Raw genomic sequence first — 57671 nt, forward strand, 5'->3', positions numbered from 1 at the left:
GGTTTGATTGCTCAAAATTTTTACTGACTTGGTTGTTGGATTCTACTATCCAACCTTTTTTTTGCACGCTTGACATTTTGTTTAGTTTTCAAAGAACATTTTATTTCGCTTTGTTTTAGCGACATTTATTATAATATCAAACTATTTCGTAGAAGTCAATAGATTTTATTCTTTTATTTTAAAATCTAATAAATACCCCAGTCACAACAGCGACTTTTCAAGTATAACACTCCGACCCAAGAGAGTCAATATGAAATTGTGAACTTTTTTTGAAAACTTTAAGTATGCAACTGATATATTTTGGCAACGCTTTCATATAATTATGAATAAATCGTTACAACACTTACTACACGAAAACAAATATTGGGTAGCTACATAAATTAAGGAGGTATTTGAACTATGATTAAGAACATCATTAGTTTTATTATTCCGCTCTTTGGACTGTTAGTTTTAATTTTTTCATTTCACTTCCTTGATAAATATGCCGCAACACCTAATAATGAAGATGAAGCAAACCATAACGATAAGATTGAGTAACCAAGGCTAAGCCACAATCATTTTCGTGTCTAGCCTTTTTTCTTTGAGACCATTCTTAACGCCCTTCGCTTTACATTTTTAGCTTTTACAATTACAATAGTGATGATAGTTATGATTTTGGGGGCTTAGCTCAGTTGGGAGAGTGCAACACTGGCAGTGTTGAGGTCGCCGGTTCGAGCCCGGTAGTCTCCATCTTTTCTATAACGACAAAAAACTCTGTTAAAGTGATACTTATTGCTTAACAGAGTTTTTTCTTTATTAAATATTAAATATCAACTATTCCCGGTGGCTGATATTGGCTTCGGCTTATCTAATAAAAAGCCTTGGCAAATATCAATACCTAAATATTTAGCAATCGATAAATCCGTTTCCTGTTCAATTCCAACTAACACTACTTTTATATTGTAATTATGAGCATAGTTTATAAGCGATTTAATCATTTGCTGTTTAGGCTGTGAATTCGATAGATTTCGTGAAAAAAAGCGATCAAGTTTAATAAAATTCGGTTCGAGCTCGATAATCATATCAAGGGAAGACCAGCCTTTTCCAATATCATCAATAGCAATCAGATAGCCTAATTCCTTTAAGTGGGTAATCCTTTCTTTTAAAGCAGAAAGATTTTCTACATAATCAGTATTGACGATTTCAAATACAATATTATGTTTCGTGGATGCATATTGGATTGACATCTTGTTTATAAATTCAGGAAAATCAGGATGCAAAATCGTAGTTGGGAAGATATTTATGAATAAGAGATCTTTTAATGTATTTTCTTCGGAGTTGTAAGTTTTTAAAACCTTTTCAATTGACTTTGTTTCAAGCTCAAAAAGTTTATGAACTATTTTAGCTTGTCTAAAAATCATGTCTGCTTCTCCTATATGTGACCGCAGCAATATTTCTGCCCCAATTCTTGACCAGTCATTTGTGCTATATAAGGATTGCGAATAATGGTAAAAATCATCTTTTTCTATTAGTTGATGTATAGCTGACGTAGTAATCATTTTTACTGCCCTTTCTCTTTTAAAAGTTGGGATATCGTAATTATATATAAAGAAATTTTACGTCATATACTTGTATTATTCAAGTTAATCATGAACCTGGAATTCTATTTTTCTAATATCCTGAATGGCATGTTCCAATAAATTTAAAAGATTATGATCATGTAAAGTTTCAAATCTAACTTTAAAGTCTTGATAGATTTTATCAACAGCTGCCTCGAAATCTTGACGATTCGTGACATCATTTTTAACTTCCATCATGATTAATGTTAGTAATTTGTTACGTACATTCGAATAACTATCCAACTGCGCTCCTGCTTCGTCTGTTTCAACTGTTGTCGTTAATTTTTTACCTGTTTCGGAATTTATATATGTTATCTTTTGCTCGTTTATATATTCCCCCACTTTTTTACCCCCGTTTCTACGTTTTCCTTAATTATACAAATTTCATGTTCATTCTGAAAGGAAATCTTATTAGAAAAATATTCATTAGAAAAGCCGACTTAGTAGTCGGCTTTTACAATGTTCAAACTGTAACAATATTATCCTTTTTTTGTTCATCGTTTTTCTTATCTAAAAGTTCTTTTCCAGCAATGCCCGGATGGGTCATTTCAAACGGCTGCAAAATGGTATCAAGCTCCTCGGTTGTTAATACTCCTCTTTCGAGAACAATTTCCCTTACAGGTCGTCTAGAAGCAATCGCTTCCTTGGCAATTGAAGCTGCTGTTTCATAACCAACATGAGGGTTAATGGCCGTTATAATGCCTACACTATTATTTACATAATCTTGCATTTTTTCTTTATTAGCTGTTATCCCGCTTAGACAATGCTCACGGAACACTGTAAATACATTTGTCATCACCTTGATTGATTGTAATAAGTTAAAAATAACAACCGGCTCCATCACGTTCAATTCAAATTGTCCTGCTTCACATGCCATCGTAATCGTCAGATCATTACCTGCTACTTGGAATGCACTTTGATTTAAAACTTCCGCCATAACTGGATTTACCTTTCCCGGCATGATAGAAGATCCCGGTTGACGTGCTGGCAAGTTAATTTCTCCAAATCCACAACGTGGACCAGAAGTCATTATTCGGAAATCATTTGCTATCTTGGACATATTCATCATACAGATTTTCAAAGCAGCAGATACTTCAAGATAGCAATCTGTATTTTGCGTACCGTCTACAAGATTTTGAGCTCCTACTAACGGCTGCCCACTAAATTCGGCGAGGTAGCTCACAACTTTCTCTATATAATTCGGATCAGCATTCAAGCCAGTGCCTACGGCCGTCGCCCCCATATTTACTTCATATAAATTTTCGCGAGTTTTGCTAATGCGATTAATATCTCGTCTTAACACACGTGCATATGCTTCAAATTCTTGTCCTAAGCGAATTGGTACCGCATCCTGTAAATGTGTCCGGCCCATTTTAATGATATCATCAAATTCTTCAGCCTTTCTTAGGAACTCTGCATGTAAATCCTCCATAACAAGTAGAAGTTTATCTACTGTTGCAAGAGTGGAAAGATGTATAGCTGTTGGGAATGAATCATTTGTTGATTGTGCCATATTGACATGTGTATTAGGGCTAATTACTTTATAATTGCCTTTCTCTTCACCAATCATCTCTAATGCGCGGTTAGCGATGACTTCATTTGTATTCATATTAATCGATGTTCCCGCACCACCTTGGATTGGGTCAACAATAAACTCTCCATGTAATTTACCTTCGATAATTTCATCAGCAGCTTTAACGATTGCGTTCGCTATTTTCTCATCTAACTGACCAATGGCATTATTTGCAAGAGCTGAGCTTTTTTTAACAATCGCCATTGCTATAATTAATGCTTCGTCAATTTTGTATCCAGTGATTGGGAAGTTTTCAATTGCCCGCATTGTTTGAACCCCATAATAAGCATTCACTGGTACTGACTTCTCACCAAGAAAATCTTTTTCCACCCTAAATTGTCCATTATTATTCATAGTAGTTCCTCTCCCTTAGTACGATAAAATAAGCCAACAATCAAGCTGTAAATTTCTTGGAAGCTATTTCACCTTCATTATACTCGTTTTTTTTTTTTATTCTAGGTATATTATTAAGTTTTAAATTTTCGATTATTACGGATAATTATCAATATTTAAAGAACAAACGTACGAATCAGTATGCCAATCGAAATTGCAGCAACGACAGTTGGATAATTCGGGATAAAGAAGTATCAGTTTACCGCCGGAAACACCGCTATTAGGAGCGAAGGTAGACAAAAGAAAAAAATTCAAAGATTTTTCAAAAAATATGTGATATTATTAACTCCTTTACCTATTCCTTTTCAATATAATAATAGTTATACAGTAATATGACGAAAGTTCTTCTTAGAGGTGAGTAGGTTGATTCGAAAATTATCTAACCGTGAATTAGTTTGTCAAATTGAAAGTATTTTAAAAGTGCAGAAGAAAAATAGGGATTTTTTTAATAATGAAAAGATTGAAGATATTTATTTTGAGTTAATTCAAGAGGAAAAGACAAGAATTGAACGTGGACTTCGAAGCAGCTTAGAACTTTTATTATTGACCGTTTTAATAAAATCAAAATTATATTTTATTAGTTTTAAAAAGACTTTAAAAGTGCTCGAAAAAAACTAGAAAGCGGGGTAGGAAGCAAGAGAACTGGCGAGACCACTGAAAAAATTGAGCCATTTCAAACTCATTGTCCTAGAATCACTTTTATTGTCCAATAAGAGTCATTTATTGTCGAGTTTAGGCAACTTATTGTCCGTCCTAGGCCATTTATTGTCCGATTACCATATATTTGAAATATATATGGATTATGAAAGCTACTTTTTCAGTGGTCTCGAACCGTCCCCTGCTTTCTAAAATATTCAAAACTTTAAAAGGAAACGTGAGATTCATCACGATATTTATCCTATATAAACAGTAAAATAGGTAGAAAGGCAAGTTGGAATTGGAGGGGGATGTTGATGAAATGGATGTTTGCTCCAGGAATCTACTTAATAAATAAGTTTAAATATTCAGGGAAATTTGCTATTCTGGCTTTTATTGTTCTCGTCCCATTAATATTGCTTTCCTATTTTTTACTTATGGAAATTAATAATGATATTCACGATGCACAGGATGCAGTAGATGGTGCCAACTATAATAATGAACTAAAAACTTTTTTACAATATATGCAGCAACACCGTGGGATGTCTTCAGGCTATTTGAATGGTGACCAAACTTTTAAAGCGCTGATTGAAGAAAAGCAAAAACAGCTTACAAATGAAATAACAAAAATTGATCAAATTGATAAAGTTGTTGGAACGAAGTTCGATACAACAACGCAATGGACAGAACTCAAAAATAAATGGAACACAATTAATAGTGACGTTTTTTCAATGAAAGCACAAGAAAGCTTTAATGCCCATACGGAAATTACGATTGGAACGCTTGAATTGATTAAAGATACTGCAGATGCCTCTAAGCTTACAGTTACTCCACTTATTGAAGCGAGTTATTTAAGGGAATCGACTATTAATCAATTACCACTGTTAACTGAAACAATGGGGAAAGCACGAGCTAATGGGCTAACAGTTGCGAACAAAAAAGCACTAACTAATGACGAAAGAGTTCAACTTATTTCCTATATGAGCTCTATTCGCGAAACGTCCCAAAATTTAGAACGTGCTTATGAAATAATCCATCTAGAAAATCCAACTATTGGGAAAGAGTTAGAAAAAACATTTCAAGCTGCGAAGCAGGAAACAACAGCATTTCTTAATGTTTTTGAAAATAGAATTATTAAAACAATCGATATTGAAGGCCAGCAGTTTTTTGAGTTAGCAACGAAGTCAATTGATGCAAATTTTGCTTTATATAACCATGAAACACAACTACTAAACGGGCTTTTACTAGAGCGAGTTAATCAATTAGAGACGAAAAAACTGCTTCTAGCTACTGTAGTAGTCGCTTTATTTCTTATTGCAGGTTACTTAGTCATTTCGTTTTTTATATCTGTAAAAGAAACAGTTAATAATTTAGTAGCAACCTCTAGCGAGATGGCTAAAGGGAATTTAACAATTAGGACAAGGATAAAGTCACAAGATGAATTACGATTAGTTGGGAATGCTTTTAACCATATGGCTGACTCTTTTTCAGTCATGATTAAAAAGAGTCAGGAAGCAGTAGAGCAATTGGCTAGTTCTTCAGAACAGCTGTCAGCTAGCGCAGATGAGACAGAACAGACAGCTATGCAAATTGCCACTACAATTAATGGTGTTGCCTCTGGTGCAACACAACAATCTGATCAAGTAAGCAATATGTTAGAAATGATAATAGACACTAAATCACAAGTTGATATTGGTAATGAGAAGGTAACAGAAACATTGAAACAAGCACATGCATCAACAATATTTGCCAGCGATGGAAATGCAGCTATTTCAGAGGCTATTAGCCGTTTAGGTGATGTAACAAGAACGGTCCAATTTGCGACAGATTCAATCCAAAAGCTAGGGAAAAGGTCAGATGAAATCGGCGGCATAATTAAAGTAATTACGGACATTTCTGAACAAACGAATTTATTAGCGCTTAATGCAGCTATTGAAGCAGCTAGAGCGGGAGAGCAAGGAAAAGGATTTGCCGTTGTTGCTGCAGAGGTAAGAAAATTAGCGGAACAATCGAATATGGCGGCAAGTCGAATCATACAATTAATTGAGTCAATTCAATCAGAGACATCGGTAACAGTGAGGACGATGGAAAGTAATTTAACAGCTGTTCAAGGACAGGTTAATATTATTCAAAAAGGTGGAGATTCTCTTAAAGAAATCGTCCAAAATGTAGAAGAAACAGAAGTAAGTGTCCAAGAGCTTCAGCAAGTATTATTTACACTAGGGAAAATTGCCGATAAAGTATTAAAATCTGTACAAACTGTAGCGACGATTACTGAAGATACAGCAGCTTCTGCGGAAGAAGTGGCTGCTTCTGCTGAGGAACAATCGGCAACCGTTGAAGAAATGTCATCCAGTTCACTAGCCTTGGCTAAATTAGCGGAGGAACTTCAAAGTGAAATTAGAAGATTCCAAGTATAAGAGGTGAAGATTTATGGGAATCCAAAATTTTAATTTGATGGTTGATTGTCCATCTATGAACACTTACCTTCCGTTTTTGCAAAAACTTAGTAGAGAAGCGTTGCAGCATTTGGAGGAAGATGTTCAAACAAAAATTTGCTTTGCTGTTAATGAAGGGTTAATTAATGCTTTAAGGTACTCCGACGACGAAGCCAATATGACATTTGCAATTAACAAGAATAATGATTATATCGAGTTTATTATAAAAAACTATGGTGAAGAAATTTCAAATCTAGTACTTGAAGATATAACTTCTCGCTCGTTTGATGACATATTGTGGGAGGAAAATGGAAGAGGTTTCTTAATTATTAATGAAATTATAGATGAGTGGTCGTTTTGCAGGGATGAGAAAGGCAGGAATGTTTTGAATATGAAAATGAACATGACTGGAGAAAAAATATATGTTTGACAAGAACAAGGTTGAAATCAAATCGGACATGATTCACGGCTTTCAAAGAATTATATTCTCTGGGTCTCTCCTTTACGGCGAAACGGAAAGAATAAGAGAACAAGTATTTTCGCTGCTTTTAGATTGTGACGGCTATATTATTGATTTACAAAATGTCGATTTCATTGATAGTACAGGGTTTGGAATATTGGTTAGTATTGCCAGGAAATTAAAGAATAGCCAAAATCGCATGGTCGTGATCATTAACAACAAATCCATTTTACAACTATTTAACATTACGAAATTAACATTAATCTTCCCAGTTGTTCAGACGAAGGAAGAAGCCGTTACATTTTTACTAGAAGATATGCACGATTCGCCGAAGCTATCTATTGATGATTATTAAAAGGAAGCAGGGGCCGGTTCAAGACCACTGAAAAAGTAGCTTTCATAATCCATATATATTTCAAATATATGGTAATCGGACAATAAATGGCCTAGGGCGGACAATAAGTTGCCTAAACTCGACAATAAATGACTCTTATTGGACAATAAAAGTGATTCTAGGACAATAAGTTTGAAATGGCTCAATTTTTTCAGTGATCTCGGACGGTTCTCTTGCTTACTCCAGAGAATCGTCCCCCGCTTCCTATAGTTTATTAATTTTAATGTCTAAAGTACCCACCTGTGAAACTAATAATTCTTCGTATTTCTTTTCCGCTAGCATGTTGACCTCTTTTAATTCGGCCTTTGGATTTGCTTTCTTCACGTTGTTAATCACATCTTGCTGCACCTTCGAAACTAACACAATTGCCTGTTGTTGCTTTTCTTGAATAGCCCAAAATTTTTCTTCGCCGTACTCTTTAATCATTTTTTGGGCAACAGGGCTATTCCGATATGAATTTCTCGTTTCGTTTAACTTTGCAAATATTTCATCATCAGATGCTTTATGGCCTTTTTCTTCAGATAATAAAGCCATTGCACGTAGCCTAATAATTTGTGTTAACAATGTATTTTTGTTTTTAAGGGATGCTTCTTGTGCATCCCAATACTTCATTGCTTGTTCTAAATCTTTCCCATTATATTTTGCATTATCAGCTTCACGGTACATTTCGATTTGAATTTTATTAATTAACTCATAAAATTCCAAATCCTCAATACTAATCTTTTCACCGTTTACAGTGGCCACAACGTCCGCTGGCAATTCAGTAGCTGCTGTTTTGCCTTCTTCAACAGTAAATGTAACCATCTTTTCTTTTGTATCTTTTCCGTTTGTAATTGTCAATAACGCCTGCCAATCGCCACCCATTGGTAGATGTACATCTCCACCGTAAACACCTTCACCTTGTTCTTTTAGATTTACTTGAAGGGAGCCATGGTCCATCTTTTCCATTTCAAAGCTGGCCTTTACCTCTAGCCCTGTAGCAAGCTTTTCACCTTCTGTGATTTTGAACGATACTTTTGATGCTGAATCTGGCATGAACACTGGTGTGTCTACTAGTTCGACATTATAGCTACTATTGCCGCAACTAGAAAGTACAAATAATCCCATCAAGAATGTTAGTAGTTTTTTCATGCAAGTGCTCCTTCATTTAATATTTTTGTTTCAAAATCACCAACTGTATACTTTTCCATCTTCCCATCCTTTAAATAGGCAACATGGGAGCAAATTTGGTTGATTTCATCAATATGATGTGATGACAGTAAGATTGTTTTATCCTTTAAAGATTTTAAAATTGATAAAATCTCAATTCTGCCAATCGGATCGAGTCCACTTGTCGGCTCATCTAAAATTAACAGTTCTGTATCAAAATAAAGCATGACAGCTAAACCAAGTCGCTGCAACATCCCCTTTGAATAGCCTGAAACTTGCTCTTTGCGATCATCCCAAAGACGAACAAGCTGCAATTTTTCCGCTAATTTTTCCTCATCAACATTGCCGTTTTCTAAAGAAGCAAAAAAGCGGATATTTTCTTCACCTGTAAGATTAGGATATAATTGAAACTTCTCAGGCAAATAAGAGACTGTTTTCTTCCATCCATTTTTTTGAACGGGAATGCCATTCAAATGAATCGTTCCTGTTTTCAACGGTAATAAATCTAACATTAAATGAATAAGCGTCGATTTCCCAGCACCATTTCGTCCTACTAACGCACATAATTCATTTTTTTCAACGACTAGGTTTACCGAATCAAGCACCTTTTTTTTCTGATAGGAATGGGATACATCATGAATCTCAATCATATTCTTTCACCCTTTCGTTTTAATAGAATGCTAAGCACGAAAGATAGAACGACCCAAATAACAACATCAATTACTAAAAACAATACTGGTGACGCCCAGACCATTTTTTCCATTAGTCGTGACATATGGTCTAACGAAAAAACTCCTAAAGATGTTTCTAAATAAAAAGGAATCGTATGAATTGGGTCTAAAAAGAAAAAGACCGAAAATACTTGGACATTATCATAGTTTACTGTTGGCAATAAATATAGGAATAATAAATCTGCTAAATAGACGAATAAAAACCATGTAAAGATATTAGCACCTATTAGTTGCATCCTTGTATTACAAATGCTACCTAAAAATAAGCCAATTTGATTAAAAATAATAAGCAAGAATATGATTGAAAGTAGAAAAGCTATAAAAAAGCTTACATTGAAATAGAAGAAAAACTTCATTACAACTGCAAAGACAATATACCAAGCAACAAAAACACCTAATATAACAGCTTGAACAGCCATGCTTTTCTTAAATAAAAAGCTTTGAAACGACTCCTGCTTCGTTGTTAATATCATTAAAGTTTTTAGTTCTTTTTCTTGAATAATAGAAAAAGAAGCAATAAATATACTTAATAGCGGTAATATAAAAACATTCATTTCGAATAAAGATAAGAGAAAAACAGTAAAACCCTGCTCAGATGGCAATGAACGTGCTTCTAGTAGAATAAAGAATGATAAAAGAATAATCATCGCTAGTGCCAGCCATATGCCTTTACCTCTCGATTGTTCCTTCCATTCCTTCCAAATATAATTCATTGTGCTCTTCTCCTTTGTTTTCTCCAATAAACATTTCCTGCAATCAATAAAAGTAATATTAAAGTAATATACATATAGCTAGTGCCCATTGTTGTTCCGTTATCAATTAATGGATATTGGTCGGTAACCATCACTTCTTGTTTATTTAATACTTCATTCATTTTTTCGTATATTTTGATGGCAGGGCTGTTTAAAAACAAATAGGCTAATTCATTATCTTCTACTAATTTATATAGTGAAGATTTATACTCAATAGGATAATCGCCAATTCCATTTTGATCTAAATCAAGTACCGGATTCGTACTACCCCAATAATTTCCGCGTTCACCTTCAAACCATTGGTTGTTATCTTTTCCACCAAGCGCTAACACAGCTGCAATATTATTCGTGAATTTATTGCCGCTAAATACTTGGTCTGCGGATGAAGCCCATACTTCAATACCAATTTGGTTTTGCAAAAATTCATTATCACTTACGATTGCTTTTAGTGATTGATCCATGTAAATGCCACGTTGGTTTTGAAAAAACAGATTATTTGTGATCACTGTGTCATCACTTGATAATAAAAGCAATCCATAGGAACGTGTCCCTTGATTCAATGTAAACTGATTATCTTCTAAAATTGTTCCTCTTGACTCCATGATGGCTGCGCCACCAGTATTAAACGTAAAGATATTTCTGTAAAATTCATTTTGATTCGAATACATATAATGAAGACCATACCGAGTATGGTGAATTTCATTACCCTTGGAAATATTTCCCATTGAATAGTCAAAGAAAATTCCATCACGCGTTCCATCAATATAATTATTGATAAGTTCATTATCATTTGAATAATAAAGCTGGATGCCATTGCCTTGGCCGGCTATTTCGCCATTTTGTCTGCCAATAACAGTGACATTCTTGACGATATTATTGTGGGATTGACTTAAATAAATACCATGGAAACAATCGATTGTTTTAATTCCATCGACAATATTTCCATCTTTCATAAGTTTAACGCCTGCGTATTCCTCACCAGAATTACGGTCTTGACCGCTATTTGTTACAGTAAAATTTTTCAATGTCACATTGGAGGCTTTAACAGTAATGACGTTCCCTTTTCCTTCACCTCTTACAACTGTTTTTTCCGTGCCAATGATAGTAATTGGCGAAGAAATAGTAATATTGCCTTCATATGTTTTTCCTTCAAGCTGAAGTGTCCCATTCGCAGGCGTTTGGTCAATTAAGCTCTGCAATGACTCGTCTGCAATTGCAATACTACTAATTCCTAGCATAGCAAACACAGCAATAACAAAGGCTTGGATTTTCACCATAAATGGTGAAATCCATAGTCTTTTGCAATTGTTTTGCACCTTACGAATCCTCATTTTACTCTATCCTTCCAAAGTGGAATAATCATTAGAATAAATGCAATGCCAATCATAAAAAATCCAGTTGAGAAGTAACTATGAGTAACAAAATTCGCAATCGTATTTTCCCCAATGATAGGTGGAACAAATGGTGGTACTTTGATTGGAGCCATAGGGTCTAAATTTGTTCCATAGCTTTTCAACCAACGATGAATATCGTATATACCTAATCCCCCGCCTACGATGAATAAACTAATTAACCCTATCAATAGCTTTTTGTTACGCATAACTCCAACAACGAATGTTAATAAAGCCAGTCCGCCAATAAGATAAGAAAGATATCCTAGTTCTGGAAAGTTCTCTTCACTAAATTCTGGCATACCAATATAATGATTTAAACCATTAATAATTGCAACATCGTTTGCATCTTCCAATTTATACGGATAAACAATGATATCTAGTCCTTCAGGATATTGTGGTGCAAAAAACCTCATCCCCCACCATGGAAAGAAAATGGAGGTAACAAACAACCCTGCTGCAATAATTAATAAAATCATCGAAGGTACTGATAGTTTCTTGGTCATACCTATCACCCCATATTAAGTATTAAAAAGAGGGGAGTACTTAATCGTACTCCCGTCTTTTGCTATTTTTTTGGTTTAACTAATAAGTAGCCAGTCATTTCTTGGTGTAAAGCAGAACAGAAGTTAGAACAATATATCGGATATGTGCCTGCTTTATTAGCCTTAAATTTGATTGTTTCCGTTTGCCCTGGCTGTACTTCAAAGTTCGTGTCGTATTTGTTAATTGCAAAGCCATGTGTGATATCTTGGTCAAAGTCGATATTTGTTAAATGAATTGTTACTTCATCACCTTCATTGACTTCAATTACGTCTGGACGTTGTGCTTTTGCATCAAAGATAAACCTTGAGCGCATCGCAATACCGTACACATCCACCTTATTGCCATTACGTTCAATTCTTGTTTGATCTTGGCTATATACAGCATCTGGATTTGACGGGTCTTTATCATAGACCGTAATTGTTTTAATCTTATCAGCTTTAATCATTTGTGCATAGTGTGGTTCTGGGTTTACTGGTGCTGATTGAATAATTTCCATCTTAGGTCCAGTTAAGTCGATTAATTGCATTGATTCTGGATGTGAAGGACCAACTGATAAGTAAGAATCCTTCGCAATTTTGTTTAAGGCGATAATATACTTACCATGCGGTGACGCTGAGTCACCTTCCGCTGCAACTGAGTGACCTGGTGAATATTGTACAGGAACACGGTCTAAAGTTTCACCAGTATTTGGATCCCATTTCACGATTTCTGAAGAAATGAACATTGTTGTATATGCCATTCCTTTGTCATCAAATTGAGTATGAAGTGGTCCAAGAGCATTTTCCGGGTTTACTTCTCTTTCCATTACTGATTCATAGTTTAAGACAGGCATACCATACTTTTCGTCAGAAAAATCTTTGTTTTCAATCGCTTTAAACGCTTTTTCAAATGAAAATACTGTCATTGCTGGTGCTAGTTTACCCGATGCGATAAATCTTGTACCATCTGGTGTTACGTCAACACCGTGCGGAGATTTAGCAACTGGTACTAAGTAAATGCCGCCTTTATGCTTGTCAGGGAAGATTACTTTTTGACCATTTACATCTTCATATTGACCGTCAGCCACCATTTTCTCCAGCTCTTTCCAGTTAAATAACACGATAAAATCACGGTCTGCTTGAGACGCATTAATTTCCAAAGTAGTTGTTGCTTCCTCAGTGTTATAAGTTGTAATTACACCCCAGCCATGCGAAGGACCTTTACCAGCATCTGATAAGTCATAGCTCCATGGTGGAAGTGCCACTTGCCAAGATACTCCAAGTTTCACATTCTGCTCATCAAATTGAACAGCACTCATAACGCCATAATATTTTTCGCTGTACTCATCTAATGATGCATACTCACTGCCTAATGGCACTGAGAAACGAGTTGGCAAGAACATGTATTCTGTATTTTCGGTAACGAACGCAGCACAGTGCGGTCCACTCGTATTTGGTACATTAATAATATCTTTTACTGTAAATGTTTTTAAATCCATGACAGCTGCACGACTATTTGCTACGTCTGTTGCAAACATCCATTTGCCGTCGTATATACCTTTTGTTTCAGAAAATGCTGGGTGATGAAGGTCACCCCATGTATATTCACCCATCAGTTTTTTTGATTCTTCAGACCAGCCGTAACCTGTTGCTGAGTCTTGCGAGAACACTGGTACTGTACGAATATGTCTCATCGATGGAACGCCGTAAATGAACATTTGACCTGAGTGTCCACCAGATGCAAATAAATAGTACTCATCATGTTCCCCAAACGGTACATAAACCTTTTCAGCGTTAGATTTTGTTGTTGAAGATGTATTCGCAACTGACCTTGGTCCAACATCAGTCTGTGCGAAGAAAACAGTTGATGCTAATACACCTGCAACTAACCCTGTTATCGCGGGAATAATGCCTTTCTTCATAAAACGCACCTCCTATTATTTTTCATTAGCTATTTTTAATGCTTCGACAATCTTATTTATTTCATCATCAGACAATGGGTTGCCGCCAATAACAGATGCCATAACCGCAGAAGTCGGCTCTTTTAAGAACTCAGCAATTGGCTTACCGTGCTTACCTTCAACATTTTCATATGCATGTGATAAGTCTGGACCTGTTGCACCTCCAGTGACACCTAGCTTTTCTATTGAATGGCAGGCAATACAACCTTTTTGATTAAATATTTCACCCTCTGGAGATGCTGTTGCTTCTGGTGTAGGTGCTGGCTCTGTCTGATCTGCGCCTTGAGTTCCTTGTGACTGTTCAGTAACCCCAGGTGATGCACTATCCTTAGGAGCCTTTGATTGACTAAATAAATAACCACCGCCGAAGCCTACTAATGCGAAAACTAAAAATATGATAATTGCATTTTTCATACCGTCCCCCCCCTTCAAGTTTTTTCTTGATTACGACTCTATCTTAATTGTACTTACACTAAAAAAACGTGATTAATATCACATATTCACCAAAATTTCACAATCCTCCTTTATTTTTTCACAATTTCTTCACATTTTTGATAAAAACTTCATAGTTTTTACACAAAAAAACTAGTCCCCATTTGGAAACTAGTAAGCAATTTATCCATTATTTTGTCAGAGCTTTTAAATCAGCAATAATTTCATCGTACTGAACTTGTAATCCGTTGTAACCTTTGACAATGATGCCATCTTCGTTTATTAAAAATATTTTTGTATCATGAGTAAATTGATCTGTGCCTGGTTCTGCTTCCGCTAATGTTTTAAAGGATTTAGCAATTCTTTTTATATCTTCTCCCGTATATCCCGTGAGAAATTGCCAGTTCGAAAGATCAGCCTCAAATTTACTTGCAAATTCTTTTAACGCTTCTGGTGTATCTCTTTCAGGGTCAACGCTGAATGAGACAATGTCAACATCTTTAATCTTTGCCTCAGCCATTTGTCGCTGCAATCTCGCCATATTAGCTGTCATTGGTGGGCAAACGCTATTACAGTTTGTAAAGACAAAATTCGCAAGCCAGATTTTGCCTTTCATATCCGAGGGGCCAAATTTTTCATTATCTTGATTTATCGCAGAGAAGTCAGCCATCGGCCAATCATATTTCGCTTGAAATTTAGGCTGGTTACATGCCGTTACTACTAGTAAAGAAAATACTAATAACAAAATTCCAATCTGAGTGCGCCGCTTATTCAAATTCATCGTATTCCCCCAACTTTTATTTTATTTTACTTACGCAATAATACTATCAAAATTTCGGAAAATTTAATAGTCACTCGGACATGTTGGCCTAAAGTTCATTCTACCCCGTTACTAAAATACTAATTTTAATTAGAAGCATAGAAAGACTTGCCAGTATATAGTAGAATAACCATATAATCATTTAAAGGGGGGAGATGTCGCAAGCTATGACAAAAAAAATTATACTATTATTTATCTTAACTCTATTTCTAGTTCCATTACCTACGAATGCTGAGCATGTTTATAACGACGAAGATGGTTATCATTATTTCTTTGACAAGTCAAGCGGCTTTTATATCCGCTTGGAAAATCCAAGAGAGAATAACATTAGTACAAATGTCATCGACGAATTAACTTTTACCGTTCTATGGTATGACAAAAAAAACAGCCAGCCAAACTTTAGAAATAGACGAGTTGCATTTGATTATTTCACACTAAATACAAAAGCAAAGCATTTAAAAATTACGAAAGACCGATACGACCATGTTTACACTATTCATTCCTTGGACCTAAATCTTAAAGATACAAAAACAGGCGTCAAAATTCCAATCGAAATTAAAAATGATGACCCAAAGGACACTTCCTACAGTAATTATCGAGGGGAAAACGGTAAAATTGATATTGAGTTAAACTATTATAATGTCGACCATTCCCAAGCAAAATATTACACTGATTTTAAAGCTGGCACAGACATGAAAATGTTCGAAAATAAATTAATGCTGCGCTTCCCTAAAGGGGCCTATATTTCCGATAGTGTTACAGCTGCTAGAAGTTCATTTAAATCGGTTTTGCTTGACCAAAGAATTGTCGTCGATGTCAAAGAAAAGCCATATCCCTCAGATGACTATGTATTTTTAAGCCAACAATTTATTATTGATGATGCTTCTAGAAGCGCCAATGCTAAGCCTAGTACATGGGGTGATATTACGCTTTCCTATGAGGGGTCCGTACCAAAAGCTATGGAGGGCTATAACCTTGCAGTGCTAAAAAATTATTACGGCAAGTGGGTTCCAATTGGCGGAGTCGTAAACAGTGCAAATAAAACCGTGACCGCTGTTTTCGATGATTTTGGTACATATGCAATCGGCTTAGTCTATAAAGATTATGGAGTTAAGCAGAATTGGGCAAAAAAGGAGATTTTAGGTCTAGCATATAAAGGTGTTATTCAACCTGAAATTAACTTCAGGGATTCCATCTTATTATCTAATCTAAATAATCCTATTGATAGATTTACTTATACTGTTATTTTGTCTAAAGCTCTTGGATTTCAGCCAATGGACTATACCGGTGTCTTTTCAGATGTAAGTGAACTAGATTACGGGCAAAATGAGTTAGGTTATTTAATGGCAGGTGTCATGAATGGGCTTGTATTTGGAAAGGAAGCAAACGTTCCTGGGTATACAGTTATGGAGCCTACGAAAACACTAACGCGTGAAGAGGCAGTGACATTTCTTGCAAGGGCGATAAACCTAAGTTCAAATCAAGGAAAGGGAAAGACTAAAACAAAAACTACGAAAAATAAAAAAGGTGCTGCCGATTCTAATACTCCTAAAGCTCAGCTCAAAGGCGTATATAAAGATGCCAACAAAATATCTGATTGGGCCGCAGATGCTGTATTGCAAGCAACTAATGAAAAGTTAGTGGATGTACAAGGAGGATATTTCAATCCACAAGCGAAACTAACGAATGCGGAAGCAATGTCGATGGTTTACAAATTAATGGAGGCAAAAAGACTAAAATAGTAGCTGGAAGGTGAAACTATTTTATGTTGTAAATCGTCTATTTAAAAGAAAACTAATCATAACAATAAAGGAGATTGTATTATAATGAAAAACTGGAAAAAACCACTTAGCATTTTATCAACAACCGCCCTTTTATCTGGAGTACTATTCACTGCAAGTACTGATGCAGCATCAACTATTAAAAAAGTTGATGCACACTATAAAAATATTAAAATCGTTAATAACAGCGAAGAGATTAAAGTTGATCCGCTGACAGAACCGTTTATTTTAAATGGTGTAACGTACATTCCACTTAGAATGATGGGAGAATTGTATAACAAAAATGTTCAATGGAATGGCACTACAAATACGGTTACGGTTACAGATAAAGCACCGGCTGTTAACCAAAACCAAGCAACAATCGATGTTCTCAATGCCCAAATTAGTGTTAAAGATGCACAAATTAAATCTAAAGATACACAAATCGCCCAGCTCCAAGCAGAAATAAATAAATTAAAAGAGGAGCAAAAAAATCAAAAAGATGAAAAGAATCAGAAAGATAGAAGCTTTAGTGATTTAGAAAGGCAGCTAAACAAAGACTATGATGATTATTATCGTGACCTCAGGAATGTTGACATTACATTAAGCGGCGATTCGAAAAAAACAACCGTCCGGATTGATGTAAACTCAAGCGACTGGAACAATCTCACTAGCACTAAGAAAAAGGACTTCCTTCAAGACATCATTGATGATATTGTAGCTGAATACAAAAATACTACTATTACAGGCACTATAAGAGATACTAGAAATGGGAATCAATTATCTACTTTTGATACTGATTCAAGAAATAATTTGAGACTTACTGAAGGAAAAAGCCTTTATGATTTAGAAAATCAATTAAATAGAGAGTATCGTAATAATAGGGATGTTTCAAATATTGATATTATACTAGATGGCAATAAAGATAGAGTTAAATTAACAATTGAAGTGAACGCTACCGATTGGAGTAAACTAAGTTCTAGGGATAAGTCAAAATTCCTGCAAGACATAGCAGACGATATTTTTTATGAATATAGAAATGCGCTTATCGATGGTGTGATAGAGGATTACAGCAACGGAAAACGATTAAACACATTTTATGCTGATGGCGATGGATCAGGGAAAGCGGTCATCAATTAATTTCATAGTAAGCAATAAAGGGACTAGTCAAATCATAATGACTGTCCCTTTTTAATAATTACTTCGTTTTAAATGTTTTGATGTTTTCTTGCAAATCTTTCGCAAGCTTGCTCAACGTTCCTGTAGCGCTGGAAACTTCTTGAATGGATGCGAGCTGTTCATGAATATCCGATTTCATCGCCTCTGTTTCATCTGAAGATGCTTTTGCTTGCTTTGACATTTCATCAACCGCAGCGAAAATTTCTTCCGAGCTTGCTGAGAGTTGTTCAGACGCAGCAGATACCTCCTGTATCTGTGCAGACACGCTTTGAATGGAGGATACTATTCTTTGGAAGGATGCTACAGCTTGATTCAACACATCTTCACCAGTTGAAACTTCTTTGGAAACTTTCCCCATTCCCTCGATACCTTCTTCTGTCTCCTCTTGAATTTCATTTAAGACTCCAACGATTTTAATAGCTGATTGTTTAGACTCTTCGGCAAGTTTTTTTACTTCTGATGCTACAACAGCAAATCCCTTGCCATGCTCTCCTGCACGAGCCGCTTCAATCGCGGCGTTAAGTGCCAATAAATTTGTTTGTTCAGAAAGCTCAGTAATCGCACCAATGATCGTGCCTATTTCTTTAGTCCTTGTTCCTAAGTTTTGAACGATACCTGTTAAATTGTTTACAGATTCGGTAATCGACCTCATTTGGGTAATTGCTTTTTGAATAGCCTGATTTCCTTGGTCAGCCTCTTTTGAAGTATCGGCAGAATTCTCTGAAACGATTGATGCTGACTGTGCAATGCGCTGAATACCAACCGCTGCCTCTTCAACAGCTGTCGCTGTTTCTCCAGTTACTTGAGCCGTGCTTGTAGACGATGAGGCAATATTGTCAACGGATGTCACTAATTCCTCAATGTTCCCTCTTGCTTCCTCCATATTATGAAACAGTTGTGTCGATGAAACCGCCACTTTTTCTGAATTTATCCGCACTTGTTCTACTAAATTTTTCAAATTATGCTTCATTGTATTAAAAGAATTTGCTAAATCTCCCACTTCATCTTTTACAGTAATGCGGATATCTTCTACCGTTAAATCGCCACTAGCAATTTCACTTACTTTACTAGAAACTAATTTGACAGGTTTGATCACTCTTGATTGTTGGAATATATAAATAACGATTGCCAATATAATAATAACAGCAATAATAATATAGGAAGCCATTATGTTTTTTTTGCTATGCCCAATTTGTTGTTCAGTTATTTCATTAAGTTTTTTAGCTACATTTTCTTCTAAACTAAAATATTGCTCCTTGATTGCTCTCCATTGAGGGGTTTCCTGTTCCTTTAACAAAATAATCGCTTCATCTATTTTTCCTGATGCAACAAGTTCAATAACTTGTTTTTGGAGTTCAATATCTTTCCTAGTTTCTACACCGATTGCTTGAATTTCGTCGGCCAATCCATAAGAGAATGCCAAACCTTCTAACACCTTCATATTATCATTACTATCTTGAATGGCCTTTTCAAAGTTCGTCTTAGCAGTTTCATCATTTGGATTCAAAATTACGTTACGAACAGCTTGTCCACGCTGCAAACCTAATGCATAAATGATTGTTGTTCGGTTTGAAAAATCAGTATGCTGCTTAGCAAATTTTTCAAGTTCAGTTGATGTATTCAGCAATGCTTGAAGTAAAAAAAACGTTGATGCCAATGATACTAGAACAAACAAAACTAAAAACAAACTCAACTTTGTCCCTAATTTAAGATTCATAAAACTACCTCCAACGTATTTCCAATATTCATTATATTTTTCAACTATTAAGCAAATGAAACCGCTTGGCACGGTTATCTAATTATACCATTACAGGTAGTACTTTCCATACATATAATATTTAAAAATTGAAAAATAAAAAATCGCCTGTATCTTTTTAGATAACAGACGATTTTAAAATACGGGTAAAATTAAGTTTACGCTCCGCACATTGACATCACTTTTCATTTTTTCACTCCTTACCGCAATTGTTAGTGAACCTCACTTAGCATCTTTTCAATTTGTTCATTTGTTAACCACTCGATAAATTGTTTAAAATCAATAATTCTTTCAATTCCATGCTTTTCGCAATTTTTAATATAGTTTGTATATGCCATTTGATACTTATCCATCATATATCTCCCTTTTCTGTTTATGTTGTATTATAACAGCGCTTGTTTGTTGTAACTTATTATATAACACAATAAATAAATGGTCAACGATATTTTCCAAATAATTTTGCCATTTTTATAATTGATTTTTTATTGTTCATAATAATAGGAATAAGACGAAATATGAAGAGGTGTTTAGTTTGCGGAGTCTTTTAGATCAATTTAGGAAAATGCATATTGTCATCCGCCTCTTAATGATTATTATCGGCGTTTTCATTGCTTTTGGTAGCGGCATCCACTTTATCGAACCGGAAAGCTTTCCTACTATTTTCGATGGAGTTTGGTGGGTGATTGTTACTACAGCAACGATTGGTTATGGTGATTTTGTTCCAAAAACCGTTTTGGGCCGAACGTTTGCCATTCTTATAATCTTAATCGGTGTAGCCTTTGTTACTTATTACATGGCTACTGTTGCTACGACTATTTTCAAAACATTAAATGCCTTACAAGAAGGCAGTGCTACTTATAAAGGAAAGGAGCATATGATTGTCATCGGTTGGAATGAAAAAGCAAAAAATACAATCCAACATCTTCTGTTAATAAATCCTAATATACATACCGTTTTAATTGATAATTCATTAAGTGAGAATCCGTTAGCAAATCGAAATGTCTATTTTGTAAAAGGAAATTCCACAAAAGACGAAACACTAAAACGGGCCAATATTGAAAAGGCTGGAACTGTATTAATTACGGCTGACCAGAATTTGAATGAACATGAAGCAGATATGCATTCAATCCTTACATTGCTTGCTGTAAAAGGGCTTAATCCGCTCATCTATTGTTTAGTTGAAATATTAACACATGAACAGGTTAATAATGCACAACGGGCAGGGGCTGATGAATTAGTGGAAACATATTTATTATCAAGTAGTATTATGGTGAACAGCATCCATTCCCATGGATTATCTACACCGATTCAGTCATTATTAAATCTAACAAAAGAAAGACGCATCGCCATGATCACAGCAACAGATGAACTTGTGAATCAAACATTCGCCATGGCTGTTGCCTTTTTAATAAAGCAAGGAGTGCTATTAATTGGCATAAAAAAAGGAGAAGAGTTTTTTATATACCCTTCTCCATCAATCAGAATTGAACAAAAAGATGATTTACTAGTTATCGTTCAATAAACGTTTTTCTAATTCGGCTTTTTCCTTTTCAAAGCCTGGTTTTCCTAATAAGGCAAACATATTTTTCTTATACGCTTCTACCCCAGGCTGGTCAAATGGATTGACACCTAACAGATAGCCACTCATCGCACAAGCTTTTTCAAAGAAATAAACGAGATAGCCAAATGTAAATGGATTGACTTCCGGAACCGTAATAATTACATTAGGTACATTTCCGTCAGTATGAGCTAATAGTGTTCCTTGGAACGCTTTTTTATTAACAAAGTCCATCGTTTTTCCAGCTAAATAATTAAGCCCATCTAAATCCTTTTCTTCCTTCTCGATTTCGATTTGATGTTCAGACTTTTCTATATATAGTACCGTTTCAAATAAATCACGCCGGCCCTCTTGGACATATTGTCCTAATGAATGTAAGTCCGTTGAAAAATTAGCTGAAGCAGGGAAAATTCCTTTTTGATTTTTTCCTTCACTTTCGCCAAACAATTGCTTCCACCATTCCGCGAAATATTGGAGGCGTGGTTCATAATTAATTAACATTTCAATTGTCTTTCCTTTACGATATAAAATATTACGAATGGCTGCATATTGATAAGCAGGGTTTTCCGCTAATTCTGATTGACTTAAATCTTCCCTAGCAACGGCCGCCCCAGCCATCATTTCTTCAATGTTGACCCCACTAACAGCAATTGGCAAAAGTCCTACAGCAGTTAACACGGAATAGCGTCCGCCAATATCGTCTGGTACTACAAAAGTTTCATAGCCTTCTTCATCAGCTAATGTTTTTAATGCACCCTTTTGTTTATCAGTTGTTGCATAAATCCGTTTCCGTGCTTCTTCTACCCCATATTTGTCTTCTATATATTTTTTGAAAATTCTAAAGGCAATTGCTGGTTCCGTTGTAGTTCCTGATTTGGAAATGACATTAATGGAAATCTCTTTACCATCTAATAGTTCGATTAAGTCATGAACATAGGTTGAGCTAATATGATTTCCAACAAAAAAGATTTGTGGTGTTTGTCGCTTTTCTTGTGGGAGTTCATTGTAAAATGAATGACTTAGCATTTCAATCGCGGCTCTTGCCCCTAGGTAAGAGCCGCCAATTCCAATCACTAGTAAAATATCTGTGTCAGCTTTAATTTTTTCTGCCGCCTTTTTGATGCGTGCAAATTCATCCTGATTGAAGTCCACTGGCAAATCAACCCATCCTAAAAACTCATTGCCTTGTCCCGTTTTTTCATGAATGGAATGGTGTGCACATTTTACAAAATCTTTTAAATGATCAAGCTCATGTTCACTTAAAAATGCTAAAGCGTTAGAGTAATCAAAATTCATCTTATTCATCTCTATAACCCCCATCATAACGACATTTTTAAAATTTCAAGTGCATCTTCTCTAGTTAATTTTTTAAAATTGCCAAATTCTCCTCTTGCCATCGCCTTATCTGCCATCAATTCAAGTTTTGAGTCATCAATATGATAATAGGCGAGTCTATCAGGCGCACCGATTGAAGTCCAAAAAACACGAAGTCTCTCGATACCTTCAACAGCTATTTCACGGTCATCTTTTCCAGTTGGATTAACGTTAAACACGCGGATGGCTAGCTGTTTAAATTTTTTCACATTTTCATCTAATACATGAAGCATCCAGTTCGGATGGATAATCGCTAAGCCGCCGCCATGCGGTATATCATAAACAGCCGAAACAGCATGTTCAATATTATGTGTTGCCCAATCACCTTGCATCCCCATTGCTAAAATTCCATTCAAGGCAATCGTACCTGAGTACAGAATCGTCTCCCGTAATTCATAGTTTTCAAGGTCATTAACGAGCTTAGGTGCAGCTTCCATTACTGTTTTTAAAACAGCTTCACACATTCGGTCTTGCAGCGCTGTGTTTGGTGTTCGCGAAAAATATTGTTCAAATACATGTGACATCATATCAACGATTCCATAAATCGTCTGATTTTTCGGCACTGATATCGTGTATTGCGGATCGAGAATAGAGAATTTAGGAAAAACGAACAGGCTTGACCATCCATATTTTTCATTCGTTTCCCAATTTGTAATAACAGAGCTTGGGTTCATTTCCGAGCCTGTTGCAGCTAATGTTAAGACAACCCCAAGCGGGAGAGCATCCACAGCAGTTGTTTTACGGGTAATAATATCCCAAACATCGCCATCATACTTCGCCCCAACGGCGATTGCTTTTGCACAATCAATTACACTGCCGCCGCCAACTGCCAAAATAAATTCAATTTTTTCTTTTTTGCATATGTCAATGCCTATATGTACGGTAGATAATCTTGGGTTAGGCTCCACATCAGGAAGTTCATATGTTATTGCGTTAGTTTCTTTTAATAATTGCGTAATTTTGTCATAAAGGCCACTTCTCTTAATACTTCCCCCACCATATACAAATAATATCTTTGTTCCATACTTAGATATTTCATTTTGAAGGTGTTCTATTTGTTCTTTGCCGAAAATTAATTTGGTTGGATTATGAAACATAAAACTTTGCATATGAGCGTTCTGCAACTCCTTTCAAGAAAGTTCAATATGGTAATATTATACGATATTTTCCAGCGTATGTTAAACCTACACTTTAGCATACTTTTACAAATTGGGGAGGATGTGATGACTAATCCCACTTCTTTTTATATTTAAATCGGTATTTATACCTATCAAAAAACAATTTATTATAAATTTATTATAATATATAGTATTTTTTTAGTACTAATGGTATAGTTTGGTTAGGAGGGAGTTTCCAATATTACCAATTTGAAGGGGATGGATTCGAATGAAAAAATGTTTACAATCTTTTAAAAAGGGGAAAAAGGGGAATTTTCTAATAGCTACTCTTTTACTAGCAATGCTACTTGTTTTTAGTGGCTGTTCAGCGGAAAAGTCAAGCACAGTTTCCGAAAACGGGCCAACCGCAAGTCCAGCACCAATCAGTACTGATGCAGATAAAACTGAAAGCGTTTTCAGTGATGGGAAGGTGGAGGCTGCTTCTAATGTAGTAACCTATGAAACTCATGTTAAAGATTTAATTGCCAGCAACTGTTTAACATGTCATGGTAGCGATTCACCCACAATGGATGAGTTTAATAATGATTCAGATAAATATTCTGCCATGATGAAAGGTCCGCGTTTTGATAGTTATGAAAATCTATTAGTTGCCGTAAACGGTTCTGAAGCTGGTGCTTTAATGAGAAGGCTTGATGATGGCGCAAATCGTGAGAATGGAGAGCCAGGAAACATGTATCAAAATCTAGGTAAAACAGATGAAGAAAGACAGCAAAATTTAGAAATGTTAAAACAATGGGTCGGCCATTGGACTTTAAAGCGTGCCGACGAGTTAACTGATGAAGATCGTGAAAAATTTAAAGTACTGGAAAATAATTAAAAATGAAAATACTTTAGGATAGGCGCAAAACTTTACTGATACCATATAAAACTCTTATAAAAAAAGAAGGCAATGATGTAACGATTGCCTTCTTTTTCCAACCATTTATTTTTTCAATAATTTTTCACGATCAGATGATTGTTTAATCCAGCCCTCAAGCTTGTCTTTTAAAGTATTAAATCCTGTAGCATTTGCAGCATCAAGCTGCTCTTGACTTTTACTTATTTGCGGATGAGGCTTTCTTTCCTTTTTCGGGCGAGCCTGTGCTTCAGCTTGTTCAGGCGCTTCCTGTGTAGCTTTAATTGAAAGGCTAATCTTCCCATTTCCCTCATCAACCGATAAAACTTTTACCTTCACCTCATCTCCTACAGCTAAATGTTCGCTTACATCCTTCACGTAGCCGTGGGTAATTTCTGAAATATGAACTAAACCTTGTGTGTTTTCATCAAGAGCAACAAATGCCCCATAAGGTTGAACACCCGTTACTTTTCCGACTAATTCACGACCAACTTCATACTTTTCTGACATGGAAACACTCCTAATTTATACATTTTTTCTGCGCATTAAACAACTATATCACAATTAGCCTACTTTATCAAAAACAACGCCATCACATCACTATTTTATGCAAATAAATGATTTTTTATTTAACAAACAAAAGCCCAAAAAATAAAGCAGCCCAATGCCTTGGGCTACTTTTTATACTGTACTTGTAATTTTTCAACAAAACGTTTCATACGTTTTATAGCTTCTTTAAGTTGTTCCATTGAGGTGGCGTAAGAACAACGAACATGTCCTGCGCCGCTTGCTCCAAAAACATCACCAGGGACAACCGCGACTTTTTCTTCCATTAATAAATTTTGAGCAAACTCTTCAGAAGTTAAGCCTGTTCTTTTAATGGATGGAAAAGCGTAGAACGCTCCTCCTGGCATGTGGCAGTCAAGACCAATTTCATTTAATGATTTTACGAAATAATTGCGACGTTGCAGATAGCTCCTTTGCATTGAAGCAACATCATCCATCCCATTCTTCAGTCCTTCAATCGCCCCATGTTGGGCCATTGTAGGTGCACACATCATTGTATGTTGGTGGATTTTCAGCATCGCTTGGATAAAAACAGTTGGACCTACTACAAAGCCTAAACGCCAGCCAGTCATCGCAAAGCCTTTTGAAAAACCATTAATGACAATTGTTCGCTCACGCATTCCAGAAACGGACGCAAAGCTTGCGTATCCACCTTCATAACATAATTCAGCATAAATTTCATCTGAAAAAACAATCAAATCATGTTTCTCAACGATTTCAGCAATTTTCTCCAGCTCTGACCTCACTAACAACGATCCTGTAGGATTGTTAGGCGAACAAATTAAAATCGCTTTTGTTCTTGGTGTGATCACTTCTTCAATTTGTTCTGGCTGCAGCTTAAACTCATTTTCAGCCGTTGTCCGAACAGGTACAGGGATTCCACCAGCCAATTCAACAATCGACGCATAGGCAACGAAACAAGGTTCCACAATAATGACTTCATCGCCAGGATTAATAGTTGCACGAACCGCCAAGTCCAATGCTTGACTTGCCCCAACGGTAACCACTATCTCTTCTTCCGGTGAGTAGCCGACTCCAAAACGACTATTCATATATTTACTAATTTCACGGCGCAGCTCGATTAAACCAGCATTTGCCGTATAGGCTGTGTAACCTTGTTCTAATGAAAGGATACTTGCTTCCCTAATTGCCCATGATGTAACAAAGTCGGGCTCCCCTACACCTAAAGAAATAACCCCTTCCATTCCAGAAGCCAAATCAAAAAAGCGACGGATTCCAGAAGGCTTAAGGTTAATCACCTTATCTGATAAATAACGCTGTTCTTCAATCATGGTGTCACCACAATCCTGCGGTCTTTTTCATCATTCCCAAAAATTGTGCCGTCATGCTTGTATTTTTTCATGATGAAATGAGTTGTTGTTGAAACAACTGAATCTAATGCAGAGAGCTTTTCTGAAACGAAACGGGAAACCTCATGCAATGTTTTGCCTTCGATGACAACAGATAAATCATAGGCACCAGACATTAAATAGACGGACTGCACTTCCGGGAAACGATAAATTCTTTCGGCAATATCGTCAAAGCCTCGATCCCGCTTCGGTGTTACTTTTACATCAATCATCGCTGTGACACCTTGGTCACGCGCCTCCACCTTTTGCCAATCTATAACTGTCAAATATTTAAGTATAATTTGGCCGTTTTCCATTCTTTCAATAATTTCTTCTGTTTCTTTCACAGATAGGTCGACCATCTTCGCAAGATCTTCCATCGCTAAGCGGCCATTCTTTTCAAGAATCTCTAGAATTTCTACTTCTTTTTGATTCATGGGTGACACTCCCTAGATTTATATAGTTTTAAGTCCAATTATATCAAAAACTTGAGAAATTTCTAGTGAATGCTCCCAATTTGTTAAGCAATAGCTCCTGTTCACCCTTAACTAAATGCTCCTCAACCAATGGAAAAAGTACATTTTCCTCATTACAAATATGTTCAATAAGCGTTGCACTTGCAATCTCTAAACAGGATAAAAGCGATAATGCTTCGATTGGGGTGAACGGGCCTTCGCGTTTTTGAAACGTCTCGATAAACTGGACAATTTTATGCTCAACGGTTTTATGCTCATGATCCATTACCATTAAAATGTTGTCATCTTCCTCAACATAATTCTTTATTAATGGAAAAAGAAAGTGTTCTTCTTTGTATATTTGTATTTTTAATTGAGAAAAAATAATCACAGCACGCTCAAACAACTGAAACCATTTCAAGTCACATTCTTGTTCAAAGGAACTTTGTTGTAATTCATGCACTAATTCGGAAATGGCTTGCATTTGTTCCAATAGCATTTGATGTGAATTCTTTAGTTGGTCAAGTGGTTTACATTTAACATTTCCTTTGACATCATTCATCTAAACAACAGCTCCTTTTAATATAAGATACTATTAGCATACTCTGAATGGCTGTCCAGCAAAATGAACTTTATCACATTTTTCCGCAATAAACTTTTTTCTGTTACCCCTCAAAAACAGGCAACTTTATAAAAACCGTTGTCCCTTCTCCCACTTCACTTTCAATAATAAAATCTCCTTCATGAAGCTGGATAATTTTTTGAACAATTGCGATTCCTAACCCCGTACCACCATATTGACGGGTTCTTGCTTTATCAATTCTAAAAAAGCGCTCGCCAATGCGATACAAATCCTCTTTCGGTATACCGATGCCATTGTCTTTAATGGCGATTGTACACATATTGCCTTTCGATTTTTCTAAAGAAACACGTATAAATGAGTTTTCAGGTGAATAACGGATTGCATTTTCAACAATATTTTGTACAACCTGCTCCATTCGGTCTTGATCCCCCATAATGATAATTTCGGGGTCAAGCTCTTTCTCTAAAACTACCTTTTTCTCATGCAAAAATGGATCGAATTTTTCCAGTGCTTCTTCGATTAATTGTGCTAATGCTAGTGGCTGTTTGTCCATTGGCAAAGATTTGCCCTCCAATTGTGCTAAGTCCAGCAAATCACGGACTAACCGCTGCATTCTACCTGCTTCACGATGAATCAATTGTAAATATTTACCTGCATCTTCCTTTTTTGATACTGTTCCATCTAAAATGGCCTCGCTATAGCCTTTTATATAACTGATTGGCGTCCGTAGCTCATGGGATACATTCCCTAAAAATTCCTTGCGCCGCTCATCTTCTTCTTGGATTGCTTGAGACATTTGATTAAAAGCCACACCAAGTCTGCCAATTTCATCATTGGATTGAACATAGACTTTTTCACTGAAATCGCCTTTTGACATTTTATAAGCAACGCGCTCCATTTCATTTAATGGTGTTGTTAATTTTTTGACGATTTGTTTCCCGACAAGTAGGGCTATTAAGCTTAGGATAAGAGTAATAATCATAATAATAAGGCTCGCTTCTTCAAACACTTCATTTACTGAAGCTAGTGGTACGTATAAATATAAAATTCCTCTCAGCCGCTTTTCTTCTAAAAGAGGGACAATGACACCCATTATATTCCGATCAAATTGTTTTTCGTAACCAATTTTTGTAATACTTTCACCATTTATGAGTTGTTCCCGTTCTTCAGCACCAATTAATGACTGATGATTTACATCAAACGGTAAACATGCACTTAATTCTTTTGGGTCATTTACGATGAACACTTCAGATTGGGAGATTTTATTATACCATTGCACTTTTTCCTGCAATTCGGGTGTTAGCACCCCACCTTTATATTCTTTTGCTAAATTGAAGCCTTCTTTCCTGAGATTTGCTTCGACATCATCGACATAAATTTTTTTATACAAATAATGGGTCATTCCGTAGGAAACAGTAATTCCAATTAACATTACAATACTTACGATAATCCATAGCTTTTGTCCTAATGATAGCGTGTGTTTTTTCATTATAAGACCTCAAATTTATAGCCAATTCCCCAAACCGTTTGAATTAAATTGCCATGTTCTTTAAGCTTTAGGCGCAATGTTTTAATATGCGTGTCGACTGTTCGTACACCACCAATGTAATCAAAGCCCCAAACATTTTCCAATAATTGTTCGCGACTAAGCGCCTGCCCGTTGTGACGGCAGAAAAATAGCAACAGTTCATATTCCTTCAATGTTAAGTTAATCAATTCGCCACCAAGATAAACTTGCCTGCCCTTTAGATTTAAAACAATCGGACCGAATGCTAATTGTTCCTCATCTTCACGCACGATCGGATTTGCACGCCTTAGGACAGCATCCACTCTCGCAATTAATTCATTTGGACTGAACGGTTTTACAACATAATCGTCTGCACCAAGCTTCAAACCATAAACGCGGTCCCATTCATCACCTCTAGCCGTTAAAAAAATAATCGGCACTGATGAATCCTCTCTTACTTTCATACATAATGTAAGCCCATCAACCTTCGGCATCATCACATCGATGATCAGAAGGTCAAAAGAATTAGCTTTTAATAAATCCAAAGCAACTTCTCCATCTTCTGCTTCAACACAATGGAATCCCTCTTTTTCAAGGTACATACGCACAAGTTGCCTCATATCAGCTTCATCATCAACAATTAGTACTTTTCCTTTGTTCATTGCTCATACCTCTTTTTTGTACAAAATTTGAAAAGGCCCTTTTCCTGCCTTCATTGAACCAACAATCTTCATACTAATAGGATCAACAACTATAATTTCATTACTATCATAGCTTGCACAATAAATTAGATTATTAATAATTGAGATTTCAAATGGATTTGCACCAACTTCTATTGTTGCGACGACTTTCTTTGTATTCATATGAATTTTACGTAGTTGATTCGATCCATGACTGACAACGTAAACATAATCCCCATATTTCTCTAAGTCTACTGGCATGATTGGTGCTTTTACCTCTTGTTTTATTTCACCTGTATCAATTGAATAAATTGTTACTGCATTTTCTGCTTCAAGACCTGGACCATGTCCACCTGTCCAAAGCTCCCCTAACATTTCTATAAGAACAGCACCAACTGAAGCAGGCTTAGATTGTATTTCTTTTTTCACTTCTAACGTATTACTATTAATAACCGAAATAAGCGGATTATGAAAATTGATAATATATAATTCCTCCCGCTGGCTATATTCCAATATTGTCAGCGGACCATCACCAACACGTATTTCCTTTACCATCTTTCCTGCCAATGTTCTTACTTGAATTGTATCATTTTGTTGATTAGCCAAATAGAGTCTTGAATGATCGTTCGAAATTTGGACATTTACTATACCTTCGCCAGTCTTCCAGCGACCCACCTCTCTTCCAGTCGTGACATCATACAAGTAGATTCTTTTTAAATGCTTTCCATATAAAAGGATTGTCTTACGATCCGGGAGCAGCGTTGCACCTGTAAAAGTATAAGGCATAATCCATTTGGCTACCTCACTTCTAGTTTCTTCTTCATAAAATGATAAACTGTTCTCTAGCAAGTTTACGACAATTACTTGCGAAGTTTTTGAATCTATTTTTTCATATTGTTTTAACTGACAGCTTGTCAATAATAACGGGATGACAAAAACGATCATCCAACGTATTTTGCTCATTTTATTACCCCCGTATTTTGTTTCTACTCCTAGTATAATAGGTAGGTGTGAAAAAGTAATGAACTCAACTTTTTAAAAAATTTCTTAAAACTTTTCTATTATTATATAGATTCCTCACAAATACTTCAAAAATATCTATTATCCTGTAGATGGTCTAAAAAATATTATAGAATTTTTGGAGGTTGAAGTTATTTATGAAAAAACTATTAATGATTTTAATGGCTGTTGGATTAACCTCAGGCATCCTAGCTGGTTGTGGAACAGGGGCAAAAGAAAGTCAAGGCGGGACTTCTCCTAATAATGAAGCTGAAGTAGAAAATGGACAAGCGGCGCAAACTGAAAATACAGCAACAGATAATGGAGCAGAAAAGAAAGATATTGCACAAGTTACTGCAACACCTACAGAACCAGGTGAAGGCGAAACGTGTTCAATGTGTGATATGGAGGTTTATCACCATGACCATGAAATGGGGAAATTCACAGGCCAAGTTGTAACAGCTGATGGCAAACACTTATTTACAGATGATGTGGGCTGTTTATTGAATCAAGTCCGTATTCTTGAAGAGAAGCCACAAGGCGCTTGGGTTCGTGATTACAATACTTTAGAGTGGGTGCCAGTAGGTGATGCAACACCAGTAAGAGCAAGCATTGAAACTCCAATGAAAATGGGATTTGCATTATTTGGAACAAAAGAGGCTGCAGACAAATATGTTGCCGAAAACCCAATGTTAGCTCCGGTTGTCACTTCAATGGATGATGTTGATAACATTGCTTTAGAACGTCGTAAGGTTAAGTTGGCGAAAATGAAAGAAGCAGAAGAAAAAGCAAAACCAGCGGAGAATATGGATGAGCATATGAACCACTAAAACAATAACACCTTCTCTACATAGCTAGAGAAGGTGTTACCTTTTTAACTGTAAAACTACGCTGTTTCTTCCGCCTTCACTAACGAAAAAAACACTTCCTCCAATGTCGTTTTAGCGTTACCGTCATCTTTTCCCTTCGTCAACGCTTCTACTGTATCGTTGACTAACAACCTACCGCTATTCATAAACGCCACCCTGTCTGCCAGTTCTTCGACATCTGCTAAAATATGTGATGAAAACAAGATTGTTGTCCCTTTCTGTTTTTCTCCTTTTATAATATTTTTAAATTCCCGTACCCAATATGGATCAAGGCCATTGGTTGGCTCGTCTAAAATAAGCAAAGGAGCTTCAGGCAGCAAGCTTTGCGCTAAAGCTAATCTTTGCTGCATTCCTTTTGAATAGTTGCGGACTCTTTTATCTTTGTCTTTTGAAAGTCCAACTCTATCGAGCAGTAACTCAACTCTAGATTGTGGAACGTTCGATAATTGTGCAAAAAAGCTTAAAACCTCGTACCCGCTTAATACTTTTGGGAATACCATCGCATCAGGCATATAGGAAAAAAGCGACTTATACATTGCTGCATTTGAGCTCATTGTGATACCTGATAACTTAACCGCTCCAGATGTCGGTTTTATATTGCCAATCATCATTTGGATAACCGTACTTTTTCCAGCGCCATTGCCGCCGCAAAGTGCAAAGCATTCACCTTGGTAAATTTCAAAATTAATATGCTCAATCCGGTTAGTAGCATTATAAATTTTACTTAAGTCTTTGACTTCAACTATTCGCTTACGCTCCATGACTAATCCCTCGTTTTAGCATTCTATTTGAAATAAAGATTGGTATGAAAACCCACAGAATCGCCGTTATGGCAAAGACAATTTGACCAATATTGCCTTCGCTCCAAACAGTCAAATCATACAAATGTGGTCCAAATATGGAGCCGCTATCCATTGAAATGATTGTCCAAACACGAACTAATTCGACTGGATTTAGGAGAATCGAAGCTGTGAACATTCCTAGGATTGCTTGTTTGCTTATAACCATTGCCAAGCCCATAACTATAAATTCATAAAATAAAACTGACACCGCCCACAAAATTAAACTCATACCTAAGGCTTGAAAACGAGTTGCAGACAGTACACCAATTAGCATTGCTAAACCGAGAAATAACATCATTAGTAACATTGTAAATCCATAAAATAACAAGAAAAATTGCAACGAAATACTTGCCTTGCTTATAAAAAGAATCAATCCTGCTGCACCATAACCGAACGTAACGACAGCAAACAAAGTTAATAATAAGCCAATAAATTTACCTACTAATATTCGGGAAGTCGGTATTGGATACGTAAATAACAATGTTAAACTTCCGTCTTCTTTATCACCAGCTATTGATGTGCTGCCAATTAGCAATGTTAAAAGCGGCACTAGAAAGAGCGACAAATTTAATAAACTTGCTGCCATTCGGTTAAAGCCATTAAAGCCTGCTTCTTCAGCACTCCCGCCAAACAAAACAATCGTAATCGCTAGCACCGTATATAGAATCGTAAAGCTGAATACCCATTTGCTTCTGGAAATTACCTTTAATTCCTGTCTAGCTATTAGAAACATTTTCAATTGTCCTTTCTACCTGATTAGTGTGCTTGCATAACCCAATCTACTTTTTCCAAGCCATTATAGTCTAGCACCTCACCTTTTCCCTCTTGTTCAATATACTCCTCGGCTTGTTCTTTTGTGGAAAATGAAACTACCCCATAGGCCATTGGCGTCCAAAATTCTGGATGATAAGCATGATAGGCTTGTTCAAACGGCACCCATTTCATCGTTTCGTAATCTCTTACATATGTTGCGCCAATATCTTTATTCTTTCCTTCACCTTCTAAATATTTAATCATGCATCCGATATCATCATACATATGAACCGTTCCATCACGTTCAATTAATTGTGTTGCAAAATCAGTATGGGCAATTGACATATTGCATACTTCACAGGCATCAATGTCTGGATTTACCTCCCTCGGCTCAAAAGCGGTTTTGTTGCCACACGCACTCATTATTAAAACAAGTACTACTACTATCATTGAATAGAATCCATTTCGAATTTTCATTATGAAACCCTCCCGCGATAAAAAATATAAACTGCTAAACTAATCATCATTATTCCAATGAAAGCTGCCAGCCAATTGCGCTGTACGATATGAGCTTCTTGTAAATCAGCTTTATATTGTACCGGTTGCACGTAGGGAAAGCGGTCCATCCCTTTATCACCAGAAAGGGATGGAAATATCTTTTCAATTGATGACCAAAGTTTAATCGTTGGACTTTCAAAAAAGAATTGTAGTGTTGGGTGTTCTTCTACTAATTTATCAAACAGCTTTCCTGACTCATAAGGAATATCGCCAATCCCATCTCCATCTAAATCCATCCCGCTATAGTCATCCCAATAGTTACCTTGGCCATTTAAATCCATTGGCTCTACACTAGTAAAAATTTTCGTTTGAACTATATTTCCGATAAAATTATTGTTGACCATTGTGTTCCGTTCATTTTTATCCTTTAAATCTAAGCCGACATAATTACCCGCAAATATATTGCCTTCAATTTTACAATCACGAGCATCTTGTAAGCTTAAACCTGTATTATTAAAAGTCACACGATTATTAATTAATTCAATCTTGTCAGAGTCAAAGATAAGTACGCCATGACCACGGTAATCTAAATTTTCGGTAATAGTATTTCCTGTTATTTGAAAATCCTCAGCATCCATAATCATGAGACCAGTAATATTTTTCGTTGATACATTCTCGGTCAACAAGCCTTTTTTGGCATACATAACATGGTATCCGTATCTCGACCCTTCAACATAGTTTTCTTTTAACGTACTATCCTTTGCAAAATCAAAATAAATACCGTCCTGCACTTGTTGAATGTGATTTCCTTGAAGCAAAGTATCTTCTGCATAAAATAAATGAACACCATTACCTCTAGCAGAAAAATGTCCATCATAACCGGTAATTTCATTATTTACTAGTCGATTTTGCTGTCCTTTGTGCACATAAATTCCGTAATGGACTTCTTTAATAATATTGTTTTCGATAAGATTATTGGAGGACTCTACCCATATTCCGGCTATGGTATCATTTTTGCCGCTTTTTTCAATTATAAAATTGTCAATTGTTACGTTGTCCGCTTTTACTTCAATGACATGACCTTTTCCATCCCCAGCAATAATGGCATCTTCCTCACCTTTTAATTGAATCGATTTATCAATAATAAGCTTGCCATTATACTGTCCTTTTTCAACGAAAATGATTGCACCTTCGTCTGCATCATTGATTGCCTCTTGTATACTTGATCCTGGTTTTACAGTTATTTGTGCTCTTTCCACGTTAGATGTCAGCTTCTCCGCTTTAACATTAGGATTAATTACAATTACAAGTCCAATTATTGAGAAAAATAATAATACAACTCTTAGCATAAATTTTATCACCACCAATCCTCTACTACTTTACATCATATCTAGTAATTGTGAAGAAACAGAAAAGAAAATTTGAACAAAAAAAGAACTCCCCTACATTGGTTTGTTCTTCTTTCATACTGCAAAAGGACCTGCTTCTTTTAACAACAGCATTCTTCTCGCTATTTTCTGGCACTCTGTTATCGGAATTGATTTTTCAAAAGAAAATTCATAAATAAACTGAATCCGTTTTGCTAAATATTTATGATCATTTATTTCATGAACGGCTTGAATAATATCAATCGCTTCTACATCATAAGCATCTGGTCCGAGACCAAATGGGTCCCAGTTATTAATTACTTCTTTTAATTTTTCATTCAAATTCTTTGACCCTTCCATTCAAACCACCTTATTTTTTAAAAATAAATTCCGTATTTTTATTTTACGCCCATATTACTGCTTAGACACATTGGTTTTCTTACAGATTTACGACAATATTTAGGTGAATTTATGAACTTTTTTGGAACAGCTACAATGATATGTATATTTTTGAACAAAAAAAGAGCAATCATAATAATGAAAGCTCTCTTACAATAGAAATCATTATTCCTTCACAATAATCTCGTTAATCATCACTGGTTCAAGCGGTGCATTTGTCGTAGAGTTCACTTTAACACTAGCAATTTCATCCACAACATCCATACCTTCGATTACTTGTCCAAAAACTGTATGTTTACCGTCAAGCCAAGGTGTTCCCCCAACTTCTTTGTATTTTTCAATAATACTTTCAGAGAAACCAGCTTGTTTCATTCGTTCTATTAATTCATCATCAACAGTGTTCGCTTGAACAATAAAAAATTGGCTCCCATTTGTGTTTGGTCCCCCATTAGCCATTGATAGAGCACCACGGAAGTTCGCTAATTGTGGTGAAAACTCATCTTCAAAAGATTCTTCCCAAATGCTTTCTCCACCAGTGCCATCTCCATTTGGATCTCCACCTTGGATCATGAAATCATTGATCACACGGTGAAATATTAAACCGTTGTAATAGCCATTTTTGCTATGGGTAATAAAGTTTTCTACCGCTTTAGGTGCCTGCTCTGGGAATAATTTAATAACAATATCGCCCATCGTTGTTTTTATTGTTACGACCGGCTCACCTTCGTTGACAGGTTCAAATTGCGGCAAATTCGGAATTTCATCTGTTTTTTCATTCGTATTTTCTTCCGTATTCGTTTCATTCATAGCTGCTTTATTGTCAGATGCCGTATTCTTATTTCCTTGGTTGCTGCCACATGCACTAATAATTGCAATCATAACTACTAGCATTGTATAAAATAATACTTTTTTCATTCAATTTCCACCTTTCATTTTTAGTTTCCACTTTCTATATGATAAGATTTTAGCATAGGTCTGTCAAAAGTTCTTAGCAAGGAGTGGCACGAAATGTCGGAAAATTATCAAATTGGACAAATTGTATCGGGGATTTATAAAACTGGAAAATATATCGGAGAAATTACGGCAATTAAGCCGCAGCACATCACAATTCGAGTAAAAGCTGTCCTGAAGCACCCACTGCAAGGGGATTTACATGCTCCAAAACAAGCAGATGTTTTGTTTTTTCATGAACGGCGTGCACTAGCATTGAACGAGCAAACGAATATCCCAAAAACACAAGTGAAACCATACACGGAACTTGTACCGGATTATTTTGAATCATTACGAAAGGTCGTCAACGAAGAAATAGAGGGGTTGGAAAAAACAAATGATTCTTGGGCTAATGAATCTCTGAAAATTTTTAAAAGTCTTGAGAAGGATTACTTTAAATAACTAGAATAACAAGTAGCTTGCATTCCAAAAATCCCGCAACTATGCATGAACTTGAAATGCAAGTGCGGGATTTTGAATTTACTTTATAGTAATTGCAACCATCGTTACATCATCATCAAATCGGCCAGCCGTAGTAGTTGTTTTCCTTAACACGGTTTCTAGCAATTGAGTGCTATCTAAATCTGTTACGCTGACAACTAACTCCTTCAGCTTTTCAATATTACTAGAAGTATTCAAGCCAAATGAATCTGTTAAACCATCAGTGTATAGGAAAAGTTGACTCCTTCCTTGAATCGGAATCGTCCCCGTTTCGATGACAAGCTCTGGCAACAAGCCAATCGGTGGACAGCCAACATCTAAATAATCCACTTTTCCACCTGCATGAATAAGAAACCCAGGTGGGTGGCCTGCAGATGCATACTCCATGAATTTTTCCTTAACATCAATTAAAATGTAAATGGCAGTAAAAAAGTAGGAATGTTCCATTTCACTGTTTCGGTACAAGAGCCGCATATGCTCATTTAATTCCATAAACAAATTTTCCGGTTTCATAAGGGTTGTAATAATCCCCCGAAGCAATGAGCGAATGGACATACCAACCAAGGACGATGCAACACCATGACCCATAATATCTAACACAATCACACCGTACTTATTTTCATCTATCTTATACCAAGCATACATGTCCCCAGCTAATTCAGCACTAGGTAAATATGCTCCATCAATATGAATTGTTTCATTTTTTATCGATTTACTAAGTACACTTTTTTGTAACTGCCGTGCTAATTCCAAGTCCGATGCTAATTTGCGCTCCGCTTCTTTTATTTTTGTAATATCACTTATAATAGCACAGTAGCTAATAGGCATTTCATTTGAATCCTTAATCGTAGCAATCGTAGTTCGCTGGTAGTAGAGGTCACCGTTTTTTCTCCGATTTATAAATTCACCCTGCCACTGTCCACTTTTTTCAAGTGATTCCCATATTCCTTTATAAAATTCTAACGGATGTTTGCCTGATTTTAAAATTCTTGGGTTATTACCAATCGCTTCCTCAGCTTGATAGCCAGTAATTTTTTCGAACGACTCATTAACAAGTTGAATCGTTCCACTTAAATCTGTTACAAAAATACCCTCTAGTGAAAATTTAAATACTTTTGCTGCGAGCTGCTCTTCTACTATCTTCGAGAGACTAGTCATCTTGATCACGCTTCAAGTATCGCAAGCCTTCTTCTTTTGTATCAAAAATTTTAATAAAGGTGCCGAACTTGACAATATTAAATATTTCTCTAACAGATTGCTGTGTTGCCACAACAACTAGTTCCTTTTGATTTTTTCTAGCAGTCATTACTGAATCAGCGATTACACCTAGTGCCCCACTGTTTAAGTATTGAACTCCTTTTAGATGCAATAATAATCTGCCAGAATCTGAATGAATCAAGTCTTTCATCGCATCTCTAAAGCTAGCAACGTTTTTTAATGTTACATCCTCCTCCCAATTTAATAGAATTGCTTGTTTACTGGAAGTAAAGATCATAAAAACCCGCCTCCTCTGGCTGTATAAAATTATTCATATATTTTTGCATAACTAGTTTAACATACCCACCGTTTTCCTCTAAATGGACATGATCCATCAAATTTACGATTAGTTGTAAACCTCTTCCTCTAAGACTGTGATTCACCTCATTGGCAAATAAAGAAATATTATACTTTTTCCCTTTATGTTTTGTGAAAATGGTAAGAATGTTCTGTTGACTTTTATCCCAACATGTAAAGAAACCCGATTGATTCGTATGTTGGCAATATTCGTAGGCGTTCATACATGCCTCTTCTGTTACTAAACGTAAAAATAATCTGTCATAATGCAAAAATCCCATATGAGTAGCAATTTTATCAGTAACATCCATCGCTTGGAAAATATCATCTGCTGTTCTGACTTTCAGGCAATGCTTATCGTCATATAATTTCATGATTTTATTCTCCTTACTGAATATTTATTTGTCAACATTCTTAACTATATATTTCAAGGAAGAGACGGAAAACCCTCCCTTCCTCCTTAAATTTCATAAAAAGGACAAAACTTTTCGAAAATAGTTTTACATTTTGAATTTTCCAGCAAGTTGCGCAAGATTTTCGGCCATTTTCGCCAAATCATTAGCTGTTGCTGCTGTTTGTTGAACTCCAGCTGCTGTTTCCTGGGATACAGCAGCAATGCTTTCAACAGCTTGCAACACCTCACGTGATTGCGCATTTTGCTCCTCACTTGCTGCGGCGATTTCAGCTATCTTGCCAGCAGCTATTTTTACTAGATTGATAATTTCCTTGAACGCTTCGCCCGCATTCTTAGCTTTTTCATTTCCTACTTGTACAGCATCAACTGAGGCATCCGTATTTGCTTGAATGGATTCAATCAATTCAGAAATTTCCTTCGTTGCCTTACTACTTCGCTCTGCTAATTTTCGAACCTCATCAGCAACGACAGCAAACCCTTTACCAGCCTCACCTGCACGTGCTGCTTCTATGGCTGCATTTAATGCCAACAAGTTGGTTTGTTCCGCAATATCATCAATAACCTCTACAATTTCACCGATTTGAACTGACTTACCTGATAAATCCGAAATTTTATTGCTAATGTCATTCATCCCGCGCAATGTATCCTTAATAACCTCATTGCCCTTTTCAGCAGATTGGACCATTGTTTCGGATGAGTTGGATGTTTCCTCCGCATTTTTTGCAACGGCAAGAATCGCATTTACCATTTCCTTGACCATTTCCGAAGCTACACCAGCATTATTAGCCTGCATTTGGCTACCTGTTGCAATTTGTTCCGTACTAGCAGAAATTTCTTCTGTACTCGCCGCTAAATTATTCGCACTTCCTAATACATCTCCGATTAGTCCCCGCAAAGATGATGTCATATCATTAATTGCGACTGCCAACTCACCAACTTCATCCTTTGATTTTATAACGACTTTTTCACCTGACAAGTCGCCAGCTGCCACCTTTTTCAAACGATGAACAATTTCTAAAATTGGAGCCGAAATTTTATGAGATAGAATGAACGCAATAATTATTCCAATCGCTACAGAAATCACGCTAATAATGATTGTAATGAGGATAATTCTATTACCTGTTTTGACTATTTGATTTTTAAGTGTCTCCATTGCTTTGACACTATTGGCAACTTCACCTTCAAAATTAGACGTTAATTCATCCGAGAGTACTCTTACATCTACAGCCTTATTTACAGCTGCCTCTGGACTTTCTTTATATAAGGAAAATAATCCATAAATAGCTTCATCCCATTGAGCGTTTTTCCCAAAAATCGCCTTTTGTGCATCAGTTATATTTAGACTTGCCAGCTTCTCCTGGGTTCCTTTATTTTGCTGGGTTAATTGATCAAATTGTGTATAATAAGCTTCATCCCCTGTTAATAAATACGCTCGAAGGATTGCTGTCCGGTTTGCGATGCTATAATTTAAATCTCTCCAATAAGTAAGCTGCTGCAATTCGTTTCCAAGAACTTCTTCCACTTTATTTTTAAAATTACTTGTTTGGGTATAATTATAAATAGACATAATTAATAACAATGTTAGAATAATGGCGAAGCTTCCTAAAATTTTAAATCGTAAACTTCTCATCATAAGTCCCCCTCATAATTTAATTGATTCGTTCATACTTACTTTCTTCCATTACATTTGAAATTGTCTTAAGCTCTGCAACATCCAAAATAAAGTCTAAATCAAGTAAGATCACTAATCGTTCCCCTAAATTGCTTATACCACGAATAAACTTCTCTGCAATTTGGCTTGTATTGTCATCTGGCGGTGACTCGATTGTATCAGTACCTACCTTTAATACTTGGGTTACTTGGTCAACTAATAAACCAATTAATTCATTTCCAAACTCTACAACAATGACCCTTGATTTCCTTGTTAATTCATGGTGATTAATCCCAAACCGTTCTCGCAAATCCATCACTGGCATTAATTTGCCGCGAAGATTAATCATACCGATTACTGAATATGGTGCATTCATAACTTTCGTTACCATTGGTACAGTGATAATATCCTTAACACGTCCAATTTCAATGCCGTATTCCTCAGAGCCAAGCTTAAATGTGGCTAATTGAATAGTTTCTTCTATCTGTCTCGTTTCCTTATCATCCATAGCTTCATTCATTGCATTTTTAGACCCTTCTTCCCGAACAATCGCCCCCGTATCAAGAATTATCGCAACATTTCCATCACCCATAATCGTTGCTCCAGCAATATATTTCGGCGTTCCGATATATTTACCAAGCGGTTTAATCACAATTTCTTGATTACCTAATGTTTTATCGACTACTAAGCCAACACGCTTATCAGCAAGCCCTATGACAATGACAAAAATCCGCTTTGGATCGACAAGGTATTCTTCACTAACGCCTAAACGTCTATGCATTCTTACTAATGGGAGCACACGGTCGCGGACGACACCCACTTCTTGATTTTTTATTGTCTTAATCTCTTTTTTATGAAGGCGGACAATCTCCTGTACATTCACAAGAGGTATTGCAAATTGTTTATTTCCTAATCTAACAAGAAGCGAACGGATAATCGCTAATGTTAATGGCAACTTAATTGTAAAAGTTGTGCCCTTGCCAAGCTCTGAGTCAATATTAACAATGCCATTTAGTTTTTCGATATGACTGCGGACAATATCCATGCCGACACCGCGACCGGAAAGATCAGTAACCGTTCCTGCTGTTGAAACACCTGATCGGAATATTAAGAAGATTAAGTCTTTATCTGTCATCCGCTCGGCTTCTTCCTCGGTTACAAGCCCTTTTTTAATAGCAGAGGCTTTTATTTTTTTCGGGTCAATACCGCCCCCATTGTCTGAGATGGTAATAACAATATGGTTTTCCTCATGTGAAGCTTTTAACAAAACCTGACCTTTCTTTGGCTTCCCAACAGCTTCACGCTCATTAGGCCCCTCTATACCATGATCAATCGCATTGCGGAGCAAATGGATAATCGGATCGCCAATTTCCTCAATCAGATTACGGTCAAGCTCCGTTTCTTTTCCTTCAATGATAAACTCAATTTCCTTGTTCGCCTTTTGCGATAAATCTCTTACCATCCGCGGAAAACGATTAAATAGTTGTTCAATTGGCAGCATCCTTGTTTTCATCATTCCTTCTTGCAGTTCACTAATAACTTGACCTAGATGGTTGCCAACCTCAACGAACGACTCGACATCTTCATCATTGGCATAGCGATCTTCAAGACGCTTACGAACTTCTGCTAATCGGGTTTGGTCAATGACAAGTTCCCCAACTAGATTCATTAAATGCTCCAATCTTTCAACATCGACTCGAACAGTTTGTTTTACTTTCATGTCAACTTTTGGAATGTTAAGAGCGGTTTCTTTTTGCTTAACTTCACTAAACTCCATTTTGCTTCCAGTTGTAAATTTACCTAGATTGCTTTTTGTTAGTTTTGTTAAATTGATGGAACGAATATCTGAAATGCTATTAATAATTTGAAAGGCTTCCTGTTCTGTTGCATTAGTGACTAAACAACAGACTACATTGCCTTCAAATTTAGCATCATCTTCGATGATTTCCTGTGATGGAAAAGTAGCGATAATCTCACCGATTTCTTTTAAATTGTTTTGAATTAAAAACGCTCTTACAGATTTCAACATCGCATCTTGCCTTAAGCTGACATAAGCTGAAATGACTTGATACCCTGCTTCAAGTGCCTTTTCAACCATCTCTTTTTGAGTATCATCAAAAATCACTTCGGGATAGACAACATTATCATTTACATTCGAAATTTCTTTTTGTTTAGCGGTTTCCGTTTCCTCAACATTAACGGCTGCATCTTTTATTTTTTCTAGCTTTTCAATTAATGGTTTAATCTTAATTTTCTCGATTGTTCTATTCAAAATAGCTTCTTTCATAACTTTAATAAAATCAATCGCCTCAAAAATCGCGTTAATAATATCTGTATTAACCTTAAGCTGGTGATTGCGAATGAAATCAAAGATGTTTTCGACTTTATGGGTCAGCTCTTTCATTTTGTCAAAGCCCATTGCTGCTGATGATCCTTTTAATGTATGAGCAGCCCTGAAAATGCGCTGGATTGTATCTTCGTTTTCTCCATCATGTTCTAAATTCAATACCTCTTCATCCAATATTTGCAGCTGTTCATCAACCTCATCTAAAAACACACCAAGATAAGCTGATACATCGAATTCACTCATCTAAAGCGACCCCCTTTTCAAATTCAGGGTATAGCACTTTATGTTTATTTAAAATCCCAATTAATTTGTCTCCTACTTTCGCAAAACCTTTAAAGCAATCTTTTTCAATTGAGTTAAAGATATCAAGAGTTGGTTCTAAATTTGCCTCTTCGACATAGGTAACCATCACTACCTCATCAACAATTAACCCGATATCCTCTCCGTCATTTTCAATAATGACAATCCGTGTTTTTTTAGTAAACGGAGCAGGCTTAATATGATATCGCTTGCGAAGATGAACGACAGGAATAATCTTGCCTCGTAAATTAATCATTCCAGAAATATAATCCTTAATGCCAGGAACTCCCGTAATCGTTTGTACACGAATAATTTCTACTACTTCTTCAATGGCAAGAGCACAAAGCTGATGATTAATAGAAAAAACAACATATTGACCAGCTTGCGAGCTAACAGCTGTATCCATGCTATCACCTCCAAATATAGTTCGCCATTTTTCAACAAAACGCCCTATAATTTAGTATAAAATGTAAATTCATGCATAACCATTGCCTAGCATTCCTATTTTTATCTGTTTTCTTCACTTATATTTAGCAAAAGTAGGAAGGGTTTCCTATTTACAACAAAAATCGACTTCTGCTTAAAATGCCAGAAGTCGATTTCATTTCAGACTTTATTATTCAATTCATAAAACGCTACAATAATTTGGGTTCGATCATGAAATCCCAATTTATTCAAAATATTTGAAATATGGTTTTTGACTGTGTGTGTACTAATATACAATTCACCCCCAATTTCTTTATTGCTCATCCCTTTAACAATGAGCTTTACTACATCTAACTCTCTTGCTGTCAAATGATCAACTAACGACTTGGAATGAAACATCTCCTTATTTGGTACTCGTGTGATTATTTTTTTATATTGCAATTGTTTATGCCAAGGTTTAAGAGCTATTCCACAAATGACTGCTAAGCTCTTCATATATACTTCTGCTTCCTTAAGATCATTTGGATAGCGCAAAGAAACGATTATAATTGCAAAAAGCATTTCATCAATATAAATTGGGCATTCAAGAATGACAGTATCATATTTTTCGATTACTCGTGCTCGGTGAAATGCCCCCATTGATTCTATATTAAAGTATTGATCACGTTGATTATTAGCATGATCGTAGATTGTTTTATCGTCTACCTTTTTCGTTATATTTAAATATTCATAGTCTCCATATCTTGTAATAATCGTTGTAAAGTGGCTTGGTATAAGGGAATTCGTTATATTAGCAATCATTAATAGCATATCTTGAAGGTTTTCGATTGTTGTTATCGACTTAAACGTTCCCATCAGTACCGATAATTTCATTAAGTGCAAATCCATATGGGATTCAACTGAAGCTTTTTTTATTCCCAATTCAATGATAGATGCTAAAATCTGAATTCTTTTGAGAACGCTTTGGTCTTTATTGCTTTCTGTTGTATTCCCACCAAAAATAAAACCTATCACCTCTTCATTTCTAATAACTGGATAACAAAAAAAGGAACCTGTTTTAACCCCATTTTTCATTAAAAATGATAATCTTGGATCAAAACCAATTTTACCTAAATACTCAAACCTTCGACTTGCTGCAATGTCTTCAAAAAATGTTCCGCTAATGACAAAGTTTGATCCGACAATACTTTCCTCATTTGCTCCTATATATGATTTGATTTCAACAGTACCCGCTATTAACGAAGCAATTCCTACATAATCAAAATGATGCTGTTTTTTCAATATTTCCAGCATTTCATAGTATTGGATGTTTGCTGTTTTTATAGTCTTTACAATTTGCTCTAATTCAAGGAAATGTTCATCTTCATATCCGCTTTTTATCAACTCAATACAAACAGTTGCCATCATATACAACTGTTCCTTTTTTTGTTGAAGTTGACTGTTTGAAAGGATTGGTAGTTGAAATATAGAATCATTTCGCTCGATATTATGTATAGCCGAGCCCATACCCGTTTTTATATAGTCTGAAATGCCTTCTTCAATATAAGACCAACACCAAATATAGCTTTTTATTTTATCATCGATAATAATAGGCACCAATAAGGCCTTTACGCCATAATGGCTTGGGCATTCTATTGGGTTAATGACAACACAAGTAGTGATGGAGTTATATTTGGCAATTATTTTTTTTAATTGATTTAAGAAAGGCAAATCAGCTTGATAAACAAGAAATTCAACAAATGAAGAAATTCCTGAAATATTTGTTATCGGATTGCCTTCATTGTCTGTCATATAGAGGGTCATCTTCATATTTTCGGCATATATATCTTGAATATTTTGGAGCAGTATTTTCGTATTACTTTTCATAATCTTCCCCCCTTTGGCAAAATTGGTAAAACTATATTTATACTACCAAAAATTTTGTTTGGAAAGGCGATGAAATTATGGAATCACTATGATAATTACAATAGTAAAAGTTAAAACCCTGTACTGCATCCAGAAAATAGAGGCCGACCCTTTTGTTGAGCCTGCCCCTATTTATTTATTTTTAAGTTTATACTACTTTCCTTCTTGTTTTGGCAAATATTTTTTGTACATATTTTTGAGCGTATTGCTCCTTGGAAAACACTTGTACAATTGAATCAAACTGAACCATCTCAAATATCTTCTTCATTGATGCTTGATTATTTATAATAACAAGTTCCTTATCCATCCCTTGAGCTTCTTTGGCTGCTTTTGCAATAATACCTAATGCTTGTTCATTCATATACGATACGTTTTCAAGATTTAGAATGATACCATCTATATTCATTACAAGAAGTTTCTCGATTGAAGCCTTGAAGTTTTCGATGTTGTCGAGCGTAAGATTATTATTCCATACAAGTGTTTGAATCAACTAAATTACTCCCTTCTGCTGTTACTTGGTACTATACTAATTATTCATACATTCCTATGTACTGACCACCCCCATCTCGTCGTATTATTCAGACAATAAAAGACAGCATCCTTTTTTTCTGTCGAATAATGTTTTAAAAGAGCGAACGAGTTAAAGCGCTTGTAATTTTTACTAAGATTAAGATATAGTATAAGAAACTGAATATGTTTCTTCGGGGTCGGGTGAAATTCCCAATCGGCGGTGATGTAGTAATGACTAATAAGCCCGCGAGCCTTATATGGCAGGAGCTGGTGTGAATCCAGGGCCGACAGTTATAGTCTGGATGGGAGAAGAAAATGCGGTGCAAAAGGTTCAATTTTTTTGAACTTTAATTTTGCTGTTCTTTATTTTGCATTTACATCGTTTCTTTCAAGACCCTCGGAATTTTCCTAGGGTCTTTTACACGTACTTCTAGATGAAAAAAGGTGATAGGATGACTGACCATGATTATATGAAACTGGCCATTGAACTTGCTGCGAAAACAGAGGGGCAAACAAGCCCAAATCCAGTCGTTGGTGCTGTTGTAGTAAAAGACAACCAAATTGTTGGAATGGGGGCTCACTTAAAAGCTGGAGAAGCCCATGCTGAGGTTCACGCGATTAGGATGGCAGGTGATCAAGCGGCAGGTGCAACGATTTATGTAACATTAGAGCCTTGTAGTCATTTTGGACGAACACCGCCATGCACTGACCTTTTAATAAATAGTCAAGTGAGGCGGGTTGTTATCGCCTCAACTGACCCAAATCCACTTGTGGCAGGAAAAGGGATTGAAAAGCTGCGGAATGCTGGAATTGAAGTTGAAGTGGGGCTTTTACGTGAAGAAGCTGATGCGCTTAATAAAGTTTTCTTTCATTACATAGCAACTGGAATGCCCTTTGTAACTTTAAAATCAGCGACTAGCCTTGATGGAAAAATTGCTACAGTAGCTGGTGAAAGCAAATGGATTACTAGTGAGGAGTCGCGCTTAGATGTTCATCAATATCGCCATCGCCATGATGGAATTTTAGTTGGTGTAAATACAGTTTTGAAGGACAATCCTGAGCTAACAACGAGACTGCCTTTAGGCGGTAAAAATCCGATTCGTATCATCCTTGATACGAATTTACGAACACCTTTAGAGGCTAAAATCGTAAATGATCAATGTGCGCCTACATGGATTATTGTTGGTATACATGCTCCAGACGAAAAAATTATGGCGATGAAAGAAAAAAACGTCGATATTATTACAATACCAACTGAAACGCTTGGAATTCGTGATGTTCTTAAAGCATTAGGCGAAAAGGGAATCACCTCTTTATTTGTTGAAGGCGGGGCCCAAATTAATGGAAGTTTTTTAATGGAAAAAGCTATTAACGAAGTCATTACCTATATAGCTCCGAAAATCATCGGTGGAAGAAGTGCCCCAACAGCAATTGGCGGTGCAGGCTTTGAAAAAATAAATGAAGTTGTTGGGCTGCGAATTAAATCGGTAGAAAAAATCGGCCCAGATATAAAAATTATCGCAGCGTTATCTAGCACTGGATGGGAGGGATAAAATTTGTTTACAGGCATTGTTGAAGAAAAGGGAACAATAAAAGCAATTACGACATCTGGGGACGCAATCAAAATGTCAATACATGCTCCGAAGATTTTAGAGGATGTCCATTCAGGTGATAGCATTGCTGTGAACGGTGTTTGTCTTACTGTGACAACATTCGACAAAAATACATTTTCTGTCGATATTATGCCAGAAACTGTTAAAGCTACTTCATTACGTAATTTGACTAGTGGTGCAAAGGTCAATCTTGAAAGAGCAATGGCAGCAAACGGAAGATTTGGCGGCCACTTTGTTACAGGGCATGTCGATGGCATTGGCACGATTATAAAAAAGAATCCGGTAGCTAATGCGGTTTATTATGAAATTGAAGTAAATGAAGATTTATTGCATTATATGCTGTTGAAAGGCTCAGTTACTGTTGACGGTACAAGCCTAACAATATTCGGCTTAAGCGAAAATTCATTTACGATATCACTTATTCCTCACACGCTATCAGAAACGATTCTTGGCGAAAAATCAGCAGGTGATATCGTTAATATAGAATGCGATATGTTAGGAAAATATATTGAAAAATTTTTAACAGGAGACAGGGCAAAGGAAACTAGTAACACGATTACCGAATCCTTTCTAGAAGAGAACGGATTTAAGTAAAATGGGAGGATGAAAAAGATGTTTGATCCTATCGAAGAAGCGATATATGAGCTTATGAGAGGAAATATCGTCATTGTATGTGATGATGAAGACCGCGAAAATGAAGGTGATTTCGTTGCCTTAGCTTCCAAAACAACGCCAGATGTTATTAACTTCATGATTAAGCATGGACGTGGACTCGTCTGTGCGCCAATTTCCGAAGAAATTGCCCGAAATCTAAATTTAGTGCCAATGGTAAACCGTAATACAGACCCACATGGAACTGCTTTTACCGTTAGCGTTGACTATAAAACATCAACAACTGGGATTAGCGCCTTTGAACGAGCAAAAACTGTCCAACAATTAATGAATCCGAATTCAAAAGCAGCTGATTTCAAAAGGCCAGGACATATTTTCCCCTTAGTAGCAAAAGAAGGTGGCGTTTTAAGAAGAGCTGGTCATACGGAAGCAGCTGTTGACTTAGCAAAGCTTTGTGGCGAAGCTCCTGCTGGGGTAATATGCGAAATTATTAAGGAAGACGGCACAATGGCTAGGGTGCCTGATTTACGCAAGCTTGCCGATGAATTCGAATTAAAAATGATTACGATTAAAGACTTAATTAAGTATCGCAACAGAAAAGAGCGATTGGTTACCCGGGAAATTGAAATTAATTTACCTACCGATTTTGGGGAATTCAAAGCTTATGGCTATTCAAATATTGTCGATTCAAAAGAGCATATCGCCCTTGTAAAAGGTGAAATAGACGGTGATGAGCCAGTGCTAGTCCGCGTTCACTCTGAATGCTTAACAGGCGATGTCTTCGGCTCACATCGATGTGACTGCGGGCCACAGCTCCATGCCGCTCTAAAGCAAATTGAAGAAGCAGGAAAAGGTGTTCTTCTTTATATGCGCCAAGAGGGTAGGGGAATAGGCTTACTAAATAAACTGCGTGCCTATAAATTACAGGAAGAAGGCTATGATACTGTTGAAGCTAATGAAAAGCTTGGGTTCGCACCAGACTTGCGTGACTACGGAATTGGCGCGCAAATTTTAAAGGATTTAGGCATCAAAAACATGCTTCTTTTAACAAACAATCCAAGAAAAATTGCTGGCTTAGAAGGATATGATTTAAAAATTGTCGAGCGTGTGCCTTTGCAAATGCCAGCAAATAAAGATAATGAAAAATACTTAAAAACGAAACATGACAAATTAGGACATATGTTAAATCTTTAATATCACAAGGAGGTTTCATATTTATGGGGAAAATTTTTGAAGGTAATTTAGTAGGGGCAGGATTAAAAATCGGAATTGTCGTCTCACGTTTCAACGAATTCATTACAGGAAAACTATTATCTGGTGCAGAAGATGCCCTAAAAAGACATGGTGTAGAAGAAGATTATGTTGACGTTGCTTGGGTACCAGGTGCATTTGAACTGCCGTTTGTTGCAAAAAAAATGGCCGAGTCTGGGAATTATGATGCTGTCATTACATTAGGAACGGTCATTCGCGGTGCAACAACGCATTATGACTACGTCTGTAACGAGGCGGCTAAAGGGGTTGCTCAAGCTGGGATGATTTCAGGAGTCCCCGTTATTTTCGGGGTAGTTACAACAGAAAATATTGAGCAAGCAATTGAAAGAGCTGGCACAAAAGCTGGCAATAAAGGCTGGGATTCAGCAGTATCAGCGATTGAAATGGCTAATTTAATGAAGAATTTTTCTTAGATTGATTTCAATGATGGCGGCAAATTTTGCCGCCATTTCTTTTTTCTATACGACTTTAAATTCCAGTAGCCGATTAAGCTTCCCTTACAGCCGTAGTCTGTAATTCGATTCCACCTCTCGCCGTTTGATAAACGGTAACAGCTACCCTTTTTGGATTTATAGCATAGACAACATCATCAGCAATAGTAGCCGCCAATGATTCACAATAAGCACCGTGATCACGATAAGACCATAAATAAAACTTTAACGATTTCGATTCAATGCACTTTTCATTTGGTACATAAGAAATTTCCACACGACCAAAATCAGGTTGGCCTGTTTTTGGACAAACAGCTGTAAATTCCAGCGCTCTAAATGTTATTTCCTGGACATTTGGTGCTGGAAATGACTCATTTTTCAAAACCTCACGAGCTTCCTCCACACTTGTCGGTCTAGGCATCGGACCAGACCTTGGTAAATAGTAATTCTCTTTCATTTTATTTTCACTCCTTAGTTTTTTTAAGCAGGATTTTTCGAACTGCTGTGAGCTTAAGTACAGCCGACTTTTTATTATACCATACAAGCATATGAAGCAATAAGCGATATATATTTCGAAACATATTTAATAAAATATATGAAATTTTGTGGAAACCTGTTATAACGCCCTTTATAAATATTTCAAATATAATAATTCACAAAATCGACAAATTCGACAAGCTATTTTTGCTTTATAATGTACTTAATAGGGTATTTAAAAACAAATACCTAAAAGGGAGAGTGTATCATGACAGTTACTTACACAATAATGATGGTTGCGACATTATTTGCGCTATTAATTTGCGGATATGCAGCAGGATTTATTTCCGCAAAATTCAGCAAAACAAATGTATTAAATTTTATTCCTGTTTTAATAGCGATATTAATGATCAACATCGTTTTTGCACTTGTGGAAATGTCACGGGTCGGCAGGATTTAACGTGAACATATTAAAACTATTACTAGTTGAAAATGATAAAATGTAATAAACTAGAGCAAAAAACATAAAAAGCTGTAAGACAAATTTGTCTTACAGCTTTTTTATTTTAGGGCAAGAAAGCTAAAACCTTCTTTAATAATATGGTGAAATCATTATATAAACAGCTACTCCTGTAAAACTGACATATAACCATAGAGGCATTGTCCAGCGCGCGATTTTTCGATGTTTTTCAATCTGCATATTAAAGCCTCTGGCAACTGTTACTAAAGCTAACGGAACGATAAGCGCCGAAAACACGATATGGGTTAATAAAATAAAATAATACGCATAACGAATCGTGCCTTCTCCGCCAAAAGGGGTAGATTCTGCCATTGCATGGTACGCTACGTATGATACTAAAAATAAAGCTGTTGTCGTAAAGGCAGCAAGGATAAATCTTTTATGGAGTTTGATATTTTTCTGTTTAATAGAGACTAAAGCAGCTACTAAAAATACAAATGTGAGACTATTAAAAACAGCATTCAAAAAAGGCAAGATGGTTAAATCCACATCACTTAACGTGTTATACTTTGGCATGAAATACAAAATGGCTACAAGGACGTTAATTACAATCGTTAATAAAACAATGATTGGTGTATAATTGCGCTGTTTAGCTAAATGTTCACTCATTCACATACGACTCCTTTTTTATATTTATATCTATTATAAAAGCTTCGCGTTATTAAATCCACTTTTTCACTTTTTCATTTTTTCATAGTACATTATGACTAGTTTTGTCGAATCTATTACCTAATTTTAGGGAATATGTCATAATAGGGTTACAACGTGTTGTAGCATACTTTTTAATTATTCAAAATAATAGTGGGGAGAAAAAGATGAATGACAAAACAGGAAAAATTATTTTGTTACTACGACAACGGATTGAAACGAAGAGAAAACAGATGTTTGATTATGCTTCGACATACGGAATAAATAGTAGTATCACTATCCAATGCAGCCAAGAGCTCGACATCTTATTAAATCGCTTGAATCGAAAACTATATTATAAAAAACCTGCTTGAAGGCCCTAAATAAAAAGTGTCCGACATCCCCAAAAATAAAATGCCGGACACTTTTTTTATTACATGTCCTACCAAAATCCTCCAAATGGGTATCCCATCCCAAATGGATAACCAAACCCGCCTGGGAAACCACCTATAAAGGGGCCACCAAAAAACGGCATTCCATATCCGCCGTAAAACGGTCTGCCGAATCCTCCAAAAAACGGCCTACCGAATCCTCCAAAACCAAAACCAGGTCTTCCAAATCCACCGAAAAACGGGCGTCCAAATGGCATTCCAAAAAAACGACTATCATTTACTAATGGTCCACTCATCTTCCTAACTCCCCTTTTATTTTCTATGTTACACTTTAGTGTATGTCACAAAAAAATAAGCGTTTAGGCATCTAACTATTGTTTGGGAATCTTTCTAGAAGTATAAAGTTCATTCGAAAGCACAGAAGGACCAACATGGCTATAAAGAATTTTTCAACTAAATCATATAATTCACTAATAGAGGTGATGGTACTCACCTCTATTTTATGTTAACCGTCAGTAAAAATCAGTTGACAATAAACGTGTGCCATACTATTATTTGATTAACAGTTTCAAAGGGGGATTTGAATGAAACGTTTTAGGACAATTGATTTAACAATGGCAGCAGTATTCGTTGCTTTAATGGCGATTGGCGCTAATTCAACAGCATTTCTTATTATTGGTGGTGTTCCGATCACATTGCAGGGATTTTTCGGAATATTGGCTGGGACTATTTTAGGTGCACGAGTTGGCGCACTTTCTATATTAGTTTATGCCCTCGTAGGGCTTGCAGGTGCACCGGTATTTGCACAATTTACAGGTGGGCCAGCAATTTTAATGAGACCAACATTCGGATTTATTTTATCATTCATCCTAGTAGCTTATATAGTGGGGCTAATTATTGAAAAATCAAAAAAACCTACAGTGAAAACTTTTATTTTCGCTTCACTTATAGGGATGGCTATCAATTATATTATCGGTACAAACTGGATGTATTTTGCCTACAAGCTTTGGGCCGAAGCTCCTGAGGGCTTTACTTATAAACTAGCATGGTCCTGGATGTTAATACCGATGCCAAAGGATATCATTTTATCAATTTTGGCAGGTGCCATTTCGCCACGGATTTACCGTGCCGTCCAAAAATCGAATCCGTTAGTAAAACAAACAATTGCATAAGCTTACGTAGAAGCAGACTTCATCGTACTTAAATGGCTGCCTCGAATAAAAAAGAGTAATACTCCTTTTATTCGAGGCAGCCCTCCTTTTGTCACCTACGGATTATTTCTTTTCAGCCATTCTTTCAACCAATGTTGCCAGTGTCCTTACCATCACACCTGTTGCACCTGCAGGTCCGAGCTCATAATCACTTTTTGATGTTGCTGTACCGGCTATATCTAAATGCACCCATGGAGTTTCTTCGGCAAATTCACCTAAAAAAGCACCTGCCATAATCGCATGAGCTTCACGTCCTGGAGAATTGCTTAAATCGGCGATTTTGCTATGATTTCGGACTTTTTCTTTATAAACATCAAAATAAGGCAGAAGCCAGATTGGTTCTCCTGCTTCATATGAAGCTTCTACTATTTCCTCATAAAATTCTTCATGATTTGTCATCGCCCCTGTCGTTTGCTCCCCTAATGCAACGATCACGCCACCTGTAAGGGTTGCGATATCAATGATAAAATTTGCACCCTGATATTTTGCGTATGTTATCGCATCACAAAGAGCTAAACGCCCTTCTGCATCTGTGTTTAGTACTTCGATTGTTTTACCGCTCATTGATGTAATGACATCATCTGGCTTGTAAGCAGTACCACTTATGACATTATCTGTCGCTGGAATTACGGCAACAACATTCATATCTGGCTTTAATTCGCCGATAATTTCCATTGCTCCAAGGACAGCAGCCGCACCACCCATATCCGTTTTCATCCCGACCATGCTTTCACGCGGTTTTAAGCTGTAGCCGCCTGTATCATACGTGATTCCTTTCCCGACAAACGCAAGCACATCTTCCCATTTTTCTTTGCCATGATATGTAAGGACAATCATTTTAGGTGGTTCTACTGAACCTTTATTAACAGCTAAAATTGCACCCATCCCTAGTTTTTCCATATCAGTTTTCTCAAGCACTTCATAATCCATTCCGTACTTATTGGCTATACTGATTGCAAATTCTGCTAAATCGGCGGCGGTTAGCAAATTAGGTGGCAGATTGACTAAATTCCGTGCTGTATTTGTCCCTGTTCCATATACATAACCGACGGTTAATGCCGCGCGAATTTCTTCTTGTTCTTCTCCTGTATAAATATCAATTGATTCGATTCGTTTATCAGGAATATTTGGCTTTTTCTTATAATCGGCAAATTTATAGCTAGCTAACGCGGCCGCTTCCCCAAGTGCATGAGCTGCCTCCATTCTGTCAATTACATTTGCGATAAATGTATCCAAGGCCACTGCTATGCTTGATAAACGGTCTTTGTTTATTTGTTTTATAAGACACCCAAACACCTCACGAAGAGATGAAAACCGCAATTCTTGTTCTTTACCGAGACCTACAAAATAAATCTTTTTAAAACCTATTTTACCTAGTGTATGTAATTTACATATTTCTTTTCTTTTTCCTTTTAATTCGCCGTCTCGTAATAATTCATAAAGCTGCCCTTCAAAAAGTTCATCTAATTCCTTTAAGATCCCCTCGGGCCTCTGTCCTTCAAATAGCCCAATAACTAGGGCCTCTTGCACCACATTTAGCGGTAATTCCTCGATTACATTAAACATCATGACACCTCCAATTTTATTATCCAATTGTTAGAAAATAAAAGCAAATTTCCTATTATCCAAAACAATTATGATATAATGAATAAAGAATGCCTTGGTAGCGGGCAATACTAGTATCTTTTATTTGAAAGGACGATACACAATGGACTTATTTTATAATTTCCCGCTTTGGGCAGCACTCTTTGCTATTTTTTTCGCACAATTTGTTAAGGTGCCGATTTCATTAATTGCAACAAAGAAAATTGACTGGTCCTTATTAACAAGTACTGGCGGCATGCCAAGCTCCCACTCTGGGGCCGTGACAGCATTAGCAACAGCAATCGCACTGCAAGAAGGATTAAGCTCCCCTTTATTTGCAGTTTCCTCCATTTTCGGGGTTATTGTTATGTTCGATGCAACAGGTATACGTTACCATGCAGGAGAACAAGCAACTGTTCTAAACTGGCTTGTAAATGAATTTCAGAACTTTGTCAAGGAAGCAAAATCATTTCCGAAAAAAGAGGATTATGAAAGAAGGAAGGAGCTAAAGGAGCTCTTAGGTCATAAACCAATCGAAGTATTTTTCGGGGCACTTACCGGTATTTTATTGACATTGCTTTTATACTATCTCATTTATTAATAGGGATGTTTAAACAACGCATAAAAAGCAGCACAACGTTTGCAAAGACGAAGTGCTGCTCGATTATTTTAACCTTTAATAATCTGTTGTCTAAATACTTGCATCGAACGATCTTCATTTAAACGGGCTAATTCTTCTTCAGTAAGGGAACCATCACCTTGTTTAACGACATAAATTTCAACTTCTTTTTTACCCCAAAGATTATACACATCATCAACCGTTTCATAATAAAGATCAATTTTATGGCCCTTTATTGCAGACCCCTTGTCAGCAACTACTCCATAGCCGTAATCAGGAATAAACAGAATCGTGCCAATTGGAAAAACATTTAAATCAGCAGCTACCGTAGAGTATAAGTCACGTTTTACCTTAACACCTGAATACGTAATCCCATATTCAGGATGGTTTTCATTTTTACCGGTCGATTCGATTCCTGCTGTATAGCCAGTTGCAACTACTTTCCTTGATGGATACTTTGTCCAATCAAAAGCCTCTTCCAGCCGTTTCGGCATTTCAACTGATTCACTTGAAATAGCTTTCATTTCAGCAACATACCTTGACAAGCCTTTTTTTCCTAATCCTACTTTCTTTAGAGAATGATATTTATTTTCATAATAGTTATTTTCAGCAACATTAGTATCACGATCGCCAAATTTACCTTGATACCATGCCCAAATTGAAAAGTCTTTTGCTTGAACACCTGAAATAGAATGAAAAGTAGTTAATAAAGCCGCAATAAACATCACTGTCATCATCATTCGTTTTAACGCCTTATTCCAAAATTTCACTATGTTCTTCACTCCTCTCTCAAACTATTTATTTCCAAAGTAGAAAATAAATATACAGAAAAGAGTGTAAATTTATGCCAAAAAGAAAAAGACTGACTTAATCTGTCAGTCTTTTGGCAATACATAGCATGTAGTTAAAACATTTGATAACCATTTTTCCGTAAAAATTTAATGACAATTCCAGATAAAATAGCTCCAATAAATCCGCTTGTTAAGATAATAAGGTCCGCCCCACCCAAGGCGGCAAAATCGTTTAATAAGGCGTTAAATGAAGCAGCTGGTTCTGTAAAATATTTAAAAACACGAACTTTATCAACAATTAAAATAACAACAATTGGATAAACAACGGCCATTACCCATGTTGTTCTTAATAGCATATTTAAAATAAAGCCAATTCCAAAAAATAATACGATAAATAAAAGAACTGAAACTAAGAGCTGTGGAATACCCACCTTGACACCTCCCCTACACATCATTGTTAGTTTACTTAAACAGGGGGAAGTCGTCAATTATTATGTTTTAAAATAGTTTAAGCTTTCCTTTTTTTAGAACTAATGATAATCCACCTAACTTCCACAAATAGCGGTTATCAATCATCTTTTTCATAAATGCAGCTTGCGCACCATATAATTGGCGTTCGCCAACAACTCCTATCGCATCATCGTCGCCTAGTGAACATACTGTACCTTTAATATCCGGTGCGAATTTCTTTAACTCACCTTTTCCTCTTACAAGAGTTGCTATATTAGCAGCACATGTTTCAGCCTCTTGTATCGCAATTTGTGCTGTTGGCGGATATGGGCGGTTTATTTCTTCGTTAATTAATAACGCGCAATCTCCAATGATGAATACATCATCATAGCCTGGTGCTCTTAAATCAGGCTCGACTTTTACACGGCCACGCATCGCTTCAAATCCTGACTTTTCAATAATAGAGTTTCCACGTACACCTGCCGCCCATACAACGGTAGCGGCTTTAATTTCTTCAACATAATCATCCTTCGCAACGATAATGCCTTCAGGAGTACATTCTTTAATAGCTGTCCCAATTTTGAATTCAATTCCTCTTTGCTCTAAATAATTCATCGCATACTCAACTAAAGACTGATTAAAACCAGGCAATGCCGTTGGGGCTGCCTCAACACAAATCACACGTACCTTTTTACGATCTATATCAAATTCCTTGCAAAGCTCGGGAATTCTATTTGCTAATTCCCCTAGAAATTCTATACCTGTAAAGCCGG

Annotated in this window: 62 protein-coding genes, 1 tRNA gene and 1 riboswitch (1 of these 64 running past the window's edge); of the genes, 20 read left to right on the top strand and 43 right to left on the bottom strand. The window is 36.3% G+C overall.

Annotation, left to right across the window (positions count from 1 at the left end):
- Positions 1 to 399 precede the first annotated feature (399 nt).
- Positions 400 to 537: a hypothetical protein gene (locus GX497_00465; protein HHY71708.1), complete on the top strand. Its 138-nt coding sequence runs from the start codon at positions 400 to 402 to the stop codon at positions 535 to 537.
- A gap of 119 nt (positions 538 to 656) precedes the next feature.
- Positions 657 to 729: transfer RNA gene (locus GX497_00470), tRNA-Ala, on the top strand.
- Positions 730 to 809: 80 nt separating this feature from the next.
- Here GX497_00470 and GX497_00475 read toward each other — a convergent pair.
- From GX497_00475 to aspA, 3 genes are all read right to left on the bottom strand, one after another.
- Positions 810 to 1538 (bottom strand): EAL domain-containing protein, encoded by a 729-nt coding sequence (locus GX497_00475; protein HHY71709.1) that lies wholly within the window; start codon positions 1536 to 1538, stop codon positions 810 to 812.
- Between the two features lie 84 nt (positions 1539 to 1622).
- Entirely contained in the window at positions 1623 to 1940 is a 318-nt protein-coding gene (locus tag GX497_00480) for a hypothetical protein (GenBank protein HHY71710.1), read from the bottom strand.
- Positions 1941 to 2061: 121 nt separating this feature from the next.
- Entirely contained in the window at positions 2062 to 3525 is a 1464-nt protein-coding gene (gene aspA / locus GX497_00485; protein ID HHY71711.1) for an aspartate ammonia-lyase, read from the bottom strand.
- A gap of 402 nt (positions 3526 to 3927) precedes the next feature.
- Here aspA and GX497_00490 point away from each other — a divergent pair, with 402 nt between their 5' ends.
- From GX497_00490 to GX497_00505, 4 genes are all read left to right on the top strand, one after another.
- Entirely contained in the window at positions 3928 to 4182 is a 255-nt protein-coding gene (locus GX497_00490; protein ID HHY71712.1) for a hypothetical protein, read from the top strand.
- 335 nt (positions 4183 to 4517) lie between these two features.
- The gene (locus GX497_00495; GenBank protein ID HHY71713.1) at positions 4518 to 6620 is read left to right on the top strand and encodes a methyl-accepting chemotaxis protein; all 2103 of its coding nucleotides are present in this window, start codon (positions 4518 to 4520) and stop codon (positions 6618 to 6620) included.
- Between the two features lie 13 nt (positions 6621 to 6633).
- The gene (locus GX497_00500; GenBank protein ID HHY71714.1) at positions 6634 to 7068 is read left to right on the top strand and encodes an ATP-binding protein; all 435 of its coding nucleotides are present in this window, start codon (positions 6634 to 6636) and stop codon (positions 7066 to 7068) included.
- Entirely contained in the window at positions 7061 to 7453 is a 393-nt protein-coding gene (locus tag GX497_00505) for an STAS domain-containing protein (protein ID HHY71715.1), read from the top strand. Before GX497_00500 ends, GX497_00505 begins: the two co-directional genes overlap by 8 nt.
- Before the next feature lie 243 nt (positions 7454 to 7696).
- Here GX497_00505 and GX497_00510 read toward each other — a convergent pair whose 3' ends face one another.
- The 8 genes from GX497_00510 to GX497_00545 all read right to left on the bottom strand — a co-directional run bounded on the left by GX497_00510 (position 7697) and on the right by GX497_00545 (position 15213).
- On the bottom strand, positions 7697 to 8623 hold the full coding sequence (locus GX497_00510; protein ID HHY71716.1) for a hypothetical protein: 927 nt from the start codon (positions 8621 to 8623) through the stop codon (positions 7697 to 7699).
- A complete protein-coding gene (locus GX497_00515) occupies positions 8620 to 9291 on the bottom strand; it encodes an ABC transporter ATP-binding protein (GenBank protein HHY71717.1) in 672 nt (223 codons plus the stop codon). The genes GX497_00510 and GX497_00515 overlap by 4 nt, the downstream gene beginning before the upstream one ends.
- Positions 9288 to 10085, bottom strand: a complete 798-nt coding sequence (locus GX497_00520) for a copper ABC transporter permease (GenBank protein ID HHY71718.1) — start codon at positions 10083 to 10085, stop codon at positions 9288 to 9290. Before GX497_00520 ends, GX497_00515 begins: the two co-directional genes overlap by 4 nt.
- Positions 10082 to 11398, bottom strand: coding sequence for a nitrous oxide reductase family maturation protein NosD (gene nosD / locus GX497_00525; protein HHY71719.1), 1317 nt, complete (start codon positions 11396 to 11398; stop codon positions 10082 to 10084). Before nosD (GX497_00525) ends, GX497_00520 begins: the two co-directional genes overlap by 4 nt.
- A gap of 53 nt (positions 11399 to 11451) precedes the next feature.
- Complete coding sequence (locus tag GX497_00530; GenBank protein HHY71720.1) at positions 11452 to 12021, bottom strand: hypothetical protein; 570 nt, start codon at positions 12019 to 12021, stop codon at positions 11452 to 11454.
- A gap of 62 nt (positions 12022 to 12083) precedes the next feature.
- Positions 12084 to 13961: a Sec-dependent nitrous-oxide reductase gene (gene nosZ / locus GX497_00535; protein ID HHY71721.1), complete on the bottom strand. Its 1878-nt coding sequence runs from the start codon at positions 13959 to 13961 to the stop codon at positions 12084 to 12086.
- Positions 13962 to 13976: 15 nt separating this feature from the next.
- A complete protein-coding gene (locus tag GX497_00540) occupies positions 13977 to 14414 on the bottom strand; it encodes a c-type cytochrome (protein ID HHY71722.1) in 438 nt (145 codons plus the stop codon).
- Positions 14415 to 14622: 208 nt separating this feature from the next.
- Positions 14623 to 15213, bottom strand: coding sequence for an SCO family protein (locus tag GX497_00545; GenBank protein HHY71723.1), 591 nt, complete (start codon positions 15211 to 15213; stop codon positions 14623 to 14625).
- Positions 15214 to 15419: 206 nt separating this feature from the next.
- Here GX497_00545 and GX497_00550 point away from each other — a divergent pair, with 206 nt between their 5' ends.
- Together GX497_00550 and GX497_00555 are read left to right on the top strand one after the other, a co-directional pair.
- Positions 15420 to 16994 carry an S-layer homology domain-containing protein gene (locus GX497_00550; GenBank protein HHY71724.1) on the top strand — a complete coding sequence of 525 codons (1575 nt, stop codon included), beginning with the start codon at positions 15420 to 15422 and terminating at the stop codon, positions 16992 to 16994.
- Between the two features lie 84 nt (positions 16995 to 17078).
- Positions 17079 to 18152, top strand: a complete 1074-nt coding sequence (locus GX497_00555; protein HHY71725.1) for a copper amine oxidase N-terminal domain-containing protein — start codon at positions 17079 to 17081, stop codon at positions 18150 to 18152.
- Between the two features lie 58 nt (positions 18153 to 18210).
- Here the strand turns inward: GX497_00555 and GX497_00560 are convergent, their stop codons facing one another.
- Together GX497_00560 and GX497_00565 are read right to left on the bottom strand one after the other, a co-directional pair.
- The gene (locus GX497_00560) at positions 18211 to 19908 is read right to left on the bottom strand and encodes a methyl-accepting chemotaxis protein (GenBank protein HHY71726.1); all 1698 of its coding nucleotides are present in this window, start codon (positions 19906 to 19908) and stop codon (positions 18211 to 18213) included.
- Positions 19909 to 20159: 251 nt separating this feature from the next.
- On the bottom strand, positions 20160 to 20303 hold the full coding sequence (locus GX497_00565; protein HHY71727.1) for a hypothetical protein: 144 nt from the start codon (positions 20301 to 20303) through the stop codon (positions 20160 to 20162).
- A 176-nt stretch (positions 20304 to 20479) separates the two neighbouring features.
- On the opposite strand from GX497_00565, the gene GX497_00570 reads away from it, so the two are divergent.
- On the top strand, positions 20480 to 21469 hold the full coding sequence (locus GX497_00570; GenBank protein ID HHY71728.1) for a potassium channel family protein: 990 nt from the start codon (positions 20480 to 20482) through the stop codon (positions 21467 to 21469).
- Here GX497_00570 and GX497_00575 read toward each other — a convergent pair.
- Positions 21452 to 22810 (bottom strand): glucose-6-phosphate isomerase, encoded by a 1359-nt coding sequence (locus GX497_00575; protein ID HHY71729.1) that lies wholly within the window; start codon positions 22808 to 22810, stop codon positions 21452 to 21454. The genes GX497_00570 and GX497_00575 overlap by 18 nt on opposite strands.
- A 14-nt stretch (positions 22811 to 22824) precedes the next feature.
- A complete protein-coding gene (locus tag GX497_00580; protein ID HHY71730.1) occupies positions 22825 to 23988 on the bottom strand; it encodes an iron-containing alcohol dehydrogenase in 1164 nt (387 codons plus the stop codon).
- Between the two features lie 277 nt (positions 23989 to 24265).
- Here GX497_00580 and GX497_00585 point away from each other — a divergent pair, with 277 nt between their 5' ends.
- On the top strand, positions 24266 to 24874 hold the full coding sequence (locus tag GX497_00585) for a hypothetical protein (protein HHY71731.1): 609 nt from the start codon (positions 24266 to 24268) through the stop codon (positions 24872 to 24874).
- 105 nt (positions 24875 to 24979) lie between these two features.
- On the opposite strand, the gene yugI is transcribed toward GX497_00585, so the two are convergent.
- The 7 genes from yugI to GX497_00620 form a co-directional block, all read right to left on the bottom strand.
- Positions 24980 to 25402 carry a general stress protein 13 gene (gene yugI / locus GX497_00590; GenBank protein ID HHY71732.1) on the bottom strand — a complete coding sequence of 141 codons (423 nt, stop codon included), beginning with the start codon at positions 25400 to 25402 and terminating at the stop codon, positions 24980 to 24982.
- Between the two features lie 164 nt (positions 25403 to 25566).
- Positions 25567 to 26751 (bottom strand): aminotransferase, encoded by a 1185-nt coding sequence (locus tag GX497_00595; protein ID HHY71733.1) that lies wholly within the window; start codon positions 26749 to 26751, stop codon positions 25567 to 25569.
- Entirely contained in the window at positions 26748 to 27245 is a 498-nt protein-coding gene (locus GX497_00600) for an Lrp/AsnC family transcriptional regulator (GenBank protein HHY71734.1), read from the bottom strand. Before GX497_00600 ends, GX497_00595 begins: the two co-directional genes overlap by 4 nt.
- A gap of 43 nt (positions 27246 to 27288) precedes the next feature.
- Positions 27289 to 27825, bottom strand: a complete 537-nt coding sequence (locus tag GX497_00605; GenBank protein ID HHY71735.1) for a hemerythrin domain-containing protein — start codon at positions 27823 to 27825, stop codon at positions 27289 to 27291.
- Between the two features lie 103 nt (positions 27826 to 27928).
- Positions 27929 to 29335: a HAMP domain-containing protein gene (locus tag GX497_00610; GenBank protein HHY71736.1), complete on the bottom strand. Its 1407-nt coding sequence runs from the start codon at positions 29333 to 29335 to the stop codon at positions 27929 to 27931.
- Positions 29335 to 30015 carry a response regulator transcription factor gene (locus tag GX497_00615; protein HHY71737.1) on the bottom strand — a complete coding sequence of 227 codons (681 nt, stop codon included), beginning with the start codon at positions 30013 to 30015 and terminating at the stop codon, positions 29335 to 29337. Before GX497_00615 ends, GX497_00610 begins: the two co-directional genes overlap by 1 nt.
- Positions 30016 to 30018: 3 nt before the next feature.
- Positions 30019 to 30996 carry a WD40 repeat domain-containing protein gene (locus GX497_00620; protein HHY71738.1) on the bottom strand — a complete coding sequence of 326 codons (978 nt, stop codon included), beginning with the start codon at positions 30994 to 30996 and terminating at the stop codon, positions 30019 to 30021.
- Positions 30997 to 31190: 194 nt separating this feature from the next.
- Between GX497_00620 and GX497_00625 the strand changes: the two genes are divergently transcribed.
- Complete coding sequence (locus GX497_00625) at positions 31191 to 31862, top strand: hypothetical protein (GenBank protein ID HHY71739.1); 672 nt, start codon at positions 31191 to 31193, stop codon at positions 31860 to 31862.
- A 56-nt stretch (positions 31863 to 31918) separates the two neighbouring features.
- Here the strand turns inward: GX497_00625 and GX497_00630 are convergent, their stop codons facing one another.
- The 6 genes from GX497_00630 to GX497_00655 form a co-directional block, all read right to left on the bottom strand.
- A complete protein-coding gene (locus tag GX497_00630) occupies positions 31919 to 32647 on the bottom strand; it encodes an ABC transporter ATP-binding protein (protein HHY71740.1) in 729 nt (242 codons plus the stop codon).
- 4 nt (positions 32648 to 32651) lie between these two features.
- Positions 32652 to 33482 carry an ABC transporter permease subunit gene (locus GX497_00635; GenBank protein ID HHY71741.1) on the bottom strand — a complete coding sequence of 277 codons (831 nt, stop codon included), beginning with the start codon at positions 33480 to 33482 and terminating at the stop codon, positions 32652 to 32654.
- Between the two features lie 17 nt (positions 33483 to 33499).
- Positions 33500 to 33976, bottom strand: coding sequence for a nitrous oxide reduction protein (locus GX497_00640; GenBank protein HHY71742.1), 477 nt, complete (start codon positions 33974 to 33976; stop codon positions 33500 to 33502).
- Positions 33973 to 35343 (bottom strand): nitrous oxide reductase family maturation protein NosD, encoded by a 1371-nt coding sequence (nosD, locus tag GX497_00645; protein ID HHY71743.1) that lies wholly within the window; start codon positions 35341 to 35343, stop codon positions 33973 to 33975. The genes GX497_00640 and nosD (GX497_00645) overlap by 4 nt, the downstream gene beginning before the upstream one ends.
- A 114-nt stretch (positions 35344 to 35457) precedes the next feature.
- A complete protein-coding gene (locus tag GX497_00650) occupies positions 35458 to 35721 on the bottom strand; it encodes a DUF1871 family protein (GenBank protein ID HHY71744.1) in 264 nt (87 codons plus the stop codon).
- 204 nt (positions 35722 to 35925) lie between these two features.
- Positions 35926 to 36675 (bottom strand): peptidylprolyl isomerase, encoded by a 750-nt coding sequence (locus tag GX497_00655; GenBank protein ID HHY71745.1) that lies wholly within the window; start codon positions 36673 to 36675, stop codon positions 35926 to 35928.
- Between the two features lie 93 nt (positions 36676 to 36768).
- Between GX497_00655 and GX497_00660 the strand changes: the two genes are divergently transcribed.
- Positions 36769 to 37152: a kinase gene (locus GX497_00660; GenBank protein HHY71746.1), complete on the top strand. Its 384-nt coding sequence runs from the start codon at positions 36769 to 36771 to the stop codon at positions 37150 to 37152.
- A 78-nt stretch (positions 37153 to 37230) separates the two neighbouring features.
- Here GX497_00660 and GX497_00665 read toward each other — a convergent pair whose 3' ends face one another.
- From GX497_00665 to GX497_00700, 8 genes are all read right to left on the bottom strand, one after another.
- Positions 37231 to 38349 (bottom strand): SpoIIE family protein phosphatase, encoded by a 1119-nt coding sequence (locus GX497_00665; protein HHY71747.1) that lies wholly within the window; start codon positions 38347 to 38349, stop codon positions 37231 to 37233.
- Positions 38342 to 38686, bottom strand: coding sequence for an STAS domain-containing protein (locus GX497_00670; GenBank protein ID HHY71748.1), 345 nt, complete (start codon positions 38684 to 38686; stop codon positions 38342 to 38344). Before GX497_00670 ends, GX497_00665 begins: the two co-directional genes overlap by 8 nt.
- Entirely contained in the window at positions 38667 to 39119 is a 453-nt protein-coding gene (locus tag GX497_00675) for an ATP-binding protein (GenBank protein ID HHY71749.1), read from the bottom strand. The genes GX497_00670 and GX497_00675 overlap by 20 nt, the downstream gene beginning before the upstream one ends.
- Positions 39120 to 39245: 126 nt before the next feature.
- A complete protein-coding gene (locus tag GX497_00680) occupies positions 39246 to 40790 on the bottom strand; it encodes a HAMP domain-containing protein (GenBank protein ID HHY71750.1) in 1545 nt (514 codons plus the stop codon).
- A 19-nt stretch (positions 40791 to 40809) separates the two neighbouring features.
- Positions 40810 to 43401 carry a chemotaxis protein CheA gene (locus tag GX497_00685; GenBank protein ID HHY71751.1) on the bottom strand — a complete coding sequence of 864 codons (2592 nt, stop codon included), beginning with the start codon at positions 43399 to 43401 and terminating at the stop codon, positions 40810 to 40812.
- Entirely contained in the window at positions 43394 to 43864 is a 471-nt protein-coding gene (locus tag GX497_00690; protein HHY71752.1) for a chemotaxis protein CheW, read from the bottom strand. Before GX497_00690 ends, GX497_00685 begins: the two co-directional genes overlap by 8 nt.
- A gap of 200 nt (positions 43865 to 44064) precedes the next feature.
- The gene (locus tag GX497_00695; protein ID HHY71753.1) at positions 44065 to 45750 is read right to left on the bottom strand and encodes a hypothetical protein; all 1686 of its coding nucleotides are present in this window, start codon (positions 45748 to 45750) and stop codon (positions 44065 to 44067) included.
- 187 nt (positions 45751 to 45937) lie between these two features.
- Positions 45938 to 46279, bottom strand: coding sequence for an STAS domain-containing protein (locus GX497_00700; protein HHY71754.1), 342 nt, complete (start codon positions 46277 to 46279; stop codon positions 45938 to 45940).
- 203 nt (positions 46280 to 46482) lie between these two features.
- Positions 46483 to 46617: riboswitch (FMN riboswitch) on the top strand.
- A gap of 134 nt (positions 46618 to 46751) precedes the next feature.
- Between GX497_00700 and ribD the strand changes: the two genes are divergently transcribed.
- From ribD to GX497_00720, 4 genes are read left to right on the top strand one after another with little or no spacing between them, the layout of a single operon-like run.
- Positions 46752 to 47852 carry a bifunctional diaminohydroxyphosphoribosylaminopyrimidine deaminase/5-amino-6-(5-phosphoribosylamino)uracil reductase RibD gene (ribD, locus tag GX497_00705; protein HHY71755.1) on the top strand — a complete coding sequence of 367 codons (1101 nt, stop codon included), beginning with the start codon at positions 46752 to 46754 and terminating at the stop codon, positions 47850 to 47852.
- Between the two features lie 3 nt (positions 47853 to 47855).
- Positions 47856 to 48506, top strand: coding sequence for a riboflavin synthase (gene ribE, locus GX497_00710; GenBank protein HHY71756.1), 651 nt, complete (start codon positions 47856 to 47858; stop codon positions 48504 to 48506).
- An 18-nt stretch (positions 48507 to 48524) separates the two neighbouring features.
- A complete protein-coding gene (locus tag GX497_00715) occupies positions 48525 to 49718 on the top strand; it encodes a bifunctional 3,4-dihydroxy-2-butanone-4-phosphate synthase/GTP cyclohydrolase II (GenBank protein HHY71757.1) in 1194 nt (397 codons plus the stop codon).
- Positions 49719 to 49741: 23 nt separating this feature from the next.
- A complete protein-coding gene (locus GX497_00720; protein HHY71758.1) occupies positions 49742 to 50209 on the top strand; it encodes a 6,7-dimethyl-8-ribityllumazine synthase in 468 nt (155 codons plus the stop codon).
- Between the two features lie 73 nt (positions 50210 to 50282).
- On the opposite strand, the gene queF is transcribed toward GX497_00720, so the two are convergent.
- The gene (gene queF / locus GX497_00725) at positions 50283 to 50684 is read right to left on the bottom strand and encodes an NADPH-dependent 7-cyano-7-deazaguanine reductase QueF (GenBank protein HHY71759.1); all 402 of its coding nucleotides are present in this window, start codon (positions 50682 to 50684) and stop codon (positions 50283 to 50285) included.
- 288 nt (positions 50685 to 50972) lie between these two features.
- On the opposite strand from queF, the gene GX497_00730 reads away from it, so the two are divergent.
- Entirely contained in the window at positions 50973 to 51164 is a 192-nt protein-coding gene (locus GX497_00730; protein ID HHY71760.1) for a hypothetical protein, read from the top strand.
- Positions 51165 to 51296: 132 nt separating this feature from the next.
- Here GX497_00730 and GX497_00735 read toward each other — a convergent pair whose 3' ends face one another.
- A complete protein-coding gene (locus GX497_00735; GenBank protein HHY71761.1) occupies positions 51297 to 51833 on the bottom strand; it encodes a DUF420 domain-containing protein in 537 nt (178 codons plus the stop codon).
- Between the two features lie 206 nt (positions 51834 to 52039).
- Here GX497_00735 and GX497_00740 point away from each other — a divergent pair, with 206 nt between their 5' ends.
- On the top strand, positions 52040 to 52225 hold the full coding sequence (locus tag GX497_00740; protein ID HHY71762.1) for an aspartyl-phosphate phosphatase Spo0E family protein: 186 nt from the start codon (positions 52040 to 52042) through the stop codon (positions 52223 to 52225).
- A gap of 68 nt (positions 52226 to 52293) precedes the next feature.
- Here GX497_00740 and GX497_00745 read toward each other — a convergent pair whose 3' ends face one another.
- Positions 52294 to 52539 (bottom strand): hypothetical protein, encoded by a 246-nt coding sequence (locus GX497_00745; GenBank protein ID HHY71763.1) that lies wholly within the window; start codon positions 52537 to 52539, stop codon positions 52294 to 52296.
- Between the two features lie 288 nt (positions 52540 to 52827).
- On the opposite strand from GX497_00745, the gene GX497_00750 reads away from it, so the two are divergent.
- A complete protein-coding gene (locus GX497_00750) occupies positions 52828 to 53415 on the top strand; it encodes a biotin transporter BioY (GenBank protein ID HHY71764.1) in 588 nt (195 codons plus the stop codon).
- A gap of 102 nt (positions 53416 to 53517) precedes the next feature.
- Here GX497_00750 and GX497_00755 read toward each other — a convergent pair whose 3' ends face one another.
- Complete coding sequence (locus GX497_00755) at positions 53518 to 55020, bottom strand: leucyl aminopeptidase (protein ID HHY71765.1); 1503 nt, start codon at positions 55018 to 55020, stop codon at positions 53518 to 53520.
- 142 nt (positions 55021 to 55162) lie between these two features.
- Between GX497_00755 and GX497_00760 the strand changes: the two genes are divergently transcribed.
- Complete coding sequence (locus GX497_00760; protein HHY71766.1) at positions 55163 to 55639, top strand: divergent PAP2 family protein; 477 nt, start codon at positions 55163 to 55165, stop codon at positions 55637 to 55639.
- A 68-nt stretch (positions 55640 to 55707) separates the two neighbouring features.
- Here the strand turns inward: GX497_00760 and GX497_00765 are convergent, their stop codons facing one another.
- The 3 genes from GX497_00765 to GX497_00775 form a co-directional block, all read right to left on the bottom strand.
- Complete coding sequence (locus GX497_00765) at positions 55708 to 56397, bottom strand: hypothetical protein (protein HHY71767.1); 690 nt, start codon at positions 56395 to 56397, stop codon at positions 55708 to 55710.
- Between the two features lie 164 nt (positions 56398 to 56561).
- A complete protein-coding gene (locus GX497_00770) occupies positions 56562 to 56900 on the bottom strand; it encodes a hypothetical protein (GenBank protein HHY71768.1) in 339 nt (112 codons plus the stop codon).
- A gap of 46 nt (positions 56901 to 56946) precedes the next feature.
- A protein-coding gene (locus GX497_00775) for an NAD(P)/FAD-dependent oxidoreductase (GenBank protein HHY71769.1) crosses the window boundary here: on the bottom strand, positions 56947 to 57671 show its 3' portion. It continues 505 nt past the right edge of the window; only the last 725 of its 1230 coding nucleotides appear in the window; its start codon lies beyond the right edge, outside the window; the stop codon is at positions 56947 to 56949.

This window comes from Bacillus sp. (in: firmicutes) (assembly GCA_012842745.1).
In the GTDB taxonomy this organism is placed as follows: Bacteria; Bacillota; Bacilli; order Bacillales; family Bacillaceae_J; genus Schinkia.

Coding starts and splice junctions, on each gene's coding strand:
- GX497_00465 (HHY71708.1), top strand. CDS start 400: ATGATTAAGAACATCATTAGTTTTATTATTCCGCTCTTTGGACTGTTA.
- GX497_00475 (HHY71709.1), bottom strand. CDS start 1,538: ATGATTACTACGTCAGCTATACATCAACTAATAGAAAAAGATGATTTT.
- aspA (HHY71711.1), bottom strand. CDS start 3,525: ATGAATAATAATGGACAATTTAGGGTGGAAAAAGATTTTCTTGGTGAG.
- GX497_00495 (HHY71713.1), top strand. CDS start 4,518: ATGAAATGGATGTTTGCTCCAGGAATCTACTTAATAAATAAGTTTAAA.
- GX497_00500 (HHY71714.1), top strand. CDS start 6,634: ATGGGAATCCAAAATTTTAATTTGATGGTTGATTGTCCATCTATGAAC.
- GX497_00505 (HHY71715.1), top strand. CDS start 7,061: ATGTTTGACAAGAACAAGGTTGAAATCAAATCGGACATGATTCACGGC.
- GX497_00510 (HHY71716.1), bottom strand. CDS start 8,623: ATGAAAAAACTACTAACATTCTTGATGGGATTATTTGTACTTTCTAGT.
- GX497_00515 (HHY71717.1), bottom strand. CDS start 9,291: ATGATTGAGATTCATGATGTATCCCATTCCTATCAGAAAAAAAAGGTG.
- GX497_00520 (HHY71718.1), bottom strand. CDS start 10,085: ATGAATTATATTTGGAAGGAATGGAAGGAACAATCGAGAGGTAAAGGC.
- GX497_00530 (HHY71720.1), bottom strand. CDS start 12,021: ATGACCAAGAAACTATCAGTACCTTCGATGATTTTATTAATTATTGCA.
- nosZ (HHY71721.1), bottom strand. CDS start 13,961: ATGAAGAAAGGCATTATTCCCGCGATAACAGGGTTAGTTGCAGGTGTA.
- GX497_00540 (HHY71722.1), bottom strand. CDS start 14,414: ATGAAAAATGCAATTATCATATTTTTAGTTTTCGCATTAGTAGGCTTC.
- GX497_00545 (HHY71723.1), bottom strand. CDS start 15,213: ATGAATTTGAATAAGCGGCGCACTCAGATTGGAATTTTGTTATTAGTA.
- GX497_00550 (HHY71724.1), top strand. CDS start 15,420: ATGACAAAAAAAATTATACTATTATTTATCTTAACTCTATTTCTAGTT.
- GX497_00555 (HHY71725.1), top strand. CDS start 17,079: ATGAAAAACTGGAAAAAACCACTTAGCATTTTATCAACAACCGCCCTT.
- GX497_00560 (HHY71726.1), bottom strand. CDS start 19,908: ATGAATCTTAAATTAGGGACAAAGTTGAGTTTGTTTTTAGTTTTGTTT.
- GX497_00565 (HHY71727.1), bottom strand. CDS start 20,303: ATGATGGATAAGTATCAAATGGCATATACAAACTATATTAAAAATTGC.
- GX497_00575 (HHY71729.1), bottom strand. CDS start 22,810: ATGAATAAGATGAATTTTGATTACTCTAACGCTTTAGCATTTTTAAGT.
- GX497_00580 (HHY71730.1), bottom strand. CDS start 23,988: ATGCAAAGTTTTATGTTTCATAATCCAACCAAATTAATTTTCGGCAAA.
- GX497_00585 (HHY71731.1), top strand. CDS start 24,266: ATGAAAAAATGTTTACAATCTTTTAAAAAGGGGAAAAAGGGGAATTTT.
- yugI (HHY71732.1), bottom strand. CDS start 25,402: ATGTCAGAAAAGTATGAAGTTGGTCGTGAATTAGTCGGAAAAGTAACG.
- GX497_00595 (HHY71733.1), bottom strand. CDS start 26,751: ATGATTGAAGAACAGCGTTATTTATCAGATAAGGTGATTAACCTTAAG.
- GX497_00600 (HHY71734.1), bottom strand. CDS start 27,245: ATGAATCAAAAAGAAGTAGAAATTCTAGAGATTCTTGAAAAGAATGGC.
- GX497_00605 (HHY71735.1), bottom strand. CDS start 27,825: ATGAATGATGTCAAAGGAAATGTTAAATGTAAACCACTTGACCAACTA.
- GX497_00610 (HHY71736.1), bottom strand. CDS start 29,335: ATGAAAAAACACACGCTATCATTAGGACAAAAGCTATGGATTATCGTA.
- GX497_00615 (HHY71737.1), bottom strand. CDS start 30,015: ATGAACAAAGGAAAAGTACTAATTGTTGATGATGAAGCTGATATGAGG.
- GX497_00620 (HHY71738.1), bottom strand. CDS start 30,996: ATGAGCAAAATACGTTGGATGATCGTTTTTGTCATCCCGTTATTATTG.
- GX497_00625 (HHY71739.1), top strand. CDS start 31,191: ATGAAAAAACTATTAATGATTTTAATGGCTGTTGGATTAACCTCAGGC.
- nosD (HHY71743.1), bottom strand. CDS start 35,343: ATGCTAAGAGTTGTATTATTATTTTTCTCAATAATTGGACTTGTAATT.
- GX497_00650 (HHY71744.1), bottom strand. CDS start 35,721: ATGGAAGGGTCAAAGAATTTGAATGAAAAATTAAAAGAAGTAATTAAT.
- GX497_00655 (HHY71745.1), bottom strand. CDS start 36,675: ATGAAAAAAGTATTATTTTATACAATGCTAGTAGTTATGATTGCAATT.
- GX497_00660 (HHY71746.1), top strand. CDS start 36,769: ATGTCGGAAAATTATCAAATTGGACAAATTGTATCGGGGATTTATAAA.
- GX497_00665 (HHY71747.1), bottom strand. CDS start 38,349: ATGACTAGTCTCTCGAAGATAGTAGAAGAGCAGCTCGCAGCAAAAGTA.
- GX497_00670 (HHY71748.1), bottom strand. CDS start 38,686: ATGATCTTTACTTCCAGTAAACAAGCAATTCTATTAAATTGGGAGGAG.
- GX497_00675 (HHY71749.1), bottom strand. CDS start 39,119: ATGAAATTATATGACGATAAGCATTGCCTGAAAGTCAGAACAGCAGAT.
- GX497_00680 (HHY71750.1), bottom strand. CDS start 40,790: ATGAGAAGTTTACGATTTAAAATTTTAGGAAGCTTCGCCATTATTCTA.
- GX497_00685 (HHY71751.1), bottom strand. CDS start 43,401: ATGAGTGAATTCGATGTATCAGCTTATCTTGGTGTGTTTTTAGATGAG.
- GX497_00690 (HHY71752.1), bottom strand. CDS start 43,864: ATGGATACAGCTGTTAGCTCGCAAGCTGGTCAATATGTTGTTTTTTCT.
- GX497_00695 (HHY71753.1), bottom strand. CDS start 45,750: ATGAAAAGTAATACGAAAATACTGCTCCAAAATATTCAAGATATATAT.
- ribD (HHY71755.1), top strand. CDS start 46,752: ATGACTGACCATGATTATATGAAACTGGCCATTGAACTTGCTGCGAAA.
- GX497_00715 (HHY71757.1), top strand. CDS start 48,525: ATGTTTGATCCTATCGAAGAAGCGATATATGAGCTTATGAGAGGAAAT.
- GX497_00720 (HHY71758.1), top strand. CDS start 49,742: ATGGGGAAAATTTTTGAAGGTAATTTAGTAGGGGCAGGATTAAAAATC.
- queF (HHY71759.1), bottom strand. CDS start 50,684: ATGAAAGAGAATTACTATTTACCAAGGTCTGGTCCGATGCCTAGACCG.
- GX497_00730 (HHY71760.1), top strand. CDS start 50,973: ATGACAGTTACTTACACAATAATGATGGTTGCGACATTATTTGCGCTA.
- GX497_00735 (HHY71761.1), bottom strand. CDS start 51,833: ATGAGTGAACATTTAGCTAAACAGCGCAATTATACACCAATCATTGTT.
- GX497_00740 (HHY71762.1), top strand. CDS start 52,040: ATGAATGACAAAACAGGAAAAATTATTTTGTTACTACGACAACGGATT.
- GX497_00745 (HHY71763.1), bottom strand. CDS start 52,539: ATGAGTGGACCATTAGTAAATGATAGTCGTTTTTTTGGAATGCCATTT.
- GX497_00750 (HHY71764.1), top strand. CDS start 52,828: ATGAAACGTTTTAGGACAATTGATTTAACAATGGCAGCAGTATTCGTT.
- GX497_00755 (HHY71765.1), bottom strand. CDS start 55,020: ATGTTTAATGTAATCGAGGAATTACCGCTAAATGTGGTGCAAGAGGCC.
- GX497_00760 (HHY71766.1), top strand. CDS start 55,163: ATGGACTTATTTTATAATTTCCCGCTTTGGGCAGCACTCTTTGCTATT.
- GX497_00765 (HHY71767.1), bottom strand. CDS start 56,397: ATGATGATGACAGTGATGTTTATTGCGGCTTTATTAACTACTTTTCAT.
- GX497_00770 (HHY71768.1), bottom strand. CDS start 56,900: ATGTGTAGGGGAGGTGTCAAGGTGGGTATTCCACAGCTCTTAGTTTCA.